The 55,573-nt window shown below is 66.0% G+C and carries 53 protein-coding genes and 2 tRNA genes (1 of these 55 cut by a window edge); 31 read left to right on the top strand and 24 right to left on the bottom strand.

The window, feature by feature from the left end; all coding sequences use genetic code 11:
• Window positions 1-235, bottom strand: the 5' end (the start) of a protein-coding gene (gene prfA / locus B2J89_RS02820) for a peptide chain release factor 1 (protein ID WP_169167717.1). The gene continues 875 nt to the left of window position 1, outside the view; 235 of the gene's 1,110 nt are visible here — the first part of the coding sequence; the start codon lies at window positions 233-235; its stop codon lies off the left edge, out of view.
• Window positions 236-293: 58 nt separating this feature from the next.
• Window positions 294-1,592, bottom strand: coding sequence for a glutamyl-tRNA reductase (gene hemA, locus B2J89_RS02815; RefSeq protein ID WP_169167716.1), 1,299 nt, complete (start codon window positions 1,590-1,592; stop codon window positions 294-296).
• 72 nt (window positions 1,593-1,664) lie between these two features.
• Between hemA and B2J89_RS02810 the strand changes: the two genes are divergently transcribed.
• On the top strand, window positions 1,665-1,943 hold the full coding sequence (locus B2J89_RS02810) for a hypothetical protein (RefSeq protein ID WP_169167715.1): 279 nt from the start codon (window positions 1,665-1,667) through the stop codon (window positions 1,941-1,943).
• 41 nt (window positions 1,944-1,984) lie between these two features.
• Here B2J89_RS02810 and B2J89_RS02805 read toward each other — a convergent pair whose 3' ends face one another.
• Complete coding sequence (locus B2J89_RS02805) at window positions 1,985-2,884, bottom strand: LysR substrate-binding domain-containing protein (protein WP_169167714.1); 900 nt, start codon at window positions 2,882-2,884, stop codon at window positions 1,985-1,987.
• Window positions 2,885-2,992: 108 nt separating this feature from the next.
• Between B2J89_RS02805 and B2J89_RS02800 the strand changes: the two genes are divergently transcribed.
• The gene (locus B2J89_RS02800) at window positions 2,993-3,976 is read left to right on the top strand and encodes a tripartite tricarboxylate transporter substrate binding protein BugE (protein ID WP_169167713.1); all 984 of its coding nucleotides are present in this window, start codon (window positions 2,993-2,995) and stop codon (window positions 3,974-3,976) included.
• Window positions 3,976-4,863, top strand: coding sequence for an N-formylglutamate amidohydrolase (locus tag B2J89_RS02795; RefSeq protein WP_205763675.1), 888 nt, complete (start codon window positions 3,976-3,978; stop codon window positions 4,861-4,863). Before B2J89_RS02800 ends, B2J89_RS02795 begins: the two co-directional genes overlap by 1 nt.
• Window positions 4,864-5,008: 145 nt before the next feature.
• Here B2J89_RS02795 and ugpQ read toward each other — a convergent pair whose 3' ends face one another.
• The 5 genes from ugpQ to ugpB all read right to left on the bottom strand — a co-directional run bounded on the left by ugpQ (window position 5,009) and on the right by ugpB (window position 10,164).
• The gene (gene ugpQ, locus B2J89_RS02790; protein ID WP_169167712.1) at window positions 5,009-5,779 is read right to left on the bottom strand and encodes a glycerophosphodiester phosphodiesterase; all 771 of its coding nucleotides are present in this window, start codon (window positions 5,777-5,779) and stop codon (window positions 5,009-5,011) included.
• A gap of 21 nt (window positions 5,780-5,800) precedes the next feature.
• A complete protein-coding gene (locus B2J89_RS02785) occupies window positions 5,801-6,811 on the bottom strand; it encodes a sn-glycerol-3-phosphate import ATP-binding protein UgpC (RefSeq protein WP_169167711.1) in 1,011 nt (336 codons plus the stop codon).
• Between the two features lie 41 nt (window positions 6,812-6,852).
• Window positions 6,853-7,704 carry a sn-glycerol-3-phosphate ABC transporter permease UgpE gene (gene ugpE / locus B2J89_RS02780; protein WP_169167710.1) on the bottom strand — a complete coding sequence of 284 codons (852 nt, stop codon included), beginning with the start codon at window positions 7,702-7,704 and terminating at the stop codon, window positions 6,853-6,855.
• Window positions 7,705-7,755: 51 nt separating this feature from the next.
• Window positions 7,756-8,637 carry a sn-glycerol-3-phosphate ABC transporter permease UgpA gene (ugpA, locus tag B2J89_RS02775; RefSeq protein WP_169167709.1) on the bottom strand — a complete coding sequence of 294 codons (882 nt, stop codon included), beginning with the start codon at window positions 8,635-8,637 and terminating at the stop codon, window positions 7,756-7,758.
• Between the two features lie 207 nt (window positions 8,638-8,844).
• Entirely contained in the window at window positions 8,845-10,164 is a 1,320-nt protein-coding gene (gene ugpB, locus B2J89_RS02770; protein WP_169167708.1) for a sn-glycerol-3-phosphate ABC transporter substrate-binding protein UgpB, read from the bottom strand.
• A 297-nt stretch (window positions 10,165-10,461) separates the two neighbouring features.
• On the opposite strand from ugpB, the gene serA reads away from it, so the two are divergent.
• The 22 genes from serA (at window position 10,462) to B2J89_RS02660 (ending at window position 33,793) form a co-directional block, all read left to right on the top strand.
• Window positions 10,462-11,691, top strand: coding sequence for a phosphoglycerate dehydrogenase (serA, locus tag B2J89_RS02765; protein ID WP_169167707.1), 1,230 nt, complete (start codon window positions 10,462-10,464; stop codon window positions 11,689-11,691).
• 155 nt (window positions 11,692-11,846) lie between these two features.
• Window positions 11,847-15,764, top strand: coding sequence for an FAD/FMN-binding oxidoreductase (locus B2J89_RS02760; protein ID WP_169167706.1), 3,918 nt, complete (start codon window positions 11,847-11,849; stop codon window positions 15,762-15,764).
• Window positions 15,765-15,778: 14 nt separating this feature from the next.
• Window positions 15,779-16,213 carry an HIT family protein gene (locus tag B2J89_RS02755; protein ID WP_169167705.1) on the top strand — a complete coding sequence of 145 codons (435 nt, stop codon included), beginning with the start codon at window positions 15,779-15,781 and terminating at the stop codon, window positions 16,211-16,213.
• 63 nt (window positions 16,214-16,276) lie between these two features.
• The gene (locus B2J89_RS02750) at window positions 16,277-16,693 is read left to right on the top strand and encodes a gamma-butyrobetaine hydroxylase-like domain-containing protein (protein WP_169167704.1); all 417 of its coding nucleotides are present in this window, start codon (window positions 16,277-16,279) and stop codon (window positions 16,691-16,693) included.
• A 145-nt stretch (window positions 16,694-16,838) separates the two neighbouring features.
• On the top strand, window positions 16,839-17,570 hold the full coding sequence (ubiE, locus tag B2J89_RS02745; RefSeq protein WP_169167703.1) for a bifunctional demethylmenaquinone methyltransferase/2-methoxy-6-polyprenyl-1,4-benzoquinol methylase UbiE: 732 nt from the start codon (window positions 16,839-16,841) through the stop codon (window positions 17,568-17,570).
• A 19-nt stretch (window positions 17,571-17,589) separates the two neighbouring features.
• Entirely contained in the window at window positions 17,590-18,591 is a 1,002-nt protein-coding gene (locus B2J89_RS02740) for a Tim44 domain-containing protein (RefSeq protein WP_169167702.1), read from the top strand.
• Between the two features lie 45 nt (window positions 18,592-18,636).
• Window positions 18,637-19,230 (top strand): hypothetical protein, encoded by a 594-nt coding sequence (locus tag B2J89_RS02735; RefSeq protein WP_169167701.1) that lies wholly within the window; start codon window positions 18,637-18,639, stop codon window positions 19,228-19,230.
• Window positions 19,227-20,801 carry a ubiquinone biosynthesis regulatory protein kinase UbiB gene (gene ubiB / locus B2J89_RS02730; RefSeq protein ID WP_169167700.1) on the top strand — a complete coding sequence of 525 codons (1,575 nt, stop codon included), beginning with the start codon at window positions 19,227-19,229 and terminating at the stop codon, window positions 20,799-20,801. The genes B2J89_RS02735 and ubiB overlap by 4 nt, the downstream gene beginning before the upstream one ends.
• 124 nt (window positions 20,802-20,925) lie before the next feature.
• Entirely contained in the window at window positions 20,926-22,380 is a 1,455-nt protein-coding gene (locus B2J89_RS02725) for a sodium:solute symporter family protein (protein ID WP_169167699.1), read from the top strand.
• 103 nt (window positions 22,381-22,483) lie between these two features.
• Window positions 22,484-22,795, top strand: a complete 312-nt coding sequence (locus tag B2J89_RS02720; protein ID WP_169167698.1) for an FmdB family zinc ribbon protein — start codon at window positions 22,484-22,486, stop codon at window positions 22,793-22,795.
• A gap of 9 nt (window positions 22,796-22,804) precedes the next feature.
• The gene (locus B2J89_RS02715) at window positions 22,805-23,425 is read left to right on the top strand and encodes a DUF502 domain-containing protein (protein ID WP_169167697.1); all 621 of its coding nucleotides are present in this window, start codon (window positions 22,805-22,807) and stop codon (window positions 23,423-23,425) included.
• 42 nt (window positions 23,426-23,467) lie between these two features.
• Window positions 23,468-25,282 carry an aspartate--tRNA ligase gene (gene aspS / locus B2J89_RS02710; RefSeq protein WP_169167696.1) on the top strand — a complete coding sequence of 605 codons (1,815 nt, stop codon included), beginning with the start codon at window positions 23,468-23,470 and terminating at the stop codon, window positions 25,280-25,282.
• A 184-nt stretch (window positions 25,283-25,466) separates the two neighbouring features.
• Window positions 25,467-25,928 carry a dihydroneopterin triphosphate diphosphatase gene (gene nudB / locus B2J89_RS02705; RefSeq protein ID WP_169167695.1) on the top strand — a complete coding sequence of 154 codons (462 nt, stop codon included), beginning with the start codon at window positions 25,467-25,469 and terminating at the stop codon, window positions 25,926-25,928.
• Window positions 25,925-26,677 (top strand): endonuclease/exonuclease/phosphatase family protein, encoded by a 753-nt coding sequence (locus B2J89_RS02700; RefSeq protein WP_169167694.1) that lies wholly within the window; start codon window positions 25,925-25,927, stop codon window positions 26,675-26,677. The genes nudB and B2J89_RS02700 overlap by 4 nt, the downstream gene beginning before the upstream one ends.
• Window positions 26,678-26,758: 81 nt before the next feature.
• Window positions 26,759-27,985: a cardiolipin synthase ClsB gene (clsB, locus tag B2J89_RS02695; RefSeq protein WP_169167693.1), complete on the top strand. Its 1,227-nt coding sequence runs from the start codon at window positions 26,759-26,761 to the stop codon at window positions 27,983-27,985.
• Between the two features lie 110 nt (window positions 27,986-28,095).
• Window positions 28,096-28,821 (top strand): GTP cyclohydrolase I, encoded by a 726-nt coding sequence (gene folE / locus B2J89_RS02690; protein ID WP_169167692.1) that lies wholly within the window; start codon window positions 28,096-28,098, stop codon window positions 28,819-28,821.
• Between the two features lies 1 nt (window position 28,822).
• A complete protein-coding gene (locus B2J89_RS02685; RefSeq protein WP_169167691.1) occupies window positions 28,823-29,245 on the top strand; it encodes a BLUF domain-containing protein in 423 nt (140 codons plus the stop codon).
• A gap of 229 nt (window positions 29,246-29,474) precedes the next feature.
• Window positions 29,475-30,356 carry a DMT family transporter gene (locus B2J89_RS02680; RefSeq protein WP_169167690.1) on the top strand — a complete coding sequence of 294 codons (882 nt, stop codon included), beginning with the start codon at window positions 29,475-29,477 and terminating at the stop codon, window positions 30,354-30,356.
• A 6-nt stretch (window positions 30,357-30,362) separates the two neighbouring features.
• Window positions 30,363-31,220: a DUF429 domain-containing protein gene (locus B2J89_RS02675; protein ID WP_169167689.1), complete on the top strand. Its 858-nt coding sequence runs from the start codon at window positions 30,363-30,365 to the stop codon at window positions 31,218-31,220.
• Between the two features lie 79 nt (window positions 31,221-31,299).
• Window positions 31,300-31,986 carry a LysE family translocator gene (locus B2J89_RS02670; protein WP_169167688.1) on the top strand — a complete coding sequence of 229 codons (687 nt, stop codon included), beginning with the start codon at window positions 31,300-31,302 and terminating at the stop codon, window positions 31,984-31,986.
• A 95-nt stretch (window positions 31,987-32,081) separates the two neighbouring features.
• A complete protein-coding gene (locus tag B2J89_RS02665; RefSeq protein WP_169167687.1) occupies window positions 32,082-32,783 on the top strand; it encodes a histidine phosphatase family protein in 702 nt (233 codons plus the stop codon).
• 113 nt (window positions 32,784-32,896) lie between these two features.
• On the top strand, window positions 32,897-33,793 hold the full coding sequence (locus B2J89_RS02660; protein ID WP_169167686.1) for a MaoC family dehydratase N-terminal domain-containing protein: 897 nt from the start codon (window positions 32,897-32,899) through the stop codon (window positions 33,791-33,793).
• Window positions 33,794-33,956: 163 nt separating this feature from the next.
• Here the strand turns inward: B2J89_RS02660 and B2J89_RS02655 are convergent, their stop codons facing one another.
• From B2J89_RS02655 to B2J89_RS02630, 6 genes are all read right to left on the bottom strand, one after another.
• Window positions 33,957-35,387: an amidase gene (locus tag B2J89_RS02655; RefSeq protein ID WP_371809023.1), complete on the bottom strand. Its 1,431-nt coding sequence runs from the start codon at window positions 35,385-35,387 to the stop codon at window positions 33,957-33,959.
• The gene (locus B2J89_RS02650; protein ID WP_169167685.1) at window positions 35,378-36,868 is read right to left on the bottom strand and encodes an ABC transporter substrate-binding protein; all 1,491 of its coding nucleotides are present in this window, start codon (window positions 36,866-36,868) and stop codon (window positions 35,378-35,380) included. Before B2J89_RS02650 ends, B2J89_RS02655 begins: the two co-directional genes overlap by 10 nt.
• A 97-nt stretch (window positions 36,869-36,965) precedes the next feature.
• Entirely contained in the window at window positions 36,966-37,865 is a 900-nt protein-coding gene (locus B2J89_RS02645; RefSeq protein WP_169167684.1) for an ATP-binding cassette domain-containing protein, read from the bottom strand.
• Window positions 37,862-38,857, bottom strand: a complete 996-nt coding sequence (locus B2J89_RS02640; protein WP_169167683.1) for an ABC transporter ATP-binding protein — start codon at window positions 38,855-38,857, stop codon at window positions 37,862-37,864. The genes B2J89_RS02645 and B2J89_RS02640 overlap by 4 nt, the downstream gene beginning before the upstream one ends.
• 10 nt (window positions 38,858-38,867) lie before the next feature.
• Window positions 38,868-39,752, bottom strand: coding sequence for an ABC transporter permease (locus tag B2J89_RS02635; protein ID WP_169167682.1), 885 nt, complete (start codon window positions 39,750-39,752; stop codon window positions 38,868-38,870).
• The gene (locus tag B2J89_RS02630; RefSeq protein WP_169167681.1) at window positions 39,749-40,711 is read right to left on the bottom strand and encodes an ABC transporter permease; all 963 of its coding nucleotides are present in this window, start codon (window positions 40,709-40,711) and stop codon (window positions 39,749-39,751) included. Before B2J89_RS02630 ends, B2J89_RS02635 begins: the two co-directional genes overlap by 4 nt.
• A 190-nt stretch (window positions 40,712-40,901) precedes the next feature.
• Between B2J89_RS02630 and B2J89_RS02625 the strand changes: the two genes are divergently transcribed.
• Window positions 40,902-41,162 carry a YfhL family 4Fe-4S dicluster ferredoxin gene (locus tag B2J89_RS02625; protein WP_169167680.1) on the top strand — a complete coding sequence of 87 codons (261 nt, stop codon included), beginning with the start codon at window positions 40,902-40,904 and terminating at the stop codon, window positions 41,160-41,162.
• 76 nt (window positions 41,163-41,238) lie between these two features.
• Here B2J89_RS02625 and pth read toward each other — a convergent pair whose 3' ends face one another.
• From pth to B2J89_RS02590, 7 genes are all read right to left on the bottom strand, one after another.
• Window positions 41,239-41,847 (bottom strand): aminoacyl-tRNA hydrolase, encoded by a 609-nt coding sequence (gene pth / locus B2J89_RS02620; protein ID WP_169167679.1) that lies wholly within the window; start codon window positions 41,845-41,847, stop codon window positions 41,239-41,241.
• 95 nt (window positions 41,848-41,942) lie between these two features.
• A complete protein-coding gene (locus B2J89_RS02615; RefSeq protein WP_169167678.1) occupies window positions 41,943-42,569 on the bottom strand; it encodes a 50S ribosomal protein L25/general stress protein Ctc in 627 nt (208 codons plus the stop codon).
• A 93-nt stretch (window positions 42,570-42,662) separates the two neighbouring features.
• The gene (locus tag B2J89_RS02610) at window positions 42,663-43,637 is read right to left on the bottom strand and encodes a ribose-phosphate pyrophosphokinase (RefSeq protein ID WP_169167677.1); all 975 of its coding nucleotides are present in this window, start codon (window positions 43,635-43,637) and stop codon (window positions 42,663-42,665) included.
• Window positions 43,638-43,683: 46 nt separating this feature from the next.
• Window positions 43,684-43,760: transfer RNA gene (locus tag B2J89_RS02605), tRNA-Gln, on the bottom strand.
• 43 nt (window positions 43,761-43,803) lie between these two features.
• Window positions 43,804-44,649, bottom strand: a complete 846-nt coding sequence (gene ispE / locus B2J89_RS02600; RefSeq protein WP_169167676.1) for a 4-(cytidine 5'-diphospho)-2-C-methyl-D-erythritol kinase — start codon at window positions 44,647-44,649, stop codon at window positions 43,804-43,806.
• Between the two features lie 9 nt (window positions 44,650-44,658).
• On the bottom strand, window positions 44,659-45,198 hold the full coding sequence (locus tag B2J89_RS02595) for a lipoprotein insertase outer membrane protein LolB (protein WP_169167675.1): 540 nt from the start codon (window positions 45,196-45,198) through the stop codon (window positions 44,659-44,661).
• The gene (locus B2J89_RS02590; protein ID WP_169167674.1) at window positions 45,198-46,991 is read right to left on the bottom strand and encodes a tetratricopeptide repeat protein; all 1,794 of its coding nucleotides are present in this window, start codon (window positions 46,989-46,991) and stop codon (window positions 45,198-45,200) included. The genes B2J89_RS02595 and B2J89_RS02590 overlap by 1 nt, the downstream gene beginning before the upstream one ends.
• A gap of 31 nt (window positions 46,992-47,022) precedes the next feature.
• On the opposite strand from B2J89_RS02590, the gene mutM reads away from it, so the two are divergent.
• The 3 genes from mutM (at window position 47,023) to mutY (ending at window position 50,944) form a co-directional block, all read left to right on the top strand.
• On the top strand, window positions 47,023-47,838 hold the full coding sequence (gene mutM / locus B2J89_RS02585) for a bifunctional DNA-formamidopyrimidine glycosylase/DNA-(apurinic or apyrimidinic site) lyase (RefSeq protein WP_169167673.1): 816 nt from the start codon (window positions 47,023-47,025) through the stop codon (window positions 47,836-47,838).
• Between the two features lie 104 nt (window positions 47,839-47,942).
• Complete coding sequence (locus B2J89_RS02580) at window positions 47,943-49,904, top strand: dynamin family protein (RefSeq protein WP_169167672.1); 1,962 nt, start codon at window positions 47,943-47,945, stop codon at window positions 49,902-49,904.
• Window positions 49,901-50,944, top strand: a complete 1,044-nt coding sequence (gene mutY, locus B2J89_RS02575) for an A/G-specific adenine glycosylase (RefSeq protein WP_169167671.1) — start codon at window positions 49,901-49,903, stop codon at window positions 50,942-50,944. The genes B2J89_RS02580 and mutY overlap by 4 nt, the downstream gene beginning before the upstream one ends.
• 35 nt (window positions 50,945-50,979) lie before the next feature.
• Here mutY and rapZ read toward each other — a convergent pair whose 3' ends face one another.
• Genes rapZ through B2J89_RS02560 form a run of 3 tightly spaced genes read right to left on the bottom strand, consistent with a single transcriptional unit; the run spans window position 50,980 to window position 54,413 of the window.
• The gene (gene rapZ, locus B2J89_RS02570) at window positions 50,980-51,843 is read right to left on the bottom strand and encodes an RNase adapter RapZ (RefSeq protein ID WP_169167670.1); all 864 of its coding nucleotides are present in this window, start codon (window positions 51,841-51,843) and stop codon (window positions 50,980-50,982) included.
• Between the two features lie 3 nt (window positions 51,844-51,846).
• Window positions 51,847-53,514 carry a DNA repair protein RecN gene (recN, locus tag B2J89_RS02565; protein ID WP_169167767.1) on the bottom strand — a complete coding sequence of 556 codons (1,668 nt, stop codon included), beginning with the start codon at window positions 53,512-53,514 and terminating at the stop codon, window positions 51,847-51,849.
• A 2-nt stretch (window positions 53,515-53,516) separates the two neighbouring features.
• Entirely contained in the window at window positions 53,517-54,413 is an 897-nt protein-coding gene (locus B2J89_RS02560) for an NAD kinase (protein WP_169167669.1), read from the bottom strand.
• Between the two features lie 28 nt (window positions 54,414-54,441).
• On the opposite strand from B2J89_RS02560, the gene hrcA reads away from it, so the two are divergent.
• Window positions 54,442-55,446, top strand: coding sequence for a heat-inducible transcriptional repressor HrcA (gene hrcA, locus B2J89_RS02555; protein ID WP_169167668.1), 1,005 nt, complete (start codon window positions 54,442-54,444; stop codon window positions 55,444-55,446).
• Between the two features lie 49 nt (window positions 55,447-55,495).
• A tRNA-Ile gene (locus tag B2J89_RS02550) sits at window positions 55,496-55,572 on the top strand.
• The last annotated feature ends 1 nt before the right edge of the window (window position 55,573 follow it).

The raw sequence follows: 55,573 nt of genomic DNA, 5'->3' as shown, positions 1-55,573 counted from the left end.
GCGCCATCTCGGCCATGTCGGGGTCTTCGAGCAACTCGCGCGCGCCCTGCAGATCGGCTGCGCAAAGGCGCCAGCGCGCATAGCGCCCCGCGACCTGCGTGACCTCGGCATGCTCGCGCGAGAGCAGGCGGTACTGCGCCATATCGCCCATGATGTCCTCGCGCGAGAGCAGGAAGTCGAGCTCGTCCAGGCGCCGGGCATAGCGCTCCAACTGGGTCTGGAGAAAGGGTTGCATGCAGGAATAAGGGTTTTAGCTACCAAAAACGTAGCTAGTGACGCTGATGGGGTCAGCGCTAGAGGGGTTTTTTGCTCTGGGAGCGCAGGAACAGGCGCGACGCCGTGCGCGCCGTTTGCTCGCGCGCTGCCGTGTCGGCGTTGCGCAGCTCGGCCATAGTGCCGTGCAGCATCTTCTTGGCGACGCCGCGCGCAAGGGCGTCGAGCACCGCCTCGACGTCGTCGCCGCGCGCCAGGCGCCGGCGCGCGCGCGCAATCTCGATGGCGCGCCAGGTGTCGGCTTGGCCCTGGATCTGGCGGATCAGCGGCACCACACCGTGCTGCGGGTCGCGCTGGTCCATCCAGTGCATGAAGCTTTGCACGCCGGCATCGATGATGGCCTCGGCCTGCGCGACGGCGGCCTGGCGGCTGGCCTGCGCGGTCTGCACCACGCTGGCGAGGTCGTCGACGGTGTAGAGGTAGACGTCCTGGAGCTGCTTGACCTCGGGCTCGATGTCGCGCGGCACGGCCAGGTCGACCATGAACATGGGGCGGTGGCGGCGTTTTTTCAGGGCCCGCTCGACCGCGCCGAGGCCGACGATGGGCAGCGTGCTGGCGGTGCAGCTGACGACGATGTCGAATTCGTGCAGGCGCTCGGGCAGGTCGGCCAGGCGCAGCACCTCGCCGCCAAAGCGCGTGGCGAGCTTTTCGCCGCGCTCGAGCGTGCGGTTGGCGATGGCGATCGACTGCGGGTTGCGTGCGGCAAAGTGCGTGGCGGTGAGCTCGACCATCTCGCCCGCGCCGATGAACAGCACGCGCGTCTTGCCCAGGTCTTCGAACAGCTGGCCCGCCAGGCGCACGGCAGCGGCCGCCATGCTGATGCTGTGCGCGCCGATCTCGGTGGCGGTGCGCACCTCCTTGGCGACGGCAAAGCTGCGCTGGAACAGCTGGTTGAGCGTGGAGCCCAGGGCGCCGGCGGTCTCGGCGGCGCGCACGGCGTCCTTCATCTGGCCGAGGATCTGCGGCTCGCCCAGCACCATCGAATCGAGCCCGCTGGCGACGCGGAAGGCGTGGCGCGCGGCCGGGCCGTTTTGCAGCGTGTAGGAGTGCGAGCGCAGCACATCGGTGCTGACGCCGCCGCTGTGCGCGAGCCAGCCCAGCGTGTGGTCCAGCGCCGCATGGTCGCCGGCGCAGTAGATTTCGGTGCGGTTGCAGGTGGAGATGATGGCCGACTCGATGCCGCGGTGCGCATCGCTCTGCCCCAGCGCCTGGCGCAGGCCGTGCAGCGTCGGCGCGATCTGGTCGAGCGCGAACGCAAAGCGGCCACGCAGATCGAGCGGCGCGGTGGTGTGGTTGATGCCGAGGGCCCAGACTGCCATAGTGCGCGATTATAAAATTGTTGGGCAAGCAGGGCAGCCTTTGCCCTTCAAACCTTGATCTGGGTCATTTCCATGGGTCCGCTGGACGCTCTCAACCACCTGCTCAACTTCCTTGCTCCGGCGGCGGCGCTGTCCGTGCTGCTCTGGTTGGGCAGCCGGGTTTTTTGGCGAAAAATGCCTGTAACGCAGGCCTGGTGGGCGCAGATAGCTATCAATTTCATCTTGGGCAGCGGCGTGCTGCTGGCCGGACTGTGGGCGTTCGGGCGCGACGGCAAGATGCTGACCTATGCCGCGCTGGTGCTGGTGTGCGCCAGCTGCCAGTGGTGTTTCTTGCGCGCGTGGCGGCACTGAGCGGCGGCCGGATCGCCGGGCGGCGGGGGCCTTTGCCCCGGTCACGGCGTTGCGTGCTGCGGCTGGGACAGCAGCCACTGCCTGAAATCGTGCAGCGCCGCCGGCGCCACGCGGCCGGGCGGCTGGCACAGGTAGTAGCCGCGGTCGATCTCCACCGCCTGCGGCACGGCGATGGCGATGCGGCCGGCGGCCAGGTCGGGCTCGACCAGGCAGCGCTGCACCACGGCCACGCCCAGTCCGGCGATCACCGCCTGCACCAGCAGGCCGACCAGTTCGAAGTCGGCCGCCGGCGCCAGCGGCGCGTGCGCGCAGCCCACGCCGGCGAACCAGCGGGCCCAGTTGTCCGGGTAGTTGGTGTGGAACAGGAGCGGGCGCGCTATCAGGTCGTGCGCCGTGCGGATGGCGTGGGGGCCGTGCAGGTCGGCGGGCCGGCAGATGGGCACCAATTCGCGCCCGACCACGTATTCGGCCTGGATGTGGCGCGGCCACTCGCGCGCGCCCACGCGCAGCCAGGCGTCGATCTCGGGCGCCTGCAGCGGGTCGTCGCGCCGGTAGGGGGCGAACGACAGCGTGGTGTCGGGGTGGCGCGCGTGGAAATCGGGCAGGCGCGGAATCAGCCAGTGGCTGAACAGCGTCGGCGCGACCGACAGGCGCAGCGCGCGCGCCGTGCGCCGCGTCTGCAGGGCCACGGTGGCCGCCTCGATGCTGGCGATCGCCGGGGCAATGGCGTCAAGGTAGGACTGGCCGGTGGCCGTGAGCACGCTGCGCCGGCCCTCGCGCACGAACAGCGCCAGCGCCAGGTGTTCTTCGAGGCGCGCGATGGAGCGGCTGATGGCGCCCTGCGTGACATGCAGTTCGTCGGCCGCCTGCGAGAAGCTGCCCAGCCGCGCGGCCGTGGCAAAGGCGTGCAGTTCGGACAGCGAAGGGGAGCGGATGCGCATGGCAGATGAATGGTGAGCGTTGGTAATGGGTTGGTGCCACATTGTCGCTTTTCCTCTCTGGCGCGATTGACCAGAATGGCCGCTCGAACCATTACAAAGGAGAAAGCCATGATGTCTCGCCGTAGCCTGGTCGCCCTGGCCGCCAGCACCGTTGCCGCGCTGTCGGCCCCTGCCGCGCTGGCCCAGGCCAGCGACTACCCGAGCCGCCCGATCAAGCTGATCGTGCCGTTTGCCGCAGGCGGCTCCACCGACATGGTCGCGCGCATGCTGGCCGACAAGATGGGCGCCTTGCTCGGCAAGGCCGTGGTGGTGGACAACAAGGGCGGCGCCGGCGGCTCGCTGGGCGCCGACGCGATCGCCAAGTCTGCGCCCGACGGTTACACCATCGGCATGGCCACGGTGAGCACGCACGGCGCCAACCCGGCCATCTACGCCAAGCTGCCCTACGACGCCGTGAAGGACTTCGCCCCGATCACCAACGTGATGGCCGTGCCCAGCGTGTTCGTCGTGCACACCAGCGTGCCCGCCAAGACCATGAAGGAATTCATCGCGCTGGCCAAGGCCCACCCCGGCAAGTACACCTTTGCCTCGCCGGGCACCGGCTCGCTGGGCCATGCCAACATCGAGAATTTCATGGACCTGGCAGGCATCGACCTGCTGCACATCCCCTACAAGGGCGCGGGCCAGGCCATCAACGACGCGCTGGCCGGCCAGGTCAACGCCATGACCGACAACCTGCCCTCGACGCTGCCGCACATCAAGGCCGGCAAACTGCGCCCGCTGGCCGTGCTGGCCTTGAAGCGCAGCCCGGTGCTGCCCGACGTGCCGACCTACGCCGAGCTGGGCTACCCTGGCATGGGCGACGGCGGCTGGTTCGGCCTGGTGGCGCCCGCGGGCACGCCCAAGGCCATCATCCAGAAGCTCAACGACACGGCGCACAAGGTCATGGCCAGCGCCGACTACATCGAGCGCATGAACGCGATCTCGGGCGAGTCCATGGCCAACACGCCGGCGCAGTTCGCCAAGCAGATCGATACCGCGATTGCGCGCTACCAGGGCGTGGCCAAGAAGGCCAACATCCGGCTCGATTGATGGCCTTGCCCGACTTCCTGCAGCCCCGGCCGGACACCCCGGTCGAGGTGCGCTTGCCCACCGCGGCGGCCCTGCCGCTGGTGTGCGATTCGCCGCACAGCGGCACGGCCTACCCGGCCGACTTTGGCCACGCCGTACCCTTGGCGCTGCTGCGCCGCGGCGAGGACACGCACATCCACACGCTCTGGGGCGGTGCGCCGGCGCACGGCGCGACCTTGATCGCGGCGAACTTTCCGCGCACCTACATCGACCCCAACCGCGCCGAGACCGACCTCGACGCGGGCCTGCTCGACGGGCCGTGGCCGCAGCCTTTGCAGCCGGGTCCCAAGACCCGGCTGGGCTTTGGCCTGGTCTGGAGCCGCCTGAACGCGGCCACGCCGATGTACCAGCGCGCGCTCAGCGTGGCCGAGGTGCAGGGGCGCATCGCGAACTGCTGGCGCCCCTACCACGCGGCCCTGCAGCAGGCGATCGACGCGAGCGTGCGCGACTTTGGCGCCGTCTGGCACCTGAACCTGCACTCGATGCCGCAGGACGCGTACCAGCGCCTGGGCATCGCGAGCGAGCGGCCCCTGGCCGACTTCGTGCTCGGCGACCGCGACGGCACGACCTGCGCGCCCGAGTTCGTGCAGCTGGTGGCCGACACGCTGCGCGGCTTCGGCTACAGCGTGGCGGTGAACGACCCGTACAAGGGCGTCGAGCTGATCGGCCGCATCGGCCAGCCGCAGCTCAACCGCCACAGCCTGCAGATCGAGATCCGCCGCCCGGTTTACATGGACGAGGCCACGCGCGAGCCCAACGCCGGTTTTGCGCCCTTGCGCGCGCATCTGGACGCGTTGATGGGTGTGGTGGCGGCCCATGTGCGCGCGGCGCTGGCGCAGCCGGCCTGACGACGCGCAGGGCGCGTGCCCCGCGCGGCTATCAAAAAAGTGAGCTGCCAGCGCTGGTATTTGCAGGGTTTCAGATCGAAAACTATCTGAAACCAAATCAAAACCTGCGCAAGCAGCTCACTTTTCGTGAGCGCAAGCTTTTCGCTCAGGCCGACGGGCTGAACAGATCGACCCGGTCGGTGATGATGCTGTCCGTGCCCAGGTCCCACAGGCGCTGGGCCGCCCATGCGTCGTTGACGGTGTAGCTCAGGCAGCGCAGGCCGGCGCTTTTCGCCTGCGCCACGGTGGCGGCGTCCCACAGCGCGTGGTTGCAGACCACGGCCACGCAGCCGAGCATGCGCGCCGTGTCCAGCCAGTCGGCCGGCAGCTTGTCGAGCAGCAGGCCACGCGGCAGGGCCGGCGCGGCCGTGCGCGCACCCGCGAGCGCCTCGACCTGGAATGAGGTCAGCAGCGGCGGTACCGTCTGCCCCGCCCACAGCTGCGCGGCGCGGCGCGCCACGACCTCGCCGGTCTCGCGCTCGGTGCCGGGCGTGGGCTTGATCTCGATGTTCAGGCCGTAGCCGTTGGCCAGGCACCAGGCGGCCACGTTGTCGAGCGTGGGCAGCGGCTCGCCCGCGTACTGGCGCGAGTGCCAGCCGCCCGCGTCGAGCTGCGCCAGCGTCGCCCAGGGGTGCTCGCCGCCGACCAGGCTCGCGCCCGCCGGCAGGTGCGCCGCGGCATTGGTGGTGCGGGGCAGCGCCGCATCGTGCATCAGGAAGGGCACGCCGTCACTGCTGAGTTTGACGTCGCACTCGAACATGCGGTAGCCGTGGGCGGCGCCCAGGCGGAACGCGGCCAGCGTGTTTTCGGGCGCGAGCCGGCCCGCGCCGCGGTGCGCAACCCAGCGCGGGTAGGGCCATGCGTCGGTGATCTTCATGGTAGTTTTCCCCCCGGCCCGTCAGATGCGCTTGCCGGTCTCGGCGTCGAAGCAGTGCAGGCGGCCTTCGCGCGGGCTGACGTGGATGCTCTCGCCCACGCGTGGCGCGGGCTGGCCTTCTTCGATGCGCACGATCAGGGCCTCATCGCCCACCTTGGCGTACACCAGGCGCTCGGCGCCCAGCAGCTCGACGGCGTCGACCTGCGCCTGCCAGCCGGTGTCGCCGATGCCGATGTCCAGGTGCTCGGGGCGGATGCCCACGATGCGCCCTTTCTGGCAGCCGGGCGCGTGCTGCAGCAGGTTCATGGGCGGCGAGCCGATGAAGCTGGCGACAAAGGTGGTGGCCGGCGTGTGGTAGACCTCTTCGGGCGTGCCGAACTGTTCCACGACGCCAGCATTCATGACGATCATGCGCTGCGCCAGCGTCATGGCCTCGACCTGGTCGTGCGTCACGAACAGGCTGGTGATGCCGAGTTCGAGGTGCAGCTTCTGGATCTCGATGCGGGTTTGCGCGCGCAGCTTGGCGTCGAGGTTCGACAGCGGCTCGTCGAACAAAAACACCTGCGGCTGGCGCACGATGGCGCGGCCCATGGCCACGCGCTGGCGCTGGCCGCCCGAGAGCTGGCGCGGCTTGCGGTCGAGCAGGTGCGACAGCTCCAGAATCTTGGCGGCCTTGTCCACGCGCGCCTTGATCTCGTCCTTGGGCACCTTGGCGATCTTCAGGCCATAGGCCATGTTGTCGAAGTTCGTCATGTGCGGGTACAGCGCGTAGTTCTGGAACACCATGGCGATGTCGCGCGCGGCCGGTTCCAGGTTGTTCACCACGCGGTCGCCGATGCAGATGTCGCCGCCGGAGATTTCTTCGAGGCCGGCGATCATGCGCAGCAGGGTGGATTTGCCGCAGCCCGAGGGGCCGACGATGACGATGAATTCGCGGTCGGCGATTTCTGCATTGACGCCGTGGATCACGGGCACGGCGGTCTTGCCGCTGCCGTAGCGCTTGACGACGTTTTTGAGGGAAATGGAAGCCATGGGAGTATTCGTTCAATAGGTCAAAAGAGGGTGGCTGCGGCTTATTTCTCGGTATCGACCAAGCCCTTGACAAACCACTTCTGCATCAGGATCACCACTGCCGTGGGGGGCAGCATGGCCAGGATGGCCGTGGCCATGGCCACGTTCCAGTCGATGGCGGCGTCACCGCCACCGGCGACCATGCGCTTGATGCCGATCACCACCGGGTACATGTCTTCGCTGGTCGTCATGAGCAGCGGCCACAGGTACTGGTTCCAGCCGTAGATGAACTGGATCACGAACAGCGCCGCGATCGAGGTCTTGGACAGCGGCACCAGAATGTCCTTGAAGAAGCGCATCGGACCCGCGCCGTCCATGCGCGCGGCCTCCACCAGCTCGTCCGGCACCGTCAGGAAGAACTGGCGGAACAGGAAGGTGGCGGTGGCCGAGGCGATCAAGGGCAGCGTCAGGCCCGCGTAGCTGTTGAGCATGCCGAGGTCGGCCACGACCTTGTAGGTGGGCAGGATGCGCACTTCCACCGGCAGCATCAGGGTCAGAAAAATGGCCCAGAAGCAGAACATCTTGAAGGGAAAGCGGAAGTACACGATGGCGAACGCCGACAACAGCGAGATCGCGATCTTGCCCACGGTGATCACCATGGCGGTCACGAAACTGACCCACATCATGTGCGCCACCGTGGTGTTGGAGCCGAGCTTGCCCGAGCCCAGCAGCGCGGCCTCGTAGCTGGCCCACAGGTTGGCGCCGGGCAGCAGCGGCATGGGCGCCTGCACGATGGCCTGGGCGGTGTGGGTCGAGGCAATGAAAGCCAGGTACAGGGGGAAGGCCACCACCAGCACGCCGAGGAGCATCACGGCGTGCGAAAGGACGGTGAGCCAGGGACGGCGGTCAACCATGTGCGGACTCCAGATTCACGGAACAGACGGGTGCAATGAAAGAGACAGACATCAGTACTGCACCTTTTTCTCGACGTAGCGGAATTGCACGATGGTGAGCGCCACCACGATGACCATCAGGATCACCGACTGCGCCGCCGAGCCGCCCAGGTCCAGCGCCTTGAACCCGTCTTGGTAGACCTTGTAGACCAGGATCGAGGTCGACTGGCCGGGGCCGCCGCTGGTGGTGGCGTCGATGATGCCGAAGGTGTCGAAGAACGCGTAGACGATGTTGATCACCAGCAGGAAGAACGTGGTGGGCGAGAGCAGCGGCAGCTGGATGTTCCAGAACCGGCGCCACGGGCCCGCACCGTCGATCGAGGCGGCCTCGATCAGCGACTTGGGAATCGACTGCAGACCCGCCAGGAAGAACAGGAAGTTGTAGGAGATCTGCTTCCAGACCGAGGCGATGATGATCAGCGCCATGGCCTGGCTTTCGTCCATCAGGTAATTCCACTCCACGCCGATGGCGCGCAGGCCAAAGGTCGCAACCCCGATGGAGGGCGAAAAGATGAACACCCACAGCACCCCGGCGATGACCGGCGCCACGGCGTACGGCATGATCAGCAAGGTCTTGTAGACCATGGCGCCGCGCACGATGCGGTCGGCAAAAATGGCCAGCACCAGCGAGATGCCGATGCCCAAAGCGGCGACCAGCACCGAGAACCAGGCGGTGGTCTGGAAGGACTCCAGGTAGTTGGGATCGTCCCACAGCTGGCGGAAGTTATCGAGGCCCACCCATTCGGTGGACAGGCCAAAGGCGTCCTGCACCTGCATCGACTGCAGGAGCGCCTGGCTGGCGGGCCAGAAGAAGAAGACGCCGATGATGACGAGCTGCGGCAACATCAATGCCCAGGGGAGCCACCGGGATCGGAAAAGTACGCGTTTTTCCATGGAGATTCACAATAAAACAACCGCCGAGCCCCTTGCGGGTCGCGGCGGATGGTGCTGGGCCGGCGCGCAAGCGCGGCCCCCGATGCAAGAAAAATGGCGCGGTGCCATACGAAGTGGCGCTATTGTGCCCTTGCGCAGAGCCTGGGGTTTTGCGGCCCCAGGCTGCTGCCCTGTCCCGTACCGGGCAGGGCAGGGTTCATGCGCCGATTATTTGCCCTTGTTGGCGCGCTCAAAGCGCACCAGCAGCTCGTCCCCACGCTTGACGATGGCGTCCAGCGCGGCCTTGGCCGTCTGCTTGCCCGACCACACCTGCTCGAGTTCTTCGTCCTCGATGGTGCGGATCTGCACGTAGTTGCCCAGGCGGATACCGCGCGAGTTGTCGGTCACCTTGCGGATCATCTGCTGCACGGCCACGTCGGTGCCGGGGTTCTTCTGGTAGAAGCCCGACTTTTCGGTCAGGTCGTAGGCGGCCAGGGTGATCGGCAGGTAGCCCGTGCGCTGGTGGCTGGCGGCCTGCACCTTGGTCTGCGACAGGAAGGTGAAGAACTCGGCCACGCCCTTGTACTCAGGGGCCTTCTTGCCGGCCATCACCCACAGGCTGGCGCCGCCGATCACGGTGTTCTGTGGCGCGCCCTTGACGTCTGGGTAGTAGGGCAGGGGTGCGATGGCGTAGGCGAACTTCGCGTTCTTGGCCACATCGCCGTAGAAGCCCGAAGACGTCTGGATCATGGCGCACTCGCCGGCCGTGAACGAGGCCTGGGCGGTGGAGCCGCGGCCCTTGTAGACGAACTCGCCAGCGGCGGCGGCTTTGGCGAGGTTGTCGATATGGCGCACGTGCAGTGGCGAGTTGATCTTCAGGCGCGCGGCCATGCCGTCCTTGCCCAAGCCGTTCTGGTGGGTGGCGAACTCGACGTTGTGCCAGGTCGAGAAGCTCTCGAGCTGGGTCCAGCCCATCCACGCCAGGGTCATGGGGCAGCTGTGGCCGCTGGCCTTGAGCTTCTTGGCCGCTTCGAACACTTCAGGCCACGTCGCAGGGGCTTTGTCGGCGTTCAGGCCGGCCTTCTTGAAGGCGTCCTTGTTGTAGTAGAAGACCGTGGTCGAACTGTTGAACGGAAAGCTCAGCATCTGGCCGTTGGGTGCCGTGTAGTAACCGGCCACCGCAGGGATGTAGCCCTTGGGGTCGAACGCCTGGCCGGCGTCGGTCATGACCTTGCCCACGGGCACGGTGGCGCCCTTGCTCGCCATCATGGTGGCCGTGCCCACTTCGAACACCTGCAGAATGTGCGGCGCGTTGCCCGAGCGGAACGCGGCGATCGCGGCCGTCATGTTTTCGTCGTACGAACCCTTGTAGGTCGGCACGATCTTGTATTCCTTCTGGCTTTCGTTGAACTGCTTGGCCAGGTCGTTCACCCACTCGTTGTTCACGGCGGTCATCGAATGCCACCACTGTATTTCGGTTTGCGCATGCGCCGGAGCGCACACCGCAACGGCGATGGCCGCGCTCAGGGTCAGGTGTTTGAACTTCATGGAATCTCCTCGGTGAAAGACGAAAGGCACGAAAGGGCCATGCTAGGCGGCCCATGTGTCAAAAGTGTGTCGTTGTCGCACACCCTGAAAACCTGCCCAACAGGGGAAACCCGCTTTCGGCTGGGTTGCTTGACCGGCGATTGTCGCTAATTTGTGACATTTGTGTGACGATTTGCGGACTCCGCGCAGGGTATTGCACCTTGCGCCCCAAGGTTTTGTGCGTTGCAGCATGCTCTTGGCGGGGCGCTGGAGCAGCGCCTGAACCTTGTTTCCACCTTTTCGACACTGGATATCCCCATGCCCCACACGTCGCTGGACAAAAGCAAAATCAAATTTCTGTTGCTGGAGGGGGTCCATCCTTCCGCGCTCGATGTGTTGCGATCGGCGGGCTATACGCAGATCGAATCCCTGGCGGGCGCGCTGCCCGACGAGGTGCTCAAGCAGAAGATTGCCGACGTGCACTTCGTCGGCATCCGGTCGCGCACCCAGCTGACGGCCGAGGTGTTCGCGCAGGCGCACAAGCTCGTCGCCGTGGGGTGCTTTTGCATCGGCACCAACCAGGTCGATCTGAACGCCGCGCGCGAGCGCGGCATTGCCGTGTTCAACGCGCCGTATTCGAACACCCGCTCGGTGGCCGAGCTGGTGCTGGCCGAGGCCATCCTGCTGTTGCGCGGCATCCCCGAGAAAAGCGCGGCAGCGCACCGCGGCGGCTGGATGAAGTCGGCCGAGAACGCCTACGAGATCCGCGGCAAGACGCTGGGCATCGTCGGCTATGGGTCGATTGGCACCCAACTCTCGGTGCTGGCGGAGTCCCTGGGCATGCACGTGGCCTTCTACGATGTGGTCAACAAGCTGCCGCTGGGCAACGCGCGCCAGGTGAACAGCCTGCACGCGCTGCTGGGGCAGAGCGACATCGTCAGCCTGCATGTGCCCGAGCTGCCGTCCACGCAGTGGATGATCGGCGCCGCCGAGATCGCCGCCATGAAGCCGGGCGGCATCCTGATCAATGCCGCGCGCGGCACGGTGGTCGAGATCGAGCCGCTGGCCGAGGCCCTGCGCCAGAAAAAGCTGCTGGGCGCGGCCGTGGACGTGTTCCCGGTCGAGCCGCGCAGCAACAAGGACGAGTTTGTGTCGCCGCTGCGCGGGCTCGACAACGTCATCCTCACGCCCCACATCGGCGGCTCGACCATGGAGGCGCAGGCCAATATCGGCCTGGAAGTGGCCGAGAAGCTCGTCAAGTACAGCGACAACGGCACCTCGACCTCGTCGGTCAACTTCCCGGAAGTGGCGCTGCCGTCGCACCCCGGCAAGCACCGCCTGCTGCACATCCACCGCAACGTGCCCGGCGTGCTGTCGCACATCAACCGCATCCTGTCGGACAACCACATCAACATTGCCGCCCAGTACCTGCAGACCAATGAGGCGGTCGGCTATGTGGTGATCGACCTGGATGCTGCCTCGTCCGACCTGGCGCTGGACAAGCTGGCCCGGGTGCCGGGCACCATCCGCAGCCGCGTGCTGTTCTGAACCCGCCGCGCGGCAGGCCCCGCCAGGCTGCGCCGTGCTTGAACCGCCTGGCGCCCCCGGTGCCCTGGCCCTGATCGGGCACGGGGCCGCCCCCTGTCATAAAATCGCTGCCCCGAGGCTCCTGGGCGCGCGGCGCCCACCCCAGGTTGATCCCCATGAATGTTCCGATTGCGTTGGCCGCCCTGCAGGCGCAGGCTGCCGAGCCCGCCCGACTGCGCGAAATCCCCTACAACTACACCTCGTTCTCTGACCGGGAGATCGTGATTAGGCTGCTCGGCATGCCCTCCTGGGACGTGCTGAACCGCCTGCGCAGCGAGCGCCGCACGGGGCGCTCCGCCCGCATGCTCTACGAAGTGCTCGGCGACATCTGGGTGGTGCAGCGCAACCCCTATCTGCAAGACGACCTGCTCGACAACCCCAGCCGGCGCAAGCAGCTGGTGGACGCGCTCGTGCACCGCCTGGCCGAGGTCGAGAAGCGCCGCACCCCCGAGGTCGACGCCGAGCGCGACCGCCTGGTGGGCGCGCTGGTGCAGGCAGCGCACCGCGCGGTGGCCGAGTTCGACGCGACCTTTGTCGAGGCCACGGCCCTGCGCCGCAGCGTGCAGCGCCGCCTGGGGCGCCTGACGGCCAAGGACAACATCAAGTTCGACGGGCTCTCGCGCGTCAGCCACGTGACCGACGCCACCGACTGGCGCGTCGAATACCCGTTTGTCGTGCTCACGCCCGACACCGAGGCCGAGATGGCCGGCCTGGTCAAGGGCTGCATCGAGCTGGGCCTGACCATCATTCCGCGCGGCGGCGGCACGGGCTACACCGGCGGCGCGATTCCGCTGAGCTGGAAGAGCGCGGTCATCAACACCGAAAAGCTCGAAGCCATGACCGAGGTCGAGATGCGCCGCCTGCCGGGCCTGGACCACGACGTGGCCACGGTCTGGACCGAAGCCGGCGTGGTCACGCAGCGCGTGGCCGATGCGGCCGAACGCGCGGGCTATATGTTTGCCGTCGATCCGACCAGCGCCGAGGCCTCGTGCGTCGGCGGCAACGTGGCCATGAACGCGGGCGGCAAGAAGGCCGTGCTGTGGGGCACGGCGCTCGACAACCTGGCGAGCTGGCGCATGGTGACGCCCGATGCGCAGTGGCTCGAGGTCACGCGCGTGGGCCACAACATGGGCAAGATCCACGACGCCGAGGTCGCCAGCTTCGAGCTGCAGTACTTCGAGGCCGACGGCAAGACGCCGGTGCGCACCGAGCGCCTGGACATCCCCGGCCACACCTTCCGCAAGGAGGGCCTGGGCAAGGACGTGACCGACAAGTTCCTCTCGGGCCTGCCCGGCATCCAGAAAGAGGGCTGCGACGGCCTGATCACCAGCTGCCGCTGGGTGGTGCACCGCATGCCGCAGTACACGCGCACCGTGTGCCTGGAGTTCTTTGGCAACGCCAAGGACGCCGTGCCCAGCATCGTCGACATCAAGGACTTCATGTTCGCCGAGCAAAAGCGCTCGGGCGTGCTGCTGGCCGGGCTGGAGCATCTGGACGACCGGTATCTCAAGGCCGTGGGATACGCCACCAAGAGCAAGAAGCACGGCGGGCTGCCCAAGATGGTGCTGTTTGGCGACATCGCCGGCGACGACGCCGACGCCGTGGCGCGCGTGACCAGCGAGGTCGTGCGCCTGGCGAATTCGCGCAGCGGCGAGGGCTTTGTCGCCATCAGCCCCGAGGCGCGCAAGAAGTTCTGGCTCGACCGCAAGCGCACGGCGGCGATTTCCCGCCACACCAACGCCTTCAAGATCAACGAAGACGTGGTCATTCCGCTGCCGCGCATGGCCGAGTACACCGACGGCATCGAGCGCATCAACATCGAGCTGAGCCTGCGCAACAAGATCCGCCTGTGCGACGAGCTGGGCGACTTCTTTGCGCGCGGCAACCTGCCACTGGGCAAGCAGGGCGACGCGGCCAACCCCATCCCCTCGGCCGAGGTGCTGGGCGACCGCGTGGCGCGTGCCATCGACCTGGTGGCCGAGGTGCGCGCGCTCTGGTCGGGCTGGTTGCAAGGCATGGACACCTTGTTTGCGCAGCTGCAAAACCACACGCTGCGCGCGAGCTGGAAGACGCAGCTGCGCGCGCCGCTGCAGGCGATCTTCTCGGGCGCGGCGTTTGCGCCCATCCTGGACGAGGCCACCGCCATCCACCAGCGCGTGCTCAAGGGCCGCGTCTGGGTCGCGCTGCACATGCACGCCGGCGACGGCAACGTGCACACCAACCTGCCGGTCAACAGCGACGACTACGAAATGCTGCAGACGGCGCACGAGGCCGTGGCGCGCATCATGGTGCTGGCGCGCAGCCTGGGCGGCGTGATCTCGGGCGAGCACGGCATCGGCATCACCAAGCTGGAATTTTTGACCGACGAAGAGCTGCGCCCGTTTGCCGAATACAAGCAGCGCATCGACCCCGAAGGGCGCTTCAACAAAGGCAAGCTGCTTCGAAAAGAAGAGCGGCTGGCGCAGGTGCAGCAAGCTTCAGAGGGCGATTCGACCCGAAAGTCGCTGATGTACGCCGACCTGACCAACGCCTACACGCCGAGCTTCGGCCTGATGGGGCACGAGTCGCTGATCATGCAGCAGAGCGACATCGGCGCGATCGCCGACTCGGTCAAGGACTGCCTGCGCTGCGGCAAGTGCAAGCCCGTCTGTGCCACGCACGTGCCGCGCGCCAACCTGCTCTACAGCCCGCGCAACAAGATCCTGGCGACCTCGCTGCTGGTCGAGGCTTTCCTGTACGAAGAGCAGACGCGCCGCGGCGTGTCGATCCGGCACTGGCAGGAGTTTGAAGACGTGGCCGACCACTGCACCGTCTGCCACAAGTGCGAGAAGCCCTGCCCGGTCGACATCGACTTTGGCGACGTCACCATGAACATGCGCAACTTGCTGCGCAAGATGGGCAAGAAGAGCTTCCGGCCCGGCAACGCGCTGGCCATGGCCATGCTCAACGCCACCAACCCCGACACCATTAAGCTGCTGCGCAGCGCCATGGTCGGCGTGGGCTTCAAGGCGCAGCGCATGGCGGTGGACGTGCTGCGCAAGGTGGGCCGCAGGCAGACGGCCAAGCCGCCGGCCACTGTGGGCACGGCGCCGGTCAAAGAGCAGGTGATCCACTTCATCAACAAGAAGCTGCCCGGCGGCCTGCCCAAGCGCACGGCGCGCGCGCTGCTCGACATCGAGGACAAGGACTACGTCCCGATCATCCGCAACCCCCAGGCCACGACGGCCGAGACCGAGGCGGTGTTCTACTTCCCCGGCTGCGGCTCCGAGCGCCTGTTCAGCCAGGTGGGCCTGGCCACGCAGGCCATGCTCTGGCACGCGGGCGTGCAGACCGTGCTGCCGCCGGGCTACCTGTGCTGTGGCTATCCGCAGCGCGGCTCGGGCCAGTTCGACAAGGCCGACAAGATGATCACCGACAACCGGGTGCTGTTCCACCGCGTGGCCACCACGCTGAACTACCTGGACATCAAGACGGTGGTGGTCAGCTGCGGCACCTGCTACGATCAGTTGCAGGGCTACGAATTCGGCAAGATCTTCCCGGGCAGCCGCATCATCGACATCCACGAGTACCTGCTCGAAAAGGGCATCACGCTGCCGGGCGGGCAGGGCGGCTACCTGTATCACGAGCCCTGCCACAACCCGATGAAGCAGGGCGACGCGATGCAAACCGTCAAGGCGCTGGTCGGCGACAACGTGGTCAAAAGCGAGCGCTGCTGCGGCGAGTCGGGCACGCTGGGCGTCACGCGCCCCGACATCTCGACCCAGGTGCGCTTTCGCAAGGAGGAAGAGATCCGCAAGGGCGAAGCCCAGCTGCGCGCCAGCGGCACTGTGCCGGCGCAGGCCAACGTGAAGATCCTCACCAGCTGCCCCAGCTGCCTGCAAGGCCTCAAGCGCTACGAGGACGACCTGCAAAACGGCCTGCTCGAAGCCGACTACATCGTCATCGAGATGGCCAACCAGATCCTGGGCGAGAACTGGCTGCCCGAGTTCGTGCAGCGCGCCAACAGCGGCGGCATCGAGCGGGTGCTGGTGTGACGGCTGCGACGCCCGTGGCGCCTGCGCCATCCTGCCCGCTGTGCGCGCAGGACGGCGGCCAGCTGGTCTGGCGCGGCGCCAAACTGCGCGTCATCCGCGCCGACGAGGCGGGCTTTCCGGCCTTCTACCGCGTCGTCTGGCATGCCCATGTGGCGGAGTTTTCAGACCTGAACGCCACCGACCGTGCGCACTGCATGGACGCGGTGGCCCTGGTCGAGCAGGCACTGCGCGAGCACCTGCAGCCGGCCAAGATCAACCTGGCCGCTCTGGGCAACATGGTGCCGCACCTGCACTGGCACGTGATCGCACGCTTTGGGTGGGACAGCCACTTTCCCGCGCCGGTGTGGGCGGCGGCGCAGCGCGAGCGCGCTGCCGAGCGCGAAGAGCAGGTGCGCAGCCAGCTCGCGCGCGCCGAGGCCCATATGGGCCTGGGGTTGGCACGGCTATAGCGGCCTGGCCCGGCCGGCGGGTGGGACAATGGCCGCTGCTTTTTCAGTTTTCGAGGTACGTCCATGGCAGGTCTGAAAGCGGGCGCGCCCACGCCCGAGTCGATCACGGTGCATGAAAAATCGCGCGTGCTCGAGGTGGTGTTTTCCGATGGTGCGCAGTTCCGCATCCCCTTCGAGCTGATGCGCGTGTATTCGCCCTCGGCCGAAGTCATGGGCCATGGCCCGGGGCAGGAGGTGCTGCAGACCGGCAAGCGCGAGGTCACGGTCACCGCGCTGGCGCCGATCGGCAATTACGCCATCCAGCCGCAGTTTTCGGACGGCCATGACAGCGGCATTTTTTCGTGGGACTACCTGTACGACCTTGGCCAGCGCCAGCAGGAGCGGTGGAACGACTATCTGCAGCGCCTGGCCGCGGCGGGCGTCGACCGCGACGCCCCGATGCCCGCCAAGGGCGGCGGCCACGGGTGCGCAAGCCATTGAGCGCCGCAGCGGCCGGATCTGCTGCTTCGGAATTCATAGCTGGTGGCGCTTTGCCCATAAGCGCTGAAGCCCTATTGGATCAAAATTCCACGGCGATACCCCACAGAACTGCGGGGTTGTCACCACACACGCTAGCATCACGCCCATGAGCACCACGCATTTCGGGTTCGAGTCGGTAGACGAAAAAGACAAGGCACGCCGCGTGCGCGGCGTGTTTGACTCCGTGGCGTCCAAATACGACGTGATGAACGACCTCATGTCGGGTGGCCTGCACCGCGCCTGGAAGGCCTACACCGTGATGGTCGCCAATCTGCGCGAAGGCAGCCAGGTGCTCGACATTGCGGGCGGCACCGGCGACCTGTCGCTGGCGTTTTCCAAGAAGGTCGGGCGCAGCGGCCGCGTGGTGCACACCGACATCAACGAGGCCATGCTGCGCACCGGCCGCGACCGGCTCATCGACGCCGGTGTGGTCTTGCCGACGCTGGTCTGCGACGCAGAGAAGCTGCCCTTCCCGGACGCGCACTTCGACGTGGTCAGCGTGGCTTTCGGCCTGCGCAACATGACGCACAAGGACGCAGCGCTGGCCGAGATGTGCCGTGTGCTCAAGCCCGGCGGCAAGCTGCTGGTGCTCGAATTTTCCAAGATCGCCAAGCCGCTGGCCAAGGCCTACGACTGGTATTCCTTCAATGTGCTGCCGCAGATCGGCCGCCTGATCGCGGGCGACGCCGAAAGTTACCGCTATCTGGCCGAGTCGATCCGCATGCACCCGGGCCAGGAGGAGCTCAAGGCCTTGATGCACCAAGCCGGCTTTGGCCATGTGGACTATCACAACATGACGGGCGGCATCGTCGCGCTGCATGTAGGTATCAAGTGTTGACTGAACGGAGAACCAAGATATGAAAAAACTGTGGCCCGCCCTGCTTGTGGCGATCATGATGGTGGCGTCACTTCCTGACGCGGAGGCTGCGCGCATGGGCGGCGGCAGGTCGATGGGCCGGCAGTCCAGCAATGTGACGCAGCGCCAGGCAACGCCCCCCAGCAACGCGCCCGGCGCACCGACGCAAAACGTCAACAACGCCGCCACCAAGCCGGCACCGGCGGCGCCTGCCGCCGCCGCGCCCAAGAAACCCTGGGGCGCCATGCTCGGCGGCCTGGCCGCCGGCCTCGGCCTGGCGTGGCTCGCCCATTCGCTGGGCATGGGCGAAGGCTTTGGCCAGATCCTGATGATTGCTTTGCTGGCGATGGCGGCGTTTGCCATCTTCAAGATGGTCATGCGCTCCCGCAAGCCCGCAGGCGCGGCGCAGGGCGGGGCACCGTTCGCCTTCCAGGGCGCGGGCTCCGCTTCGCCCGAGACCGCCACCGTGCCGCGCGACTACAGCCCGGACAAGGTGGGCAACGACGCGTCGGCCCGTCCCTGGGAACGCGGCGCCACGTCCGGGGACACTGCGCGACAGTCCGGCGGCGGCTCGATGATCGGCTCGGCCCTGTCGGGTTCGCAGAACTGGGGCATCCCCGAGGGCTTTGACACCGCTGGTTTCCTCGAGGCGGCCAAACGCAACTTCTCCACGCTGCAGGCGGCGTGGGACCGCTCGGACGTGGCCACGCTGCGCTCCATGATGACCGACGGCATGCTCGAGGAAATCCGCGCCCAGCTGGCCGAGCGCGAGTCGCACCGCGGCGGCGCCCAGCCGAACCACACCGAGGTGGTGATGATCGAGGCGCAGTTGCTGGGCATCGAAGACCTGGGCGAAGCCTACATGGCCAGCGTCGAGTTCTCCGGCATGATCCGCGAGGAGCCCTCGTCGGGCCCCAGCCCGTTCCGTGAAGTCTGGAACATGACGAAGGCCAAGAGCGGCGCCAGCGGCTGGCTCGTGGCCGGGGTGCAGGCACTGCAATAACGCAGCGCGGCGCGCCGCGCGCAGTTCAGGGAATAATCGGGGACTATGGCAACACAGTCCCCTTTTTCTTTTCTTGGCAGCGTGTTTGAGCGCCTTGCCGCCGGCCCGCAGCCGCCCGAGTGGCTAGCACACGAAGTGCAGCACCGCGCCGTGCTGTTCCTCAACCATGTGCTGATGCAGGAGCGCGCGGCCACCGAGCGCCTGGCGCGCCAAAGCGGCCGGGTGGCTCGCCTCCAGTGGCGCGGCTATTCCATGGCGCTGCAGGTCACCCCCGCGGGACTGTTCGATCTGGCCCCGCCCACGCAAGAGCCCCATCTGCGCCTGGAGGCCACGCAAACCTCGCCACTCGACCTTGCGCAGTCTGCCCTGCGCGGCGACAAGCCGGCCGTGCGCATCGAGGGCGACGTGCAGCTCGCCGCCGATCTGCAGTGGCTGGCAGATAACGTGCGCTGGGACGCTGAAGAAGACCTGGCGCGCCTAGTGGGCGATGTGCCTGCGCACATGCTCGCCGGCATGGCACGGCGGTCGGTGGAGGCGTTGCGCCAGTTCGTGGGGGCGCGCATCGCCCTCGCGCCAGCCCCTGCCAGCCACCCCGCCGCTGCCCCCGCGGCCGACAGCGGCGACCGGGCCGCACCATGAAGCGCTTCTTCCGCGGCGCCACCATTGTCTGGGTGGCGCTGCGCTACGGCCTGGACGAGCTGGTTTTGACCAGCTTTCAAAAGCCTTGGTTGCGCCTGCTCGCCCGTGTGGTGTCGGTGGGGCGCAACCTGCAGGCACCGCGCGGCCAGCGCCTGCGCGAGGCGCTTGAGCGGCTGGGGCCGATCTTTGTGAAGTTCGGACAGGTGCTGTCGACCCGGCGCGACCTTATGCCGCCCGACATTGCCGATGAACTGGCGCTGTTGCAGGACCGCGTGCCGCCGTTCGATTCTGCGATTGCCGTGGCGACGATCGAGCGCGCGTTCCGCCGACCCCTGGCCGAGGTGTTCGAAACCTTCGAGCACGATCCGGTCGCCAGCGCCTCGATCGCACAGGTCCACTTTGCCACCCTGCGCGACCGCCGCGGCCTGCTGCACCAGGTCGCGGTGAAGGTGCTGCGCCCGGGCATGCTGCCGGTGATCGAGAAGGATTTGGGGCTCATGCGCACGATGGCCGGCTGGCTCGAAGGCCTGTCCGCCGATGGCAAGCGCCTCAAGCCGCGCGAGGTGGTGGCGGAGTTTGACAACTACCTGCACGACGAGCTGGACCTGGTGCGCGAGGCGGCCAATGCGGCGCAGTTGCGGCGCAACATGGAAGGCCTGGGCCTGGTGGAAATCCCCATCATCCACTGGGACTTCTGCCACGCGGAGGTGATGGTGATGGAGCGCATGAACGGCGTGCCCATCAGCCAGGTCGAGCGCTTGCGGGCGGCCGGCGTGGACATTCCCAAACTGGCGCGCGACGGTGTCACGATCTTCTTTACGCAGGTGTTCCGCGACGGCTTCTTCCACGCCGACATGCACCCGGGCAACATCCAGGTCAGCCTGGAGCCGGCCACGTTCGGGCGCTACATCTCGCTGGACTTCGGCATCGTCGGCACGCTGACCGAGTCCGACAAGGAGTACCTGGCGCAAAACTTCGTGGCCTTCTTCCGGCGCGACTACAAGCGCGTGGCTGAACTGCACATTGAAAGCGGCTGGGTGCCGCCCGAGACGCGGGTCAACGAGCTCGAGTCGGCCATCCGAACTGTCTGCGAGCCGTACTTTGACAGGCCGCTCAAGGAGATTTCGCTTGGCATGGTGCTGATGCGCCTGTTCCAGACCTCGCGGCGCTTCCAGGTCGAGATCCAGCCGCAGCTCGTGCTGCTGCAAAAGACGCTGCTCAACATCGAGGGCCTGGGGCGCCAGCTCGATCCCGACCTCGACCTCTGGAGCACGGCCAAGCCTTTCCTGGAAAAGTGGATGCTCGACCAGATGGGACCGCAGCGGATGTGGCGCGAACTCCGTGCCCAGGCCCCGCATTACGCACAGCTGCTGCCCGAATTGCCGCGCCTGCTGCACGATTACCTGCGCCGCGGCACGCCGCGCCAGCAACGCGGCCAGCGCGAGCTGCTGGAGCTCCTGCGCGAGCAAAAACGCACCAACCGCCTGCTGCAAAGCCTGGTCTATGGCGGGGTCGGGTTTTTGCTCGGGCTCCTGGCGATGCAGTGGCTGGTGCGCGTACGCATCTTCTGAACGGGCGTGGTCTGAAGGCGCGCCCGCTGTCGCCCACAAGCGACATGAAGGGCCGGGTTTGCGGGGTTTTGCGCTGATAATGCGCGGCGTTTTGTTGCAACCCCTTTGAGCTTTGGAGCGGCGCATGCTGGTGACTTTCATTGTTTTTTACCTGCTGGCCTCCATGGCGATCGGTCTGTTTGCCGCCACGCGGGTGCACAACACCGCAGACTACGCGGTGGCCGGCCGCAGCCTGCCGCTGGCCGTGATCATTGCGACCACGTTCGCGACCTGGTTTGGCTCGGAAACCGTGCTCGGGGTCTCGGCGCGCTTCATCGATGGCGGGCTGGGCGAGGTGGTGGAAGACCCGTTTGGTGCTTCCATGTGCCTGGTGCTCGTCGGCCTGTTCTTTGCGTACCGGCTTTACCAGAAGAACCTGATCACGCTGGGCGATTACTACCGCCAGCGCTACGGCCGCACCATTGAGGTGGTGTGTTCGTGCATCATCTTGTTCAGCTACCTGGGCTGGGTGGCCGCGCAGGTCACGGCGTTGGGCCTGGTGTTCAACCTGCTCACGCAGGGCGCGCTCTCGATTACCACCGGCATGGTGCTGGGAACGGCGGTGGTCTTGATCTACACGCTGTACGGCGGCATGTGGTCGGTGGCGCTGACCGACTTTGTCCAGATGATCGTGATCGCCCTCGGGTTGATCGCCATCGCCTTTTATGCGGCCGACCTGGCCGGTGGCGCGGGCAAGGTCATCGACTTTGCGGCGCGCGAAGGCAAATTCCAGTTCTTTCCGCGGGACGGCGGCTTCAAGCAGTGGACGTTCTTTTTTGCCGCGGCCATCACCATGATGCTGGGCTCGATTCCGCAGCAGGACGTGTTCCAGCGCGTCATGTCGTCGAACAGCGCCCGCACGGCGCGCAACGGCCCGATCATCGGCGGCATCCTGTATTTGCTGTTCGCCTTCATTCCCATGTTCGTGGTCACCGCTGCGGTGCTGATCATGCCCGAGACGGCGCAGGCCCTGCTCAAGGACGATCCGCAGAAGGTGCTGCCCACGCTGGTGATGGAGCGCATGCCGCTGGCGTTGCAGGTGGCCTTTTTTGGCGCGCTGCTCTCGGCCATCATGTCCACGGCCTCTGCGACCCTGCTGGCGCCCGCGACCACGTTTGTCGAGAACATCCTGCGCAACCTGCGCCCCGGCATGAGCGATGCCGCCACCCTCAAGGCGATGCGCGTCTCGGTGCTGGTGTTCACGCTGGTGGTGCTCGCCTATGCCATCACCATGCAGGGCACCTCGATCTATGAAATGGTGTCGGGCGCCTACCAGGTGCCTCTGGTGGGGGCTTTTGTGCCTTTGGTGTTTGGCCTCTACTGGAAGCGTGCCACCACGCAGGGAGCGCTCTGCGCCGTGGCGCTGGGCCTGGGGGTCTGGCTCCTGTTCGTGGCCACGCCGGTGCTGTCGTCAGCGTTCCCGCAGCAACTCGCCGGCGTGCTGGCCGCACTGGCGGGCATGGTGGCGGGGTCGCTGGCGCCGCAATGGACCGCAGACCACAAGGGCCACGTGCGCCACTACCAGGGCACGCCGGTCTGAGCCGAGCGCACGCTGGAGTCCAAGCGCGCGGTCCGGCTGCGCGCTTGAACAGGGGCAGGCCGCCTATAATTGAAGGTTTTGCACTTCCAGCCTTCTTATTGCCATGCCTATCTATGCCTACAAATGCGGCTCCTGTGGCCATGCCAAGGATGTGCTGCAGAAAATTTCTGCCGATCCCCTGACGGTTTGCCCGGCCTGTGGCGCCGAGGCGTTCACCAAGCAGGTGACTGCGGCCGGTTTCCAGCTCAAGGGCTCGGGCTGGTATGTCACCGATTTTCGCGGCGGCAATTCTGGCGCCAGTGCAGCACCCGCCACGCCGGCCGCGGCGGGCGATGCCGGCACGGCCCCTGCGGCCAAGGCTGACGCCGCTGCCGCACCTGCCAGCGCCCCGGCTGCCACCCCGACCACGAACTGAGCGCAGTTGATGGCACCCTTGCGCAAATGGCTGTTCACGGGCCTTTTGGTGATCGTTCCGGGAGCGATCACCATCGCGGTGCTCAACTGGATCGTCGGCCTGCTCGACCAGACCCTGCTCATCCTGCCCGGGGCCTGGCATCCGGACAAATTGCTGGGCCTCCATATTCCGGGTTTCGGCGTGGTGCTCACGCTGGTGATCCTGCTGGCGGTGGGGGCCACCGCGAGCAACTTCGCCGGTCGCAAACTGGTGCAATGGGGGGACGCCCTCGTCAGCCGCATTCCGGTGGTGCGCTCCATCTATTCCAGCGTCAAGCAGGTGTCGGACACGCTCTTTTCCGAGAGTGGCAACGCATTTCGCACCGCCGTGCTGGTGCAGTGGCCGCGCGAAGGCGTCTGGACCGTGGCCTTCGTCACGGGTGCGCCCAGCGGCGAGGTCGCGGCCTACCTGCGCGATGAATTCCTCAGCGTCTACGTGCCGACCACGCCCAACCCCACGGGCGGCTATTTCGTGATGGTGCGCAAGAGCGACTGCATCGAGCTCGACATGAGCGTGGATGCCGCCCTGCGCTACATCGTTTCCATGGGCGTGGTGGCACCCAGCGACCCCGCTCTTGCAAACCCCAAATAAACCTTTTACCAACGCGCCCTTGCCGGCGCCGGAAGTCTTGCCATGGCCATGCGTTCCCACTATTGCGGTCTTGTCACCGAAGCCCTGTTGGGCCAAACCGTCACCCTCGCAGGCTGGGTGAACCGCCGCCGCGACCATGGCGGCGTGATCTTCATCGACCTGCGCGACCGCGAAGGCTATGTGCAGGTGGTGTGCGACCCCGACCGTGCCGAAATGTTCAAAACCGCCGAAGGCGTGCGCAACGAGTTCTGCGTGCAGGTCAAGGGCCTGGTGCGCGCGCGCCCCGAGGGAACGACCAACGACAGCTTGAAGAGCGGCAAGATCGAGGTGCTGTGCCACGAACTGAACGTGCTCAATCCCTCGGTGACGCCGCCGTTCCAGCTCGACGAAGAGAACCTGTCGGAGACCACCCGGCTCACGCACCGCGTGCTCGACCTGCGCCGCCCCTACATGCAGAACAACCTGATGCTGCGCTACCGCGTGACGATGGAAGTGCGCAAGTTCCTCGACGCCCATGGCTTTGTCGACATCGAAACGCCCATGCTCACCAAGAGCACGCCCGAAGGCGCGCGCGACTACCTCGTGCCCAGCCGCGTGCACGACGGCCACTTCTTCGCGCTGCCGCAGTCGCCCCAGCTGTTCAAGCAGCTCCTGATGGTGGCGGGCTTCGACCGCTACTACCAGATCACCAAGTGCTTCCGCGACGAAGATCTGCGCGCCGACCGCCAGCCCGAGTTCACGCAGATCGATATCGAAACCTCGTTCATGGAAGAGCAGGACATCCGTGACATGTTCCAGGGCATGGTCAAGACCGTGTTCCAGAACACGCTGGGCGTGGATCTGGGCGAATTTCCGGTCATGACCTACCAAGACGCAGCCTACCGCTTTGGCTCGGACAAGCCCGATCTGCGCGTCAAGCTCGAATTCACCGAACTCACCGACGTGATGAAGGACGTGGACTTCAAGGTGTTCTCGGGTGCCGCCAACATGAAGAAAGGCCGCGTGGTGGCCCTGCGCGTGCCCGGCGGCGCACGCGAAGCCGGCGGCCTCTCGCGCGGCGAGATCGACGGTTACACCGAGTTCGTCAAGATCTACGGCGCCAAGGGCCTGGCCTACATCAAGGTCAACGATCTGGCCAAGGGCCGCGACGGCCTGCAATCGCCCATCGTCAAGAACATCCATGACGCGGCCATCGCCGAGATCCTGCAGCGCACCGGCGCGCAGGACGGCGACCTGCTGTTCTTCGGTGCCGACAAGGAAAAGGTCGTCAACGACGCCATTGGCGCGCTGCGCATCAAGATCGGCCACAGCGAGTTCGGCAAGAAGAACGGCCTGTTCGAGGACCGCTGGGCGCCGCTGTGGGTGGTGGACTTCCCGATGTTCGAGCACGACGAGGAAAACGACCGCTGGGTCGCCGTGCACCACCCCTTCACCGCGCCCAAGGACGGCCACGAGGACTACATGGTCACCGCCCCCGAGAAGTGCATCTCCAAGGGTTACGACATGGTGCTCAACGGCTGGGAGATGGGCGGCGGGTCCGTGCGCATCCACCGTGCCGACGTGCAGCAGAAGGTGTTTGACGCGCTCAAGATCACGCCCGAAGAGGCGCAGCAGAAGTTCGGCTTCCTGCTCGACGCGCTGCAGTACGGTGCGCCGCCGCACGGCGGCCTGGCCTTTGGCCTGGACCGCATCGTGACGATGATGACCGGCGCCGAATCGATCCGCGACGTGATCGCCTTCCCCAAGACGCAGCGCGCCCAGTGCCTGCTCACGCAGGCGCCCAGCCCGGTGGACGAAAAGCAGTTGCGCGAACTGCACATTCGCCTGCGCAATGTGGATGCCGTGAAGGCGGGCTGAAGCCCGGTTGCGGCGCTGTCCGCCGGTTGACGCAATCCAAGAAGCGGCAGGGCCTGGGGCCCGGGCCGCTTTTTTTTTGGCCTGGGCAAGCTGCGTGCCGTAAAGGCGGCGCTGCGGTAGGGATCTTGTCGTACAGCGGTGCCGTGCTTCGGGGTGTATTCTGGGCTTCCCAACCACAGACACGATGACGTCCAACCCCAAAATCCCCCAGTCGGTGCTGGTGGTCATCCACACCGCCGCGCTCGATGTGCTGCTGCTCCGCCGTGCCGACACGGACGCTGATTTCTGGCAGTCGGTGACCGGCAGCAAAGACAGCCTGGCCGAGAGCTGGCGCGACACGGCGCTGCGCGAAGTGCAGGAAGAGACCGGTATCGACGCCGGCACCGGCGCGTGCGCCCTGGTCGACTGGCAGCTGCAGAACGTCTACAGCATCTACCCGCAGTGGCTGCACCGCTATGCGCCCGGCGTGCGCCAGAACACCGAGCACCTCTTTGGCCTGCAGGTTCCGGCCGGCACGCCAGTCGCCTTGAATCCGCGCGAGCACACCGCATGTGCATGGCTGCCCTGGCGCGAGGCGGCCGAGCGCTGCTTCTCTCCCTCCAACGCCGAGGCCATCCTCTTGTTGCCACAATTTTGCCGACCATGATCACGCATTCCGACGACTCTGCCGGCATCCTGCGGGTTGCCACCTACAACATCCACAAAGGCGTGCAGGGCATAGGCCCCGCGCGCCGGCTGGAGATCCACAACCTAGGGCACGCGGTCGAGCAGCTCGATGCCGACATCGTCTGCCTGCAGGAGGTGCGCAAGATGCACCGCCGCGAGGCGCAGTACTTCGAGCGCTGGCCCGAGGTGTCGCAGGCCGAATTCCTGGCGCCCGAGGGCTACGAGTCGGTCTACCGCACCAACGCGTTCACGCGCCATGGCGAGCATGGCAATGCGCTGCTCACGCGCTGGCCCGTGATCGGCCACCAGCACGAGGACATTTCCGACCACCGCTTCGAGCAGCGCGGCCTGCTGCATGTCGAGGTCGACATCCAGGGCCAGCATGTGCACGTGATCGTCGTGCACCTGGGCCTGGTTCCGGGCAGCCGCGTGCGCCAGGTGCAGCGGCTGCGCCAGTTCATCGAACGCGAAGTGCCCTCGCATGCGCCGCTGGTCGTGGCGGGCGATTTCAACGACTGGGGCCTGCAGGTCAAGCACACGCTCGCGCGCTTCGGGCTGATCGAGTTCGATGCCACGCAGGCCCTGACCTATCCGGCGCGGTTGCCCATCGTGCAGCTGGACCATATCTATGTGCGCGGGCTCACGCCATTGGGCCTGAAGGTGCCGCGGGGGCGCATCTGGTGGCGCATGTCCGACCACCTGCCGCTGATCGCCGAGTTCCGGGTGTAGCCGCTTGGCCACCCCCCTTGCACCACACCACCGCCGCCCTGAGGCCGGGCGTCCGCACGGTGCGCCGTGGAGGGCCGCGGTGTGAAAAATGGCCTGGTCCTCGGCGACGGGCACCGCGTGCAGCTGCTGCAAGGTGCCGCCGAGCTGTTTCCGGCCCTGGTGCGCGCCATGGATGCGGCCGTGGTCGACATCCAGTTCGAAACCTACATCTTCGACTTCACGGGTGCCAGCGTCGGTGTGGCCGAGGCGCTGGAGCGCGCCGCCCAGCGCGGGGTGCGCACGCAACTGGTGGTCGATGGCGTGGGCACCGGCCCGCTGCCGCCGCAGTGGCAGCAGCGCTTTGCCGCGGCGGGCGTGCAGTTTCGCGTCTATTCCCCGCTGGGGCCGCTGGGCCTGCTGCTGCCCCACCGCTGGCGCCGGCTGCACCGCAAGCTCTGCGTGGTCGATGGGCGCATGCTGTTTTGTGGCGGCATCAACGTGCTCGACGACTTCCACGACCCCAATTACGGTGCGCTGGACGCGCCGCGCCTGGACTTCGCCGTCCAGGCCACGGGCCGCCTCGTGGTCCAAGCCAGCGACGCGATGGAAAAGCTCTGGCAGCGCATGCAGGCGGTGCGCGACGTGCGGGCCCACCGCCTGCCACAGGCCGTGCGTGCGCTGCGCGCGGCCCATGTCGCCTCCCTCGGCGAGGAGGCCGCGGAAGCGGCGCTGCCGGGCCCGCGCATGCGCGCCGCGCTGGTGCTGCGCGACAACGTGCGCAACCGCAGCCGCATCGAAAAGGCCTACCTGCGCGCCATCGGTTTCGCGCGCGAGGAAATCATCATCGCCAACGCCTACTTCGTGCCCGGGCGCAAGCTGCGCCGCGCGCTGGTGCACGCGGCCGAGCGCGGCGTGCGCGTGCGCCTGCTGCTGCAGGGGCGCTATGAATATTTCATGCAGTACCACGCGGCCCGGCCGGTGTACGGCGCGCTGCTGGCGGCGGGCGTCGAGATCCACGAGTATTCGCCGAGCTTCCTGCACGCCAAGGTCGCGGTGATCGATGCGCTGTGGCCGCGCCCCTGGGCCACGGTGGGCTCGTCCAACCTCGATCCGCTGTCGCTGCTGCTGGCGCGCGAGGCCAACGTGGTCGTCGAAGACGCGGCCTTCGCCGAGGGCCTGCGCGCGCGCCTGGTGCACGCCATGGAGCACGCGGGCCACCTGCTCGACCCCGCCCAGTACGCCGCCCGGCCCTGGCGCGAGCGCGCGCTCGACGGCGTGGCTTTCGCGCTCATGCGCACGGCGCTCTGGGTCTCTGGCAAGAGCTATTGAGGGTTCTCTGAATGCTATTGTTTTTATAGCTTTCTGCGCTTGCTGGTATTGCGCTGAACGGCAAAAACCCTTGGAGTATTGCCCGCGCGGTTCGCTGTTACCATGCCGGCATGTTCAGACAAACCGCCGCCGACATGAATCCTGCCAACCCCGACGAAGGCACGCCGGTCTCCGTCAAGATCCGCGAGCGGCTGGGCGCTGCGCGCAAGCGCTTTCATGCCAACGACAACATCGCCGAGTTCATCGAGCCCGGCGAACTCGAGCTGCTGCTCGACGAGGTCGAAGCCAAGATGCAGGGCGTGCTCGACAGCCTGGTCATCAACACCGCGGGCGACCACAACACCCACAACACCGCGCGCCGCGTGGCCAAGATGTACCTCAACGAGGTGTTCAAGGGCCGCTACGTCGCGCAGCCGCCGATCACCGAGTTCCCGAACGCCGAGCACCTCAACGAGCTGATGATCGTCGGCCCGATCACCGTGCGCAGTGCCTGCAGCCACCATTTCTGCCCCGTCATCGGCAAGATCTGGATCGGCGTGCTGCCCAACGAGCACACCAACGTGATCGGCCTGTCGAAGTACGCGCGCCTGGTCGACTGGGTCATGGGCCGCCCGCAGATCCAGGAAGAGGCCGTGGTGCAGCTGGCGGACCTGATCATGGAAAAGACCCAGCCCGACGGCCTGGCCATCGTCATGGAGGCATCCCATTTCTGCATGTCCTGGCGCGGCGTGCGCGAGATGGACAGCAAGATGCTCAACTCCGTCATGCGCGGCGTCTTCCTCAAAGACCCGTCGCTGCGGCGCGAATTTTTGTCCCTCATTCCCGGAAGGAATTGACATGTTGGTACGCCTGCTCTATGCGAGCCGTGCGGTCGATACCTCGCCCGACGCCATCGAAGCCATCCTGACCCAGTCGCGCCAGCACAACCCGGGCTGCGGCATCACCGGCATCCTCTGCTACGGCGGGGGCATCTTCCTGCAGGCCATCGAAGGCGGACGCTCCGCGGTCAATGAGCTCTACGGCCACATCCAGCGCGACCCACGCCACAAGAATGTCGAGCTGCTGCACTACGAAGAGATCACCGAACGGCGCTTTGGCGGCTGGACCATGGGCCAGGCCAACCTGTCCAAGGTCAACCACTCCATCTTGCTCAAGTACTCTGAAAAGCCCGAGCTCGACCCGTACTCCGTGTCGGGCAAGGTGTCGTTTGCGCTGCTCGAAGAGCTGATGGCGACGGCCTCCATCATCGGCAGGGCATAAGTGAACACCGCCCTGCGTCGCGTCGCTCCTTCCCCCCGCTCGCGCATCGCTGCGCGATGCGGGCAGGGGGACGCCACCGGTGCAGCGGGGCGGCCTTTGCACGGTGGCCGCTGGCCTGGGCCGCGCCGGTCTCAGTCGCACCGGATGGAGCACAGCGCAGTCGATCACTGATTTTCTTCCGCGCCATGGCACGGCCGCAGTCCTGAAGGGCTGTGGCCATTTGTTTTTCATGACCCTCACCGCCTTTGCCCTCATCCTTCTCGCCGGCCTGATCCATGCCTGCTGGAACATCGCCGCCAAGAAAGCGGGGGGCGATGCGCGTTTCGCGTTCTTCACGGCCGTGCTGATGATGCTGTTCTGGGCGCCGCTGGGCTGGTGGGTGGGGCGCGACGTCGTGCCGCTGTGGGGCCTGCAGGAATGGGCCTTTGTGGTCGCCAGTGGCGTGCTGCATGTGTTTTATTACGTCATCCTGCTGCGTGGCTACCGCAAGGCCGACCTCACCGTGGTCTACCCGCTGGCGCGCGGTTCGGGGCCGCTGCTGTCCTCGCTGGTGGCGATCGCGCTGCTGGGCGAGCAGATTACGGCCCTCGGCCTGCTGGGCATTGCGGGCGTGGTCGGCGGCGTGTTCCTGATCGCCGGCGGCCCGGGGCTGCTGCGCGCCTCGCACGACCCGCAGGCGCGTGCGCGCGTGCACTTGGGGCTGGCCTACGGCGTGCTGACAGGGGTCTTCATCGCCAGCTACACCCTGGTCGATGGCTACGCTGTCAAGGTCGTGCTGATGTCGCCCATCCTCATCGACTACATGGGCAATTTCGTGCGCGTGGCCTTGCTGGCGCCGGCCGTGCTGCGCGACCTGCCCACCGCCGCCGTGCTGTGGCGCGCGCAGTGGCGCTTTGCGCTGCTGGTAGCCGTGGTCAGCCCGGTGGCCTATGTGTTGGTGCTCTACGCCATGCAGCAGGCGCCGCTGTCGCACGTGGCGCCGGCGCGCGAGGTCTCCATGCTGTTCGCCGCCCTCATCGGCGGCCACCTGCTGGGCGAGGGCGACCGCGCGGCACGCGTGCTGGGCGCGCTGTGCATCGCCGCCGGCGTGGCGGCGCTGGCGCTGGGCTGAACGCGCATGGCCACGCCCGCTGCGGCCATCGCCACCCCGCTGCTGGGCTGCGACTTCTCCAGCCGCCCGAGCCGGCGCAAGCCCATCATGCTGGCGCTGGGCGAGCGGCGCGGCGGCCGCGTCGTTCTGGCCGGCCTGCAGCGTTTTGCCACGCTCGAAGATTTTGGCCGCTGGCTGGCCGAGCCGCGCCCCTGGGTGGGCGGCTTTGACCTGCCGTTCGGCCTGCCGCGCGAACTGCTGCAGACCCTGGGCTGGCCGCTGCAGTGGCAGGCCTGCATGCGCCACTACCGGTCGCTCACGCGTGCGCAGGTGCGCGACGTCTTTGCCGCCTTTTGCGCCGGGCGCCCCGCAGGCGGCAAGTTTGCGCACCGCGCCACCGATGGCCCGGCGGGCTCCAGCCCGAGCATGAAATGGGTCAACCCGCCCGTGGCATACATGCTGCATGCCGGCGTGCCACTGCTGCTCGATGCGGGCGTGCACCTGCCCGGCCTGCACGCGGGCGAGGACCGGGACGGGGCGCGGCGCGTGGCCGTGGAGGCCTACCCGGGTCTGCTGGCGCGCGAGGTGCTGGGGCGGCGCAGCTACAAGAGCGACGCGCGCGCCCAGCAGACGGCCGAGCGCCTGCTCGCGCGCAAGGACCTGGTCACCGCGCTGGAACACGGCCAGACCCGGCTGTGTCTGCAGCTCAAGCTCAGCCATACGCAGCGCGATGCCCTGGTCGACGACGTCAGCGGCGACAGCCTGGACGCCGTGCTGTGCCTGCTGCAGGCCGCCTGGGCCGAGCGCGCGCACGCGGCGGGCGATCCGCTCTACGGCCTGCCGCCCGGCATGGACCCGCTCGAAGGCTGGATCGTCACGGCGTGAGGCGGCGGCGGCCATGGCCCGCAGGCCCGGGCGCACAATGGCAGGCTGTGTCCTTTCCGTTCTCTGGAGCCGCATTTCCATGCCTTCTCTTGAAACCCTGGTGGCGTTTTTTGGTGTCGCCGTCCTGCTGGGCCTGACGCCCGGCCCCGACAACCTCTTCGTGCTGCTGCAGTCGGCCCAGCGCGGCTGGCGCGCTGGCATGGCCGTGGTGCTGGGCCTGTGCGCGGGGCTCGTGGTGCACACGGCGGCCGTGGCGCTGGGGCTGGCGGCGGTGTTCGCGGCCTCGGCGCTGGCGTTCACCGCGCTCAAGTTCTGCGGCGCCGCTTACCTGGCGTGGCTCGCGTGGCACAGCCTGCGCGCGCCGGTGGCGGTGGTCGATGGGGCGGTGGGCGATGGCGCCACAGGTGAAGAAGGGGCCGGAGCCAACGGCCAGAGCGCGCGCGGCGCTGCAGCGGCCCCGGGCCTGGCGCGCATGGTGGGGCGCGGCATGGTGATGAACCTCACCAACCCCAAGGTGCTGATCTTCTTCCTGGCATTCCTGCCGCAGTTCGCCGACCCGGCGCGCGGCAGCGTGGCGCCGCAGCTCATGGTGCTGGGCGTGGTCTTCATGCTGGCGACCTTGCTGGTGTTCGGTGCCATCGCCTGCTTTTCGGGGGCCTTCGGGGTGCTGCTGCAGCGCTCGGCGCGCGCGCAGCGCTGGCTCAACCGGGTGGCGGGGCTGGTCTTTCTCGGGCTGGCGGTGCGCCTGGCCACGGTGACGCGGTAAATTGTGCTATGTAAAATATAGCTGTAATCGCTCGACAGATAAGCGTTTGAAGCCAAAAACACCCAAAAAATGACACCGCGCAGGACGATGCTCCCATGACCGAACTGATCCTCATCCGCCACGGCGAGACCGACTGGAACCGCGAGCTGCGCTTCCAGGGCCAGGTGGACGTGCCGCTCAACGCCACCGGCCATGCGCAGGCGCAGCGCCTGGCGCAGCGGCTGGCACGCGAAGGCGTGCGGGCCGACCACCTGGTCAGCAGCGACCTGCTGCGCACGCAGCAAACCGCGCAGCCCGTGCTGGGCGCGCTGCTGCCGCAGCTGCGCCTGGAGGCGCTGGTCGACCGCGCGCTGCGCGAGCAGAGTTTTGGCGTGGTCGATGGCATGCGCGTGGACGACATCAAGGCCCAACATGCCGGCGCCTGGGCGCAGTGGCTGCGCTTCCAGGCCGATTCTGGCATGCCCGGGGGCGAAACCACGCGCCAGTTCCATGCGCGTGTGATGGACGCGCTGCGGCGCCTGGCGCAGGCACACGCGGGCCAGACGCTGGTGGTGGTGACGCACGGCGGCGTGCTCGACATGGTGTGGCGCACCGCGCATGGCCTGGGATTGGCGGGTCCGCGCCAGAGCGACATTCCCAACGCCGCCTTCAACCGCGTGCGCATGCACGGCGATGCCATCGACATCCTGCGCTGGGCCGACACGCGGCACCTGGAGGGTTTGCCCGCGCAGCCGGTGTACGACCAGGCGAAGGCGCAGGCCGACTCCGAGGCCGGCGCAGCCCTCAAGCCTGCGTAAACCGGATCGCCGATCGCCCGGTGGGGTGTGGCGGTGGCCTGCGGCAGCAGCGCTGTCGACCCTGTCAGGGAGGGATTGCGCGCGCCCCCGAGTGCGGCGACCATGATGCTCCCATGGACCATTCTCTCGACCCTGTGGCACGCACCCTGGACAGCGCCTCGCTGGCGCACCTGAAAACCTGGGTCGGCACCACCGAAACGCTGGACGACACCGTCACCGCCGCCCCCGTGCAAGCCCTCAGCGCGACCTTGGACCGCGACGATCCGCCTCCCCGGACCGGCACGCCGCTGCCGCCGCTGTGGCACTGGCTGTATTTCTTGCCACACCCGCGCCAGAGCGCGCTGGGCCCGGACGGCCACGCCCGGCGCGGCGGCTTCCTGCCGCCGGTGCCGCTGCCGCGCCGCATGTGGGCCGGGGGCCGCCTGCAGTGGCAGCCGGGCAACCCCCTGGTGGTGGGCGATGCCGTGCGGCGCACCTCGCGCATCGCCTCGGTCACGCACAGGGCGGGGCGCACGGGCGACCTGCTGTTCGTGCAGGTGCAGCACGCAGTGCACAACGCGCGGGGCCTGGCACTCACGGAGGAGCACGACATCGTCTACCGCGCGGCCGCGCGGGCCGATGACCCGGCGCCACCGCCCATGCCGGCCGAGCAAGGCGCCGCCTGGCAGCGCGACATCGTGCCCGACGATGTGCTGCTGTTCCGCTATTCGGCGCTGACCTTCAACGGCCACCGCATCCACTACGACCGCCGCTATGTGACCGAGGTCGAAGGCTATCCCGGCCTCGTCGTGCACGGCCCGTTGATCGCCACGCTGCTGGTCGATCTGGTGCGCCGCCAGCGGCCGGGGGCACGGCTCAAGGGTTTCCGCTTCAAGGCCGTGCGGCCGGTGTTCGACCTGCACCCGTTCGGCCTCCATGGCGCGCCGTCGGCCGACGTACAGGAGGTGCGGCTGTGGGCCAGCGACCACGAAGGCGGGCTTGTCCTGCAGGCCACGGCCGAGCTGTGGTGAGCGGTCCGACCCTTGGAGGCGGGCGCGGGCCTCGGATGGGCCGGGCCCTGGGTCGGCCAGGAACAGAACCACCGGCGCAGCGGCAACGCCGGCGCCTGCGGCGCGGTGGCGCATTGAGAAGCCCTGCCGGCACCGTGCGCCAAGGCGCCCGGGCGGCCGCCGCTCAGGCGCTGGCCGGCGGCTGCGGCCAGGGCCGCTGGGGGTCGCGGATCAGCTCGAACGCTCGCGCCAGGCGCAGCACGCCGAGGTCGTCAAAGCGCGCCCCGGCGATCTGCAGGCCGATCGGCAGGCCGCCGGCGGTGTAGCCGCAGTTGACCGAGGCGGCCGGCTGCTCCGACATGTTGAACGGCACCGTGAAGCCGATGTGCTCCAGCGGGCGCAACGGGTCGTTGGTGGGCGATGGCAGTTCGGCCGGGAAGGCCGCCATCGGGGCCACGGGCGAGACCACGTAGTCGAAGGCGCTGCAGGCCTGGACGGTGGCGATGCGCACGAGGTGGAACTGCTGGCTCGCGCGGTACACCTCGGCACCGGTCATGGTGGCCGCGCTGTCGGCCCACGCGCGGATGTAGGGCAGCACCCGGGCCTTGCGCGCGGGCGCCAGGCTGGCCATGTCCAGGTGCGAGCGCATGCGCCAGAAATGGTCCATGCCGTCGAGCATGGCCTGCGTCATGAACGGCTGCATGGGCACGACGGAGGCGCCTGCGCGCTCCAGCAGGCGCGCGGCGTGCTCGACGGCGGCGCGCACCTCGGGCTCCAGGGCCAGGCCGCAGCCCGCTTCGAGCAGCAGCCCGATGCGCAGGCCGCGCAGGTGCCCCGCGCCGTGGTCGAAATCGGCCCAGGCAATGTCTTGCGCGGGCAGGCTCATGCTGTCGCGCGCGTCGCTTTGGCTCAGCACCTGCATCATGAGCGCGGCGTCGGCGACGCTGCGGGTCATCGGGCCGGCGGCGCGGCCGGTGTAGGGCGGGTCGATGGGAATGCGCCCCAGGCTGGGCTTGAGGCTGAAGATGCCGCACCAGCTCGCCGGCAGGCGCAGCGAGCCGCCGATGTCGGTGCCCACGTGCAGCGGGCCGTAGCCCGCAGCGGCGGCGGCGCCCGCGCCGGCGCTGGAGCCGCCCGGTCCCTTGGACAGGTCCCAGGGGTTGCGCGCCAGCGCATGGAAGCTCGACAGCCCCGACGACAGCATGCCGTAGTCGGGCATGGTGGTCTTGGCCACGAGCACGGCACCGGCCTCGCGCAGGCGGGCGGCCGGCGGGGCGTCGGCACTGGCGGGCACCAGGTCGGCGGCCGCGGTGCCCAGCGGCGTCGGATCGCCGCGCGTGGCGATGTTGTCCTTGAGGGTGGCCGGCACGCCATCGAGCAGGCCCTGGGGCGCGCCGCGCTGCCAGCGGGCCTCGGAGGCGCGTGCCTGGGCCAGCGCGGCCTCGGGGCGCAGCAGCCAGGTGGCATGCAGGTGCGGCTCCCAGCGTTCGATGTGGTCGAGCACGGCCCGCGTCACCTCCACGGGCGAGAGCGTGCGCGCGCGGTAGGCGGCGAGCAGGGCGTGGGCGGGCAGCGCATGTAGCGCGCCGCCGGTGGCGGGGGCGCTCAGGTCCACGACAGCGCCGAGAGGTCGTTGACGAACACGGGCATGTCTTTCCACAGGCCCTTGAGGTTCTTGTGTGCCACCGTCACCCACTGCGGCTGGTACAGGAAGGCGTGCACGCAGTCCTGCGCCAGCAGGCGCTGCGCGTCGCCCAGGAGGCGGGCGCGGTCGGCCGGGCGTGCCGAGGTCTGGATCTTTTCGTAGAGCTCGTTGAACTGGGGCGACTGGTAGCCCCAGTAGTAGTCGGGCTTGGCGAAGTTGCCCAGGTCGAAGGGCTCGACGTGCGAAATCAGCGTCAGGTCGTAGTTCTTGGCGCCATAGGTGCCGCTGAGCCACTGCGCCCACTCCACGTTCTGCAGCTTGGCGACGATGCCGATCTTGGCCAGCTGCGCCGCGATCACCTCGCCGCCCTGGCGCGCGTAGGGCGCGGGCGGCAGCGTCATGGTGAGTTCGAGCGGCGTCTTGATGCCGGCCTCGGCCAGCAGCTTCTTGGCCTTCTCCACGTCGTAGGGGTTGATGCCCGTGGTGTCCACGTAGCCGAAGGCGCCGGGCACATAGTGGCTGCCGATCGGGGCGCCATAGCCGTCGGCCCCGCCCTCGATCACGGCCTTGCGGTCGATGGCGGCCGCGATCGCGCGGCGCACGCGCACGTCGTTGAGGGGCTTCTTGGCATTGTTGATGGCCAGGATGGTCTTGGCGCGCGAGCCGCTCACCACCACCTGGAAGCGCGGGTTGGCCTTGAACTGCGCCACGCTGCGCGGCGTCACGCGCGGGAAGGCGTCCACGTCGCCGGCCAGCAGCGCCGCCACCTGGGCGGCCGGGTCGGAGATGAAACGGAAGGTGGCGCGGCGGATGCGGATGGCGCCAGGGTTGCGGAACCCGTCCCAGCGGCCGAGCGTGATCGACGAGCCCTTGCTCCAGGCATCGAGCTTGTAGGGGCCGGTGCCCACGGGCTGGGTGGCGTTGGTGGCGGCGCTCTTGGGCTCGACGATGATGGCCGTGGCCTGTCCGAGCACGAACAGGAAGTCGGGGTCGATGTCCTTGTTGATGACCACCACCGTGTGCTCGTCCACCACCTGCGTGCTGAGGTTGGCGAAGTTGCGCTTGTCCTTGTTGGTGCTCTTGTCGCTGCCGGCGCGATCGAACGAGAACTTCACGGCGGCGGCGTTGAACGGCTCGCCGTTCTGGAATTTCACGCCCTTGCGCAGCCGGAAGGTGGTGGTCTTGAGGTCGGGCGAGACCTCCCAGCCCTCGGCCAGCAGCGGCGAGACGCTGCCGTCGGGGTTGATCTTGGTCAGCGTTTCAAAGACGTTGTAGTGGACGATCTCGGCGATCGACGAGGCCGCGCCCGCCGTCGGGTCCAGCCCTGGCGGCTCCAGGGTCAGGGCCAGGACAACGGTGTCCTTCTTGCTCTGGGCGAGGGCCGCGAGCGGCAGGGCCAGCGGGGCGGCAGCCAGGGCGCCTGTGGCAAGGACGGTGCGGCGGTTGAGCATGGACAAGATCTCCGAATGAATACGTGGCAAGCGAGAACGCTCGCTGGGCGGCCTCCCCGGGGCGGGGGCTGCGCAGCGAGCCAGGTAACCTGTCTTTTTACACCATTGCGCGCAGCGCGCGCGCCGGCGCCGGCTGCATCGGGGGCACGGCCGCGAGCAGCGCGCGCGTGTACGGGTGGCTTGGCGCAGTGAACAGCGCGCCGGGCGCGCCCTGCTCGACGATGCGGCCCTGGTAGAGCACGGCCACCTCGTCGCACAAGTGGTTCACCACCGCCAGGTCGTGGCTGATGAGCAGGTAGGTGACGCCGAACTCCTGCTGCAGGTCCGCCATGAGGTTGAGCACCTGCGCCTGCACCGACACGTCGAGCGCGCTCACCGGTTCGTCGGCCACGATCAGGCGCGGGCGCGTGATGAGCGCGCGTGCAATCGCGATGCGCTGGCGCTGACCGCCCGAAAACTCATGCGGGTACTTGGCCAGGTCGCTGCGGCGCAGCCCCACCTGGTCGAGCACGGCGGCGGCCTGCGCCTGCTGCGCGGCGCGGCCCGCCTGCCCCTGGGCCTGCAGCGGCTCGGTGACGATGCGCTCGACGGTCTGGCGCGGATCGAGCGATCCGTACGGGTCCTGGAACACCATCTGGAAGTCGCGCCGCGCACGGCGCAGCTCGGCCTGCGGCAGCGTGTGCAGGTTGCGCCCGAGCAGCTCGACCGTGCCCGAGGTGGGCGTGTCCAGCGCCATCACCAGGCGCGCCAGCGTCGACTTGCCCGAGCCCGACTCGCCGACGATGCCCAGGCTGCGCCCGGCCGTGATGCGGAAGCCCACGCCGTTGAGTGCCTGCACTTTGGGCGGCGGCGCAAACAGCCGCTCGCGCGGCAGGGCGTAGTGGCGCACCAGGTCGGTGACCTGCAGCAGCGGCGGGTTCCGAGGGTCAAATGAGGCTCCAGCGCTTGCCCCGCCTGGGCTGGCAGCTATCAAATCGGTAGTTGCTGCGAGATTCATGCGGTGGCCTCCTGCGCGGCCGCCACCGCATCGAGCCGGATGCAGCGCACGACATGCCCGTTCGCCAGCAGCGTCGGCGGCGGCACGGTGGTGTGGCAGGCGCCGATGGTGAATGCGCAGCGTCCGGCGAACGGACAGCCGGCGGGCAGCTCCACCAGCTCGGGCACGGTGCCGGCGATGGTGGCCAGGCGCTTGCCGGGCTGGCGCACAGCCGCCAGGCGCGGGCGCGCGGCGAACAGGCCACGCGTATAGGGGTGCGCCATGGCGGCAAACACCTCTGCCGTGGGGCCGCTCTCGACCACGCTGCCGCCGTACATCACGAGCATGCGGCGCACGTTCTGCGCGATCACGCCGAGGTCGTGCGAGATCAGGATCAGCGCCATCTGGCGCTCGGCGACCAGCTCGGCGATCAGGTCGAGGATCTGCCGCTGGACGGTCACGTCCAGCGCCGTGGTCGGCTCGTCGGCGATCAGCAGGTCGGGCCCGCAGGCCAGCGCCATGGCGATGGTGATGCGCTGGCGCTGGCCGCCCGAGAACTGGTGCGGGTACGCGTCGATGCGCCGCGCGGCGTCGGGAATGCCCACGCGGTCCAGCAAGGCGATGGCCTCCTGGCGCGCCGCGCGCGCGCCCAGGCCGCGGTGCAGGCGCAGCGGCTCGGCCACCTGGTGGCCGATGCGGTGCACCGGGTTGAGCGCCGCCATGGGTTCCTGGAACACCATGCCGATGCGGTTGCCGCGGACCTGGCACAGCGCGGTGTCGCCCTGGCCCACGAGCTCCTGGCCGTGCAGGCGGATGCTGCCGCGCACCACGGCACGGTCGGGCAGCAGGCCCAGCAGCGCCAGGGCGGTCATCGACTTGCCGCAGCCCGACTCGCCCACCAGGCCCAGCGTGTCGCCGCGCTCGAGCGTGAAGCCGACGCCGCGCACGGCCTCGGCCGGGCCGCGGGGCGTTTGCAGCTGCACGTGCAGGTCGGAGACTTCGAGCAAGGCCATGGTTTCGGGTTCAGCGTTGGCGCGCGAGGCGCGGGTCCAGCAGGTCGCGCAGCCCATCGCCCAGCAGGTTCAGCCCGAGCACGGCCAGCGCGATGGCCACGCCGGGCCACACGGCCAGCAGCGGCGCCTGGAACATGAGGGTCTGCGCCTCGGCGAGCATGCGGCCCCACGAGGGCTGGGGCGGCTGCGTGCCCAGGCCGAGGTACGACAGCGCGGCCTCGGCCAGGATGGCGATGGCGAACTGGATGGTCGCCTGCACGATCAGCACCGAGGCGATGTTGGGTAGCACATGCTCGAGCGTGATGCGCCAGCGGCCCTTGCCGCAGGCGCGCGCGGCCAGGATGAATTCGCGCGACCAGACGGCGTTGGCCGAGGCGCGCGTGACGCGCGCGAAGGTCGGGATGTTGAAGATGCCGATGGCGACGATGGCGTTGACGATGCCGGCGCCAAACACCGCCGTCAGCATGATGGCCGAGAGGATCGCCGGGAAGGCGAAGGTGAAGTCGGCCAGGCGCATCACCAGCTCCTCGACCCAGCCGCGCCGCGCCGCCGCCAGCAGCCCCAGCGCCGTGCCGACCGACAGGCCGATGCCGACGGCGATCAGGCCGACCAGAATCGAATTGCGCGCACCCACGAGCAGCAGCGAGGCCACGTCGCGGCCGAACGCATCCGTGCCCAGCCAGTGCTGCGCCGTCGGCGCCTGCAGCTTGCCGGGCAGGTCCATCTCGTAGGGCGACCAGGGCGTCCAGACGAAGGACAGGCCGGCCGCGGCCAGCAGCAGCAGCACCAGCAGCGCGCCGAGCGCGAAGCTGGGGTGGCGCAGCGCGCGCTGCCAGCCGCGCGCGGGCCGTGCGGCGGCAGGCGGGGAGGGGGGGAAGGCGGAAGAGGGGTTCATATGTCGCTCGCCTGCACGCGCGGGTCGATCGCGGCATAGAGGAGGTCGACCACGAAGTTGACCGCGACCACCATGGCCGCCAGCAGCATCACGCAGTTGCGCACCACGACCAGGTCGCGGTTGGCGATGGACTGGAAGATCAGGCGCCCGAGGCCCGGCAGGTAGAAGACGTTCTCGACCACGATGGTGCCTGCCAGCAGATTCGCGAACTGCAGGCCCATCACCGTGATGACCGGAATCATGGCGTTGCGCAGCACATGGCCCCACAGCGTCGCGCGCCGCGACAGGCCCTTGGCGCGCGCGGTGCGCACGAAATCCTCGCGCAGCACTTCGAGCACCGCCGAGCGCGTGATGCGCGCCAGGATGGCGGCCTGCACCACGGCCAGCGCAATGGCCGGCAGCAGCAAGGCCTTGAGCGCCGGCACCAGGCCACCGCCGCTGTCCTCGGTCCAGCCCGGAAATCCGCCGGCCGAGAACCACTGCAGCTGCACCGAAAACAGCAGGATCAGCAGGATGGCGAACCAGAAGTTGGGAATGGCGATGCCGATCTGCGCCAGGGTCATCACCCCCACGTCGCCCAGCCGGTTGTGCCGCGCGGCCGCATAGACGCCCGCGGCCAGGGCCAGCACGGTGGTGATCGCCATCGCCAGCAGGGCCAGCGGCACGGTCAACGCCAGGCGCTCGAGCACCAGGTCCAGCACGGGCGAGCCGTAGGCGTGGCTGTTGCCCAGGTCGCCGGTGAGCAGGCCGCCCAGCCAGTGGCCATAGCGCTGCCAGGCCGGCTGGTCGAGCCCCAGCTGCGCGGCCAGGGCGGCGACGGCTTCGGGCGCCGCGTCGGGGCCCATCAGCACCTGCGCGGCGTTGCCCGGAAGGACCTCCAGCACCAGGAACACCACGGCGGAGGTGCCGAGCAGCGTGGCGAGGAAGGTGGCGAAGCGTTTGAGGAGGAAAAGACTCATGCAGGGAAAGCGGGGTCTGGCGAGGCGGCAGCGCAGGGCGAGGGTGGCGCCCGCAGCATAGCGGCAAATCTCCCCACCGCGGCGGTGGACTCCGGGGGGCGGTGGGGCGAAGCGGGATAATGGCGCATTGGTCCGCAGGCGTGCGCTAAAGCTTCTTCCGCACGCCGCGCCACCCCCACCGGAGTCTGCCATGGCCTTGATGATCACCGACGAATGCATCAATTGCGATGTTTGCGAACCCGAGTGCCCGAACCAGGCCATCTACCTGGGCCCGCAAATCTACGAGATCGATCCGCACAAGTGCACCGAGTGCGTCGGCCACTTTGACGAGCCGCAGTGCATGCAGGTCTGCCCCGTGTCCTGCATTCCCGTCGATCCGCAGCATGTGGAAAGCCGCGAAACGCTGTGGCAAAAATTCCACCGCCTGCAGGCGAGCGTGCAGATCGGCTAACCGTTTTCAGGTGATTTCAGACTCTAGTCCTTACAGGACAAGCGCTGGAAGCTATAAAAAGTGAAGTCAGTAAGGATCACGCTACCGCGGGCCGGGGCGGCTTGGGCCGTGGCGGTTTGGTGGTGTGGATCTGCAGCGTCGCTTTGTCCATGTCGCCCGCCTGCAGCAGCGGCCAGGCCTTGAGCGAGTGGGCAATGCTGTCCTCGATCAGCGTGCGCTGTTCGGGCGACGGCTTCTTGAGCACCCAGTTCGCCACGTCGGCGCGGTCACCGGGGTGGCCGATGCCGATGCGCAGGCGCCAGTAGTCGGGCGAGCCGAGCTGGGCGTGGATATCGCGCAGGCCGTTGTGCCCCGCGTGGCCACCGCCGCGCTTGAGCTTGGCCTGGCCGGGCACCATGTCGAGCTCGTCGTGCACCACCAGGATCTCGTCGGGTGGGATCTTGAAAAAACGCGCCAGGGCGGCCACCGACTTGCCCGACAGGTTCATGAAGGTCTGCGGCTGCAGCAGCCACACGCTCTGCCCCTGCACGGCGGTGCGCGCGGCCAGTCCCCAGTAGCTGCGCTCGGGCTGCAGGGTGAGCTTGAGTTCGCGCGCCAGCGCGTCTATCCACCAGAAGCCCGCGTTGTGGCGCGTGGCTTCGTACTCGGGCCCGGGATTGCCCAGGCCCACAAACAATTTGATCATGCGGGCGATTATCCGTGGCACCAAAAGAAACGGCCCACACTGGGTGGGCCGTTGTCGGGCAAGGCCGCCGCGGCGCGGCGGCACGGCAGGAAGAATTACTTCTTCTTGCCCTTGCCCTTGGCCTCGGCGACGGGCGCCACTGCGGCCGCTTCGACGATAACCAGTGGAGGCACCACGGACACCAGCGTCGGGTTGTTCTGGCTGCCGCGCGTGACAGCGTTCACGCCACGGGGGAGCTTCACGTCCTTGAGGTGCACTGCCATGCCCTTCTTCAGGCCGCTCAGGTCGACGGTGATGAACTCGGGCAGGTCCGAGGGCATGCACGTCACGTCGAGTTCGTTCACGACCGTGTTGATCGTGCAGTTTTCGGTCTTGACCGCGACGGACTCTTCCGCGCCAACGTAGTGCACGGGCACCTTCATGTGCAGCTTGGTCTTGGCGTCCACGCGCTGGAAGTCCACGTGCAGCACCAGCTGCTTGTAGGGGTGGTATTGCACGTCGCGCAGCAGGACCTTGCTGGTCTGGCCGGCCACTTCCATGTCGAGCACGCTGGAATGGAAGGCTTCCTTCTTCAGGGCGTGCCACAGGGCGTTGTGGTCCACTTCAATGGCTTGGGGTTCGGCCGAACCACCATAGACGATACCGGGCGTGCGGCCCGAATTGCGCAGACGGCGGCTCGCACCCGTACCTTGCTTGGCGCGCTCAAAAGCGACGAAGTTCATAAAAATTCTCCATGGGAAGTGCACCGCGACCAGTGTCACTTTCGGTTGTCAAAAGGGCCTCCGATGCTGGAGGCCGCACTTTTTTGTTCCGACCTAGAAAAGATTTTCCTGGTCTGAGAACAAACTCATCACCGAGTCCCCGCGGGCGATGCGCTGGATCGTTTCGGCGATCAGCGGCGCGACGGAGAGCTGGCGGATCTTGGCGCAGCCGCGTGCGGCGTCGCTCAAGGGGATGGTGTTGGTCACCACGACTTCGTCGAGCGAGCTGCCTTTGGCAATGCGCTCGATGGCCGGGCCCGAAAAGATCGGGTGGGTGCAGTACGCGTAGACCTTCTTGGCGCCGCGCTCCTTGAGCACCTCGGCCGCCTTCACGAGCGTGCCCGCGGTGTCGATCATGTCGTCCATGATCACGCAGTTGCGGCCGTCGATCTCGCCGATCACGTGCATCACTTCGGAGACGTTGGCCTTGGGCCGGCGCTTGTCGATGATGGCCAGGTCGCAGCCCAGCTGCTTGGCCAGCGCCCGGGCGCGCACCACACCGCCCACGTCGGGCGAGACCACGATCAGGTCTTCGTAGTTCTTCTGGCGCAGGTCGCCCAGCAGCACCGGCGAGGCGTAGATGTTGTCGACCGGAATGTCGAAGAAGCCCTGGATCTGGTCGGCATGGAGGTCCATGGTCAACACGCGGGCCACGCCCACGGCCTGCAGCATGTTGGCCACCACCTTGGCGGTGATGGGCACGCGCGTCGAGCGGGGGCGGCGGTCTTGCCGCGCATAGCCGAAATAGGGGATGACGGCGCTGATGCGTTCGGCCGAAGCGCGCTTGAGCGCATCGACCATGATCAGCAATTCCATCAGGTTTTCATTGGTCGGTGCGCAGGTGGACTGGACCACGAAAACGTCGCGGGCGCGAACGTTCTGGTTGATTTCCACGGTGACTTCGCCGTCGGAGAAGCGGCCGACATGGGCAGCCCCGAGCGAGATTCCAAGGTGCTGCGCGATTTCCGAGGCCATGCCAGGATTGGCATTGCCAGTGAAAACCATGAAGTCAGGGTGATTGGCTTGCATGAGCGTCTCAGCGATTTGAATTGAATGCCTGTACGCGACAAGAATTTGGCAGGGGAGAAAGGATTCGAACCTTTGCATGCTGGAATCAAAATCCAGTGCCTTAACCAGCTTGGCGACTCCCCTACACAGGTCAATTGCCGAATGGCAACCAACCTAAAACTTTATCCTATGCCCACCCTGCCAGAGGGTGAGACATCAGGTTTTCACATGCTTTGACTTGCCATCCGCGCGGTGCGTCTGGCAGGTCCATCGCCTGTGGAATTCGCGCAAACACCGCACTTCCCGAGCCTGTCATTCTGGCATTCAACCCCTGGGTCGCAAGCCACTGTAGGGCTTGGGTGACTTCGGGGCAGAGTGCCTGAGCAACGCTCTGTAAGTCGTTACGACCAAAGTCGTAGTGTGCTGCAGCAAAGCCTGAGATTGTAGCACTGTCTGAATCGCGTTTGAGGAAGGGAGATGAAAAAATTTCTTTCGTATCCAATCCTGCTTCGGGTTTGACGACCACAAAGCGCGCTTTCGGAAGGCGGTGCGCGTTCTCAAGCGGCGCTATTGTCTCACCAATTCCTTCGACCCAGGCGTTTCCGCCGCATAAAAAAAAGGGCACGTCCGCACCCAGCCCCAGGCCGATCTGCCGCAGCGCGGGCAAGTCGAGGTGCAGGTCCCACAGCCGGTTGAGTGCCAGCAGCGCAGATGCGGCGTCCGACGAGCCGCCGCCCATGCCGGCCTGCGCTGGAATGCGCTTGTGCACGCTGATGTGCGCGCCGTGTTGGCAGCCTGTTGCAGCTTGCAGCGCGCGTGCCGCGCGCAGCGTCAGGTCGTCCGCGGGCAGGGGCACGGAAATATCTTCCCGGCTCAGCCGCGCATGCGCGCGGCGCTCGAAATGCAGGGTGTCGCACCAGTCGATCAGCATGAAAACCGACTGCAGTAGGTGGTAGCCGTCCGGGCGGCGGCCCGTGACGTGCAGGAAAAGATTCAGCTTGGCGGGCGCCGGAACATCGTAAATCGCTTGCATGGCCGGAATTCAGCGCTCAAAGGTGACGCGCAGGGTGGCGCGTGGAGGGGGTTCATGGCGTACTGCCAGCAGCCGCCCCTGTTCGATTGTGCTCAAGTCGGCTTGCCATCCGGGGGCCGTGGCTTGCATCCCTCCGAGCCAGCTGAACAGCGCACGCACGGGGATGACCGTGCCGGTGGCCTGCAGCAACAGTTCGTCCAATGACGCCGATTCGCGGGGCGGCCCGTTCGACTGCAGGCGTGCATGCCCTGGAGTCCACTCGAGTTGGGCCAGCACGCTGCCCAAGGGGCTCAGCAGGGTCAGAGCGCCACGCGTGGCATCGCCTTCGAGTTCGAATGCCGCAGCAAACGATTGCGATGGCTGGTTATCCATGGCAAGGGCCAGCCGGCCACTCCAGTGGCTTCGCTGCGCCAAGGTGCCACCCGGTGCGGTTGGGAGCTGTGCGCAGCCGGCCATCAGGCACAGCACCACCGCAGCCCAGAAAATCCGGTGGAGGGCCGGACGGCAGAAGCTGGCAAGATGCGAAAAAGGACAGAACAAAGCGTGCATCACAGCCCAGCGCCCAGGCGCTTGAGGGTTTCACGCAGTGTGTCGTTGTCGGCGTTGAGCTGCTGGCCCTGTTTCCAGATCGACCGTGCCTGCTCTTTGTCGCCCAGGCTCCACAAGACTTCGCCAAGATGGGCGGCAATTTCTGCATCGGGGCGACTCTTGAAAGCCAGGTTCAGCAACCGGGCGGCCTCGGTGCGGTTTCCAAGGCGGAATTCCACCCAGCCCAGGCTGTCCGTAATGAAAGGGTCCTGGGGTGCAAATTCCAACGCTTTCTGGATCAGCTCCTTGGCTTCTTCGAGCCGGATGCCGCGCTCGGCCAACGAGTAACCCAGCGCGTTGTAGGCGTGGTGGTAATCGGGCTGGCGGGCCATTAGCTGGCGCAGCAGGCGCTCCATGGCTTCTGGTTGGCCGGCTTTGTCCGCCAGCATGGCATGGTCGTAGAGCAGTTCGTTGTCGTCAGGAAACTGTGCAACCGCTTTGCCTTGCAAGGCATAGGCTTCGCGGTATTGGCCGGCGTCTCGCAGCAACTGCACTTCGGCCAGCAGTTTCATGCGTTCGTCGTCAGGCCCGGCAACGGGCAGGGTTTGAAGGAGCGCCCGGGCCTGGGCCAGTTTGCCTTGGCGTCCCAGCAGAAAAGCGCGCTGACTCTGCGCGCTGAACATGTCCTGTGGACTGTCGATGCGGTTGAGCCAGGCGTCTGCCGCTTCGTAGTCACCGCGCCGCTCAGCAATCTGCGCACGCAGCAAATAGGCCTGAGACAAACCGGCGCGGCGCGCATCACCCTGCGGAGCGGCCTGGACCAGGGTTTCAAATTGTTCTAGGGACTTTTGCGCCTGCGGTAACTGCTTGAGCTGGAACTGCAACGCAGCCTGCATGAGCCAGGCTTCGGCAAAGTCTGGCTTCTCGCTTGTCGCTGCCTGCAATTGCTGGAGAGAGTCTTCGTTGCGTTGCAGGTTGACCAGTACGCGTGCGTAAGCCGCACGCAGAGCGGGCGAAGGCTTGCCGGCAAAGTAGCGCGCCGCGACGGCATCGGCTTGCGCAGTGCGTGCGTCCAAAAGCTCCAGTGCCAGGAGCGCCGGGCCGTCGCTGATGGGGTCAAGCTGCTGCGCGCGTTGCGCCGCATCGAGTGCGCCCGCTTTGTCGTTCGCCAGCAAGCGCATGCGTCCCACAGCGGTCCAGGCTGCAGCCCCCGTGGTGGAGCTGGCCAGATCTTCCGCGAGCGCCTGTTCCACCACGGAAGCAGCGAGTGTCTTGTCGCTGACACGGCGGTATATTTGTGGCAGTGCCTGAAAGCTGGCAGCCTTGGCTTGCACCGCGGTTTGCGCCAGTTCCTGCTTCAGAGGGCCGGCACTGTCGGCAACACGGTTGAGGGCAACCAGAATCTGCAGCACATACCGGTTGGCATCGCGCGATTGCGGCCGAGCCTCCTTCCAGGCATTGGCAGCCTGCAATGCGGCATCGCCAGAACGCGCTTGCAAGGCAATATCGGCCGCCCGCCTGTAGAGTTTTTCGTCGTTGCTGCGGCGGGCTGCTTCCAGCATGAGGGCGTAGCCAGATCCAGGGTCGCCAGACTGGATTGTCATCTCGCCCAGCAGCACTTCGTAGAAAAGTTCGGCATCGAGGGCTGCGTTGGACTCTGTTTCAGCGGTTTTGGCGGCCGTGGCGCCGCGCTGGGCGTTGCCTTTGGCGGCAACGGGTTGCGCCACCACTGCCACTGTCCCGGTCAACAGAGCGGCGGCCAAGGCGGCCATCAGAAGGCGATGTGTGTGGACCATCAAGCCATAATAATCCATGCATATGCCCCTTGTTTTGAAGTGATTGTTGATGCCTGAACTGCCAGAAGTGGAAGTGACACGCCGCAGTTTTGCCGCCGCCATCGCGGGGGGGCGAATCCTCTCGGTCGAGACGGGAAAGCCGCTGCGCTGGCCCCTGGGAATTGACGCCCAGCGGTTGCAGGGACGTCGGGTGATGGGCGTGCGCAGGCGAGGCAAGTATTTGCTTCTGGACCTTGACGAAGGCATGCTGTTGCTCCATCTGGGCATGTCTGGCAGTCTCGGATTCGCCCAGACCTTGCCCGCGCGGGGCGTGCATGACCACTTTGAACTGTTCACCACGCATGGCGTGCTTCGATTGCACGACCCACGCAGGTTTGGCGCAGTGGTGTATGCCGGAAGCGAGCAGGATGCGGTGGCCATCAAACTGCTGAGTGGGCTGGGCATGGAGCCACTCTCGGATGGATTTTCGCTGGAACGTTTCAAGGCGGGTTTGAAAGCCGCTCGCGCTCCTGTCAAGCAGGTTTTGCTGGCAGGAAAGCTGGTAGTGGGCGTGGGTAATATCTATGCTTCCGAAGTGCTGTTCATGGCGGGAATTCGCCCGACGACCTCGGCAATGCACATTGGCCCGAAGAGAGCGCAAAGGTTGTACGACGCCATTCGGCAAGTCCTGCACGCCGCGGTGGACGCAGGGGGCAGTACCTTGCGAGATTTTTCCAGCGCCGATGGTCAGACGGGACATTTCCAGTTGCAGGCGCGTGTCTATGCCCGTGAAGGAATGCCCTGTCATACTTGCACGACGCCCGTGCGCATGCTGCGCCAGGGACAGCGCAGCAGTTTCTATTGTCCGAAATGCCAGCGCGCATGAAAGGCCACCGCGTTGCGCCAGCCGCGGACGCATGGCGCCGAGACCACGGTGGTGTATTTTTAGGCCGTCGGTCCCTGGACCAGACACTGAATTCCGGGAGCAGCGTGGGATCCTCATTCAACGAACAGTTCGAGCAGCATGGATCTTGGCGGCGCGAATTTGCCCAGCAATTGACGCGGCTGGCCGAATGGATGACGTCGCACGACCTCATGGAGTCCGCGATGCGTGAGCGTTTGCAACGGCTGCAAGACCAGGTGCGAACCGACAAGATCACGGTGGCTTTTGTCGCCGAGGTCTCGCGTGGCAAGTCAGAACTGATCAACGCCCTTTTTTTTGCGGATTTTGGCCGCCGCATCATGCCAGCCAGTGCCGGCAGAACCACCATGTGCCCGACCGAGCTGGGCTATGACTCTGCGCTGGCGCCAAGTTTGCGTTTGCTGCCGATTGATACCCGTTTGCAGGAGCAAGGCCTGACGGAGTGGCGAATGCGATCCGAGCAATGGGTCGATTTTCCGCTGGACATCCACGATGCCGATCAACTTGCACAGGCGATGGCGAAAGTGGCCCAGGTGCGCCACGTCAGTGTGGATGAGGCACGGGCTCTGGGGTTCTGGCACGACGAGTTGCCCGGCGAAAATCCTGTAGTGGACGCCCAGGGATATGTTGAAGTGCCGATGTGGCGGCATGCTCTCATCAACATGCCGCACCCCCTGCTCAAACAAGGCCTGGTGATTCTGGACACACCTGGGCTCAATGCCGTGGGCGCGGAGCCCGAGCTCACAGTCAACCTCATACCGCAGGCACAGGCGGTGGTTTTTATTCTGGGAGCGGACACCGGGGTCACGCGTTCGGATCTGTCCATCTGGCGGGAACATCTGACTTCTGCGCATGGCGGCAAAGAATCGCGCCTGGTGGTGCTCAACAAAATTGACACCCTCTGGGACACGCTCAGTTCGTCTGAGCAGGTGCAGTCGCAACTGGAGCGCCAGTGCGCCACATCTGCGCAATTGCTGGGTGTGCATCCAGAACAGGTTGTGTCGGTCTCTGCGCAAAAAGGTCTGGTGGCCAAGATCTCTGGCGATAGCGCTTTGTTGGCTGCGAGTGGTTTGCCGGTCCTGGAAGCTGCGTTGGCCGACGGCATTGTGGGTGGGCGTCAAGCGATTTTGCGCGCCGCCATCGCCGATGGGGTGGCAGGTTTGCGCAATCAAGCTGCGCGTGCAGTCCATATCCGCAGGCGTGATCTGGATGACCAGATGCTGGAGTTGCGCAGCCTGCGTGGCAAGAACGCTTCGGTGATTGCGTCGATGCGCCAGCGCATTGAGCAGGAGCAACGCGAATTCGAGTTGAGTGCCACCAAGATCCATGCGGTTCGGGCCGTGCACCTGAAACTGCTGGGTGCCGTTTTTGACAACCTCGGCGCAAAAACCTTGAAGGTGCATATGCAAGAGCTGAATGCATCGTTGCAGCACAGTGGATTAAAGCTGGGTATTCGCACACATTACACACAGTTGTTTGAGCGTTTGCGTGGCACCCTCACTGCGGCAGAGGCAGCTGCGGCGGAAATTCAGGCCATGCTCGGCGGGACATTTCGGCAACTCAATGCGGAGTTTGGTTTTTCTCTGCAGGTGGCTGCTGCGCCGCAATTTGCACAGTTTGTCGCGGATCTGGCGCGCGTCGAACACAGCCATATGCAGTACCTGAGCATGGGCAATGCGCTCAAGATGGCTCGGCCCGAGTTTTCGGCGCGCTTGGGGCGCGCATTGGCGCTGCGCCTGCGAGCATTGTTGGAATCGGTCGCCAACGAATTGGAACTCTGGAGCAACTCGGCCACGGCCCCTCTGAATGTGCAGCTGCGTGAGCGCCAGCGCAGTTTCGTGCGACGCATCGAAGCTGTGGACCGCATACAGCATGCCGCCAGTGGCTTGGTGGAACGCATTACAGAGATTGAGGGCAATGAATTGGCATTGGTGCAGATCGAGCAGCGACTCGAAGAACTTACTGGCGAATTGATGCGCTTGTCTGCCGGGGACGGCGCTACCCCGGCGTTGGGATTGCAAGCGGTATGAGGGACATGCCACAGACGATAGCCGCGCTGACGGTGCGCTGGCAGGAAGACCACGGGCGCAACCATTTGCCGTGGCAGCAAACGCGCGATCCTTACCGGGTGTGGCTGTCGGAAGTCATGCTGCAGCAAACCCAGGTGAGCACGGTATTGGACTACTACGCCCGTTTTTTGGAACGGTTCCCGGATGTGCGTGCGCTTGCCATGGCTTCTGAAGATGAGGTGCTGTCGCTCTGGAGTGGATTGGGGTACTACAGCCGAGCCCGCAATTTGCATCGCTGTGCCCAGCAAGTGATGGCGCTGCATGGCGGCGTTTTTCCTGGCAGCGCGCAGTTGCTGCAAACGCTGCCTGGGATTGGGCGCTCTACGGCTGGAGCGATTGCCGCGTTTTGCTTTGCAGAACGTGTGCCAATCTTGGATGCGAATGTGCGCCGCGTGCTGACGCGCATTCTCGGTTTCGAGGCCGATCTGGCGGTGGCCGCCAACGAACGCGCCTTGTGGGGCCAAGCGGAAATCTTGCTGCCGCGCACCGATTTGCCTGTCACCATGCCGCGTTACACACAGGGCTTGATGGATTTGGGGGCCACGGTGTGCCTACCGCGCAGACCCTTGTGCACGCAGTGTCCACTTGCACAGCAATGCATTGCTTTTAGGCAGGGTGATCCCGCACGTTATCCAGTGAAGTCCCGCAAACTAGTGCGCAAGTCTGTGTCTTGGTGGTTGCTGTTGCTGCGTGATGGCGTGGGACGCGTGCATTTGCAGAGGCGCCCCCCGACCGGAATCTGGGCTGGACTGCATTGCTTGCCGGTGTACGAACAAAGTGCCGCTTTGATGGAGCATCCTGCGTTTGGTGCCGCAGTCTCCGTCTCTGAGTGGCCTGTGTTTGTGCATGTGCTGACCCACAGGGATTTGCATCTGCATACAGTGCAGGTGCATCCTGCAGCTTCAGACTGGCAGGGCAGTGAAGGCGCATGGTTCAACCCTGCGCAGTGGAAGGATCTGGGATTGCCAGCTCCTATTCGCAAGCTGCTGGAGCGCATCTGAGAGGAAGCGGTGATGGGTGTGTGTTTGCCGTGGTGTCAGCGCGCATCGAGCTCACGGTGGCGCTGCAAGGTCGTCCACTGTGCCTTGAAGGTTTCCGCCAGGCGCTCCACCAAATAAACAGACCGGTGCTGGCCCCCCGTGCAGCCAATGGCGACTGTGACATAGCTGCGGTGGTTTTTCGCCAAAAAGTCCAACCAGTGCCCAAGGAAGTTTTCTATGTGCAGGCGCATCTCTGCCACTGCAGGCTGCTGGCTTAGAAAGTCCGCCACCGGTTTGTCCAGGCCAGTCAGTTCTCTCAGCGCAGGCTCGTAATGTGGGTTGGGAAGCATGCGCACGTCAAAGACATAATCCGCATCCACAGGAATGCCACGTTTAAAAGCGAACGACTGAAATACCAACGTGAGCTGCTCGGGTGGCGTGGAAATAAGGTCCTTGACATAGCCCTGCAATTGGGAGGCGCGGATCGTGCTGGTGTCAATCACATGCGCCTGCTCCCGCAGGTCCGCGAGCAACTCCCGCTCTTCGTCAATCACCTGCATCAGGGCGCGGGGCGCGTTCTTGAGCTCATCATGGGATAGCGGGTGGCGGCGCCGTGTTTCTGAAAAACGCCGCACCAGAGTGTCCGTGGTGGCATCCAGAAACAGGGAATGAACTTTGACGCCCTGGCTGCGCAGGCGGGCCAACTCTTGTGGGACTTGTGGCAGTGAAGTGGCGCTGCGCACATCCATGGCGATGGCAACGCGGTTGCCATGGTGCTGCGGTTCCAGTGCTACAAAGGAGGAAAGCAGCTCGGGAGGCAGGTTGTCAACGCAGTAGTAGCCGGCATCTTCCAATGCACGCAAGGCGACGGATTTTCCCGACCCCGACATTCCGGTGATCAATACAATTTCCAGGGCCATCGTCTATTTCTCCACATGTCTCAGGTCACGGAGGCCAAGCATCTCACGTGCATGGGCCAAAGTGGTGGGAGAGATGCGCTCTCCGCCCAGCATGCGCGCCACTTCCGAGATACGCTGCTCTTGCGCAATGGGGGTGACTGTGCTCGATGGGCCAGCGATTCCTCGGCCCTTGGAGACCACCAAATGGTGGTCGGCGCAGGCTGCCACCTGAGGTAAATGCGTCACCGCCAAGACCTGGCGGTCCCGGCCCAGTTGGCGCATCAAGCGGCCCACGGTCTCGGCCACCGCTCCGCCCACCCCCGAGTCCACTTCGTCGAAAATCAAGGTGGAAGCCGTGCCCAAAGCACTGGTTGCGACGGCAATGGCCAGGGAAATGCGCGACAGCTCTCCACCAGAAGCCACTTTTGCAACGGGGCGTGGCGTCATTCCGGCATGCCCAGCCACCAGAAAGATGACATCGTCCAGGCCGTGGCTGGCAGACGCATCGGCTTTCGCAACCACCACTTCAAATTTGCCACCTCCCATACCAAGTTCCTGCATGGCTTTGCTGATAGCACGCGACAAACCCGGAGCGGCTTTCGTGCGCGCAAGTGACAATTGGCGGGCCGCATCGCTGTAGGCTTCGGACAGAACGTGCTCCGTGGCTTCTAGCCCTGCCAGATCGGTTGCGGCATCGAGTTGCTGCACTTCAACTTTCCAAGAGTGCAACAGGGCAGAGAGCTCTGCAGGCTGGCGTTTGTAGCGGCGCGCGAGGGTAAGCCATTGCGAGACGCGGGCATCGAGTTCCTCCAGGCGTTGGGGGTCCAGTTCGGTACGCCGCAGATACGACTGCAAGGAGCGCGCAGCTTCGGTGGCTTGGGCGATGCTTGATGCCAGGATGTCCGTGAGAGCGGTGAATTCTGGCTCCAGGTGCGCTTGCTCTGTGAGCAAATGGTGCGCGCGTGCCAAATGGGTGCTCGCGCTGGCGTCGTCCTCGGCCAAGGCGGAAAAAGCGCCTTGTGCCGCGTCCAGGAGGGCTTGAGCGTGCGCAAGACGTGTGTGTTGTGCATTCAGCGTCTCCCATTCGCCCTCTGCCGGCGCCAATTTTTCCACCTCCGAGATTTGCCACTGCAAGCGCTCGCGCTCGCGCTGCAGCATGCTCTGTGCGGAGCGTGCATGGGCCAGCTTTTTTTGTACGGCGCGCCACTGTCCCCACTGGGACGCTACCTCTTGGTCAGACACGCCTGCATACGCGTCGAGCAGCCCGCGCACCGCATCCGGTTTGGTGAGACTTTGCCAGGCGTGCTGCCCATGGATGTCAAGCAGCTGTTGGCCGACGATACGCAGCTGCGATGCAGTGGCCGGGCTGCCGTTGATCCATGCGCGGCTCTTGCCTTGTGCGTCGATACTGCGCCGCAGCAGCAGCGTGTCGTCGCACTCAAAGCCAGCTTCCTCCAGCCACGGGTAGAGTGCGGGAGGGCAGTCAAATTCTGTGCAGACGTCCGTCCTCTCGGCGCCTTCGCGCACGGCGCCCGCTTCGGCACGGGCGCCCAATGAGAGCTGCACTGCATCGATCAGAATGGACTTTCCTGCCCCGGTTTCTCCGGTCAGGGCCGTGAATCCTTCGTGAAGGTCGAGGTCCAGTGCTTGGACGATGACAAAATCACGCAGGGCAATGCGCCTAAGGGCCATGTTCAAGAGCCTCCTTCGTTCCAGCGCAGTTTTTTGCGCAAGGTGTCAAAGTAGCTCCAGCCCCTTGGGTGCAGAAAACGAACGCAATATTCTGACCGGGTTACGAGAATGCGGTCACCGTGCAAAAGTGACGCCAAGGATTGCATGTCGAAGTTCGCGCTGATGTCTCTTCCGCCCACAACCTCTATGGCAATTTCTGTTGCGTCCGCTAAAACGATGGGGCGGTTGGACAGCGTGTGTGGAGCAATCGGAACCAAGACCCATCCCGGAATCGATGGATGGAGCATCGGTCCGCCCGCCGACAAGGCGTATGCGGTAGAGCCGGTGGGAGAGGCGATGATGAGCCCATCTGCTCTCTGGTTGGAGACGAAGTGACCCCCGACCTCCACACGCAACTCGACCATGCCGGAGGTTGCACCACGGTTGACGACGACGTCATTCATGGCGAAGGCATCAAATACGCAGGTTCCTTCGCGGATCACGCGAGCATGCATCAGTGGTCGGTGGTCTTCCTCGTACTCACCTCGCAGCATGGGAGGGAGCGTGGTGCGGTAGTTGCCAAGCGGAATGTCGGTGATGAAGCCCAGACGCCCCTGGTTGATTCCAATGAGAGGGGTGCCATGCCGCGCTAACTTGCGCCCAATGCTGAGCATGGTGCCATCACCTCCTACCACCAGTCCAACATCGCATTGCTCTCCGATAGCATCAGCGTCAAGAGCGTCATACTGCGGCAACCGTGCAGCAGCGGCGGTATCCGCTTCCAATGTGACTTTGCACCCCTGAGATACAAGGAATAAGGCAATGTTCTCAAGAACTTGCCGAGAGCTCTCGGCCGCAGCGCCAGTCACAGGAGTTTGGTATTTGCCTATCAATGCAACGTGGCGGAAATGGGGCTTCATATGGAAATTACATCATTAAAATCATTACATGCTCGATGATCGTGCCAAGCTGTTGCTCAAAGCGCTGATAGAGCGTTATATCGAGGATGGGCTACCCGTCGGATCGCGCACACTATCGCGCGCATCGGGTCTGGAGCTGTCGCCGGCAACTATCCGAAATGTCATGGCAGATCTGGAAGAGCTCGGGTTGATCACCAGTCCGCATACCTCTGCAGGGCGCATACCTACTGCCAAAGGCTATCGGTTGTTCGTGGACACCATGATGACTGTGCACCGTGAGCGGTTTGTGACGTCTTCACTGCTGCCAGAGCAGCCACAGAAGGTGATTGCCAACGCGGCCCATCTGCTGTCCAGCCTTTCGCAGTTCGTGGGTGTCGTCATGGCACCCCGCCGTACATCGGTTTTCCGCCACATTGAGTTCCTGCGCTTGTCCGAACGGCGCTTCCTGGTCATCATCGTCTCTCCGGATGGGGATGTTCAGAACCGGGTGATCTTTTCGGAAACGGATTTCACACAAAGTCAGTTGATCGAGACGGCAAATTTTCTCAATACGCACTATGCGGGCATGGAGATGGAGCAGGTGCGCGAGAGGCTCAAAAGCGAGGTGGAAATGTTGCGCAGCGAGATTGCGGCTCTCATGCAGGCCGCAGTCAACATCAGTTCCGAGGCCCTCACCCAGGCGCAAGACGAGGTCGTGATTTCAGGAGAGCGAAACCTGCTGGCCGTCAGTGACTTCTCTAAAGATATGGGCAATCTGCGGCGTGCTTTTGATCTGTTTGAACAGAAGACACAGATCTTGCGCTTGCTAGATGTGTCCAACCAAGCCGAGGGGATGCGCATATTCATTGGCGGTGAAAGTCAGGTTGTACCCTTCGAGGAGCTTTCGGTGGTCAGTGCTCCCTACGAGGTCAACGGCCAGGTAGTGGGCACATTGGGGGTGATCGGACCTATGCGAATGCCGTACGACAGAATGATTCAGATCGTAGATATCACTTCCAAACTGGTGTCGAACGCGCTCAGTCACCATAAGTAAGCCCCTACAATACTGGGCCTGCCGGCTTTGTCGCTGGGCGAGAGAGTATGGGGCGTTAGCTCAGTTGGTTAGAGCAGAGGACTCATAATCCTTTGGTCGTTGGTTCAAGTCCAACACGCCCTACCAA

The organism is Acidovorax sp. SRB_24, assembly GCF_012931925.1.
The sequence above is the reverse complement of the archived record's forward strand: the minus strand, read 5'-3'. Positions and strand labels throughout refer to the sequence as shown.

Bases quoted from the DNA above. Each gene is read 5' to 3' on its own strand.
- recN (WP_169167767.1), bottom strand. From the start codon at position 53,514: ATGGCCCTTAGGCGCATTGCCCTGCGTGATTTTGTCATCGTCCAAGCA.
- B2J89_RS02760 (WP_169167706.1), top strand. From the start codon at position 11,847: ATGAATGTTCCGATTGCGTTGGCCGCCCTGCAGGCGCAGGCTGCCGAG.
- B2J89_RS02805 (WP_169167714.1), bottom strand. From the start codon at position 2,884: ATGCGCATCCGCTCCCCTTCGCTGTCCGAACTGCACGCCTTTGCCACG.
- hemA (WP_169167716.1), bottom strand. From the start codon at position 1,592: ATGGCAGTCTGGGCCCTCGGCATCAACCACACCACCGCGCCGCTCGAT.
- aspS (WP_169167696.1), top strand. From the start codon at position 23,468: ATGGCCATGCGTTCCCACTATTGCGGTCTTGTCACCGAAGCCCTGTTG.
- B2J89_RS02700 (WP_169167694.1), top strand. From the start codon at position 25,925: ATGATCACGCATTCCGACGACTCTGCCGGCATCCTGCGGGTTGCCACC.
- B2J89_RS02670 (WP_169167688.1), top strand. From the start codon at position 31,300: ATGCCTTCTCTTGAAACCCTGGTGGCGTTTTTTGGTGTCGCCGTCCTG.
- B2J89_RS02675 (WP_169167689.1), top strand. From the start codon at position 30,363: ATGGCCACGCCCGCTGCGGCCATCGCCACCCCGCTGCTGGGCTGCGAC.
- mutM (WP_169167673.1), top strand. From the start codon at position 47,023: ATGCCTGAACTGCCAGAAGTGGAAGTGACACGCCGCAGTTTTGCCGCC.
- B2J89_RS02800 (WP_169167713.1), top strand. From the start codon at position 2,993: ATGATGTCTCGCCGTAGCCTGGTCGCCCTGGCCGCCAGCACCGTTGCC.
- B2J89_RS02735 (WP_169167701.1), top strand. From the start codon at position 18,637: ATGGCAACACAGTCCCCTTTTTCTTTTCTTGGCAGCGTGTTTGAGCGC.
- serA (WP_169167707.1), top strand. From the start codon at position 10,462: ATGCCCCACACGTCGCTGGACAAAAGCAAAATCAAATTTCTGTTGCTG.
- B2J89_RS02680 (WP_169167690.1), top strand. From the start codon at position 29,475: ATGACCCTCACCGCCTTTGCCCTCATCCTTCTCGCCGGCCTGATCCAT.
- B2J89_RS02640 (WP_169167683.1), bottom strand. From the start codon at position 38,857: ATGGCCTTGCTCGAAGTCTCCGACCTGCACGTGCAGCTGCAAACGCCC.
- B2J89_RS02810 (WP_169167715.1), top strand. From the start codon at position 1,665: ATGGGTCCGCTGGACGCTCTCAACCACCTGCTCAACTTCCTTGCTCCG.
- B2J89_RS02630 (WP_169167681.1), bottom strand. From the start codon at position 40,711: ATGAGTCTTTTCCTCCTCAAACGCTTCGCCACCTTCCTCGCCACGCTG.
- hrcA (WP_169167668.1), top strand. From the start codon at position 54,442: ATGCTCGATGATCGTGCCAAGCTGTTGCTCAAAGCGCTGATAGAGCGT.
- B2J89_RS02715 (WP_169167697.1), top strand. From the start codon at position 22,805: ATGGCACCCTTGCGCAAATGGCTGTTCACGGGCCTTTTGGTGATCGTT.
- B2J89_RS02660 (WP_169167686.1), top strand. From the start codon at position 32,897: ATGGACCATTCTCTCGACCCTGTGGCACGCACCCTGGACAGCGCCTCG.
- B2J89_RS02740 (WP_169167702.1), top strand. From the start codon at position 17,590: ATGAAAAAACTGTGGCCCGCCCTGCTTGTGGCGATCATGATGGTGGCG.
- ugpB (WP_169167708.1), bottom strand. From the start codon at position 10,164: ATGAAGTTCAAACACCTGACCCTGAGCGCGGCCATCGCCGTTGCGGTG.
- folE (WP_169167692.1), top strand. From the start codon at position 28,096: ATGTTCAGACAAACCGCCGCCGACATGAATCCTGCCAACCCCGACGAA.
- ubiB (WP_169167700.1), top strand. From the start codon at position 19,227: ATGAAGCGCTTCTTCCGCGGCGCCACCATTGTCTGGGTGGCGCTGCGC.
- B2J89_RS02625 (WP_169167680.1), top strand. From the start codon at position 40,902: ATGGCCTTGATGATCACCGACGAATGCATCAATTGCGATGTTTGCGAA.
- mutY (WP_169167671.1), top strand. From the start codon at position 49,901: ATGAGGGACATGCCACAGACGATAGCCGCGCTGACGGTGCGCTGGCAG.
- ugpQ (WP_169167712.1), bottom strand. From the start codon at position 5,779: ATGAAGATCACCGACGCATGGCCCTACCCGCGCTGGGTTGCGCACCGC.
- ugpA (WP_169167709.1), bottom strand. From the start codon at position 8,637: ATGGAAAAACGCGTACTTTTCCGATCCCGGTGGCTCCCCTGGGCATTG.
- B2J89_RS02645 (WP_169167684.1), bottom strand. From the start codon at position 37,865: ATGAATCTCGCAGCAACTACCGATTTGATAGCTGCCAGCCCAGGCGGG.
- B2J89_RS02665 (WP_169167687.1), top strand. From the start codon at position 32,082: ATGACCGAACTGATCCTCATCCGCCACGGCGAGACCGACTGGAACCGC.
- B2J89_RS02785 (WP_169167711.1), bottom strand. From the start codon at position 6,811: ATGGCTTCCATTTCCCTCAAAAACGTCGTCAAGCGCTACGGCAGCGGC.
- B2J89_RS02595 (WP_169167675.1), bottom strand. From the start codon at position 45,198: ATGCACGCTTTGTTCTGTCCTTTTTCGCATCTTGCCAGCTTCTGCCGT.
- ispE (WP_169167676.1), bottom strand. From the start codon at position 44,649: ATGCAAGCGATTTACGATGTTCCGGCGCCCGCCAAGCTGAATCTTTTC.
- B2J89_RS02610 (WP_169167677.1), bottom strand. From the start codon at position 43,637: ATGCAAGCCAATCACCCTGACTTCATGGTTTTCACTGGCAATGCCAAT.
- B2J89_RS02560 (WP_169167669.1), bottom strand. From the start codon at position 54,413: ATGAAGCCCCATTTCCGCCACGTTGCATTGATAGGCAAATACCAAACT.
- ubiE (WP_169167703.1), top strand. From the start codon at position 16,839: ATGAGCACCACGCATTTCGGGTTCGAGTCGGTAGACGAAAAAGACAAG.
- B2J89_RS02650 (WP_169167685.1), bottom strand. From the start codon at position 36,868: ATGCTCAACCGCCGCACCGTCCTTGCCACAGGCGCCCTGGCTGCCGCC.
- B2J89_RS02615 (WP_169167678.1), bottom strand. From the start codon at position 42,569: ATGAACTTCGTCGCTTTTGAGCGCGCCAAGCAAGGTACGGGTGCGAGC.
- pth (WP_169167679.1), bottom strand. From the start codon at position 41,847: ATGATCAAATTGTTTGTGGGCCTGGGCAATCCCGGGCCCGAGTACGAA.
- B2J89_RS02725 (WP_169167699.1), top strand. From the start codon at position 20,926: ATGCTGGTGACTTTCATTGTTTTTTACCTGCTGGCCTCCATGGCGATC.
- B2J89_RS02635 (WP_169167682.1), bottom strand. From the start codon at position 39,752: ATGAACCCCTCTTCCGCCTTCCCCCCCTCCCCGCCTGCCGCCGCACGG.
- B2J89_RS02795 (WP_205763675.1), top strand. From the start codon at position 3,976: ATGGCCTTGCCCGACTTCCTGCAGCCCCGGCCGGACACCCCGGTCGAG.
- B2J89_RS02720 (WP_169167698.1), top strand. From the start codon at position 22,484: ATGCCTATCTATGCCTACAAATGCGGCTCCTGTGGCCATGCCAAGGAT.
- B2J89_RS02685 (WP_169167691.1), top strand. From the start codon at position 28,823: ATGTTGGTACGCCTGCTCTATGCGAGCCGTGCGGTCGATACCTCGCCC.
- ugpE (WP_169167710.1), bottom strand. From the start codon at position 7,704: ATGGTTGACCGCCGTCCCTGGCTCACCGTCCTTTCGCACGCCGTGATG.
- B2J89_RS02750 (WP_169167704.1), top strand. From the start codon at position 16,277: ATGGCAGGTCTGAAAGCGGGCGCGCCCACGCCCGAGTCGATCACGGTG.
- nudB (WP_169167695.1), top strand. From the start codon at position 25,467: ATGACGTCCAACCCCAAAATCCCCCAGTCGGTGCTGGTGGTCATCCAC.
- B2J89_RS02590 (WP_169167674.1), bottom strand. From the start codon at position 46,991: ATGGATTATTATGGCTTGATGGTCCACACACATCGCCTTCTGATGGCC.
- rapZ (WP_169167670.1), bottom strand. From the start codon at position 51,843: ATGGCCCTGGAAATTGTATTGATCACCGGAATGTCGGGGTCGGGAAAA.